Source organism: Halapricum salinum, assembly GCF_004799665.1.
In the GTDB taxonomy this organism is placed as follows: domain Archaea; phylum Halobacteriota; class Halobacteria; order Halobacteriales; family Haloarculaceae; genus Halapricum; species Halapricum salinum.
In genome coordinates, this window is the sequence record NZ_CP031310.1 from 3,093,698 (window position 1) to 3,149,806 (window position 56,109).

The 56,109-nt window shown below is 63.8% G+C and carries 55 protein-coding genes and 2 pseudogenes (1 of these 57 running past the window's edge); 31 read left to right on the forward strand and 26 right to left on the reverse strand.

All coding sequences use genetic code 11. From position 1 onward, the window contains the following. The first annotated feature begins 261 nt into the window (after window positions 1-261). The gene (locus tag DV733_RS15230) at window positions 262-1,254 is read left to right on the forward strand and encodes an ornithine cyclodeaminase family protein (protein WP_049992833.1); all 993 of its coding nucleotides are present in this window, start codon (window positions 262-264) and stop codon (window positions 1,252-1,254) included. 7 nt (window positions 1,255-1,261) lie between these two features. Here the strand turns inward: DV733_RS15230 and DV733_RS15235 are convergent, their stop codons facing one another. The 4 genes from DV733_RS15235 to DV733_RS15250 all read right to left on the reverse strand — a co-directional run bounded on the left by DV733_RS15235 (window position 1,262) and on the right by DV733_RS15250 (window position 4,004). After that, entirely contained in the window at window positions 1,262-2,281 is a 1,020-nt protein-coding gene (locus DV733_RS15235) for a presenilin family intramembrane aspartyl protease PSH (RefSeq protein ID WP_049992834.1), read from the reverse strand. A gap of 36 nt (window positions 2,282-2,317) precedes the next feature. After that, window positions 2,318-2,548 carry an H/ACA ribonucleoprotein complex subunit GAR1 gene (locus DV733_RS15240; protein WP_049992835.1) on the reverse strand — a complete coding sequence of 77 codons (231 nt, stop codon included), beginning with the start codon at window positions 2,546-2,548 and terminating at the stop codon, window positions 2,318-2,320. Then, window positions 2,548-2,826, reverse strand: coding sequence for a signal recognition particle subunit SRP19 (gene srp19 / locus DV733_RS15245; protein WP_049992836.1), 279 nt, complete (start codon window positions 2,824-2,826; stop codon window positions 2,548-2,550). The genes DV733_RS15240 and srp19 overlap by 1 nt, the downstream gene beginning before the upstream one ends. A 77-nt stretch (window positions 2,827-2,903) precedes the next feature. After that, window positions 2,904-4,004 (reverse strand): PGF-CTERM-anchored ABC transporter substrate-binding protein, encoded by a 1,101-nt coding sequence (locus DV733_RS15250; protein ID WP_049992837.1) that lies wholly within the window; start codon window positions 4,002-4,004, stop codon window positions 2,904-2,906. Between the two features lie 62 nt (window positions 4,005-4,066). On the opposite strand from DV733_RS15250, the gene btuC reads away from it, so the two are divergent. Then, on the forward strand, window positions 4,067-5,167 hold the full coding sequence (gene btuC, locus DV733_RS15255; protein WP_049992838.1) for a vitamin B12 ABC transporter permease BtuC: 1,101 nt from the start codon (window positions 4,067-4,069) through the stop codon (window positions 5,165-5,167). Continuing rightward, window positions 5,164-6,417 carry an ATP-binding cassette domain-containing protein gene (locus tag DV733_RS15260; RefSeq protein WP_237560472.1) on the forward strand — a complete coding sequence of 418 codons (1,254 nt, stop codon included), beginning with the start codon at window positions 5,164-5,166 and terminating at the stop codon, window positions 6,415-6,417. The genes btuC and DV733_RS15260 overlap by 4 nt, the downstream gene beginning before the upstream one ends. Window positions 6,418-6,430: 13 nt before the next feature. On the opposite strand, the gene DV733_RS15265 is transcribed toward DV733_RS15260, so the two are convergent. Then, entirely contained in the window at window positions 6,431-6,871 is a 441-nt protein-coding gene (locus DV733_RS15265; protein ID WP_049992839.1) for a MaoC family dehydratase, read from the reverse strand. 59 nt (window positions 6,872-6,930) lie between these two features. Further along, window positions 6,931-7,650: a cytochrome c oxidase subunit II gene (gene coxB / locus DV733_RS15270; protein ID WP_049992840.1), complete on the reverse strand. Its 720-nt coding sequence runs from the start codon at window positions 7,648-7,650 to the stop codon at window positions 6,931-6,933. A 162-nt stretch (window positions 7,651-7,812) separates the two neighbouring features. Between coxB and DV733_RS15275 the strand changes: the two genes are divergently transcribed. The 10 genes from DV733_RS15275 (at window position 7,813) to DV733_RS15320 (ending at window position 17,430) form a co-directional block, all read left to right on the forward strand. After that, the gene (locus tag DV733_RS15275; RefSeq protein WP_237560473.1) at window positions 7,813-9,198 is read left to right on the forward strand and encodes a heme o synthase; all 1,386 of its coding nucleotides are present in this window, start codon (window positions 7,813-7,815) and stop codon (window positions 9,196-9,198) included. Between the two features lies 1 nt (window position 9,199). Beyond that, window positions 9,200-9,874 carry a DUF7546 family protein gene (locus DV733_RS15280; RefSeq protein WP_049992841.1) on the forward strand — a complete coding sequence of 225 codons (675 nt, stop codon included), beginning with the start codon at window positions 9,200-9,202 and terminating at the stop codon, window positions 9,872-9,874. Window positions 9,875-9,914: 40 nt separating this feature from the next. Continuing rightward, on the forward strand, window positions 9,915-10,874 hold the full coding sequence (locus DV733_RS15285; protein WP_049992842.1) for an ABC transporter ATP-binding protein: 960 nt from the start codon (window positions 9,915-9,917) through the stop codon (window positions 10,872-10,874). Beyond that, entirely contained in the window at window positions 10,871-11,659 is a 789-nt protein-coding gene (locus DV733_RS15290) for an ABC transporter permease (protein WP_049992843.1), read from the forward strand. The genes DV733_RS15285 and DV733_RS15290 overlap by 4 nt, the downstream gene beginning before the upstream one ends. A gap of 89 nt (window positions 11,660-11,748) precedes the next feature. Then, window positions 11,749-12,279, forward strand: coding sequence for a peptide-methionine (S)-S-oxide reductase MsrA (gene msrA / locus DV733_RS15295; RefSeq protein ID WP_049992844.1), 531 nt, complete (start codon window positions 11,749-11,751; stop codon window positions 12,277-12,279). A gap of 78 nt (window positions 12,280-12,357) precedes the next feature. Further along, window positions 12,358-12,687: a 4Fe-4S dicluster domain-containing protein gene (locus DV733_RS15300; RefSeq protein ID WP_049992845.1), complete on the forward strand. Its 330-nt coding sequence runs from the start codon at window positions 12,358-12,360 to the stop codon at window positions 12,685-12,687. A 145-nt stretch (window positions 12,688-12,832) separates the two neighbouring features. After that, complete coding sequence (locus DV733_RS15305) at window positions 12,833-13,705, forward strand: electron transfer flavoprotein subunit beta/FixA family protein (RefSeq protein ID WP_049992846.1); 873 nt, start codon at window positions 12,833-12,835, stop codon at window positions 13,703-13,705. 2 nt (window positions 13,706-13,707) lie between these two features. Then, a complete protein-coding gene (locus DV733_RS15310) occupies window positions 13,708-15,372 on the forward strand; it encodes an electron transfer flavoprotein subunit alpha/FixB family protein (protein WP_049992847.1) in 1,665 nt (554 codons plus the stop codon). Window positions 15,373-15,393: 21 nt separating this feature from the next. Beyond that, on the forward strand, window positions 15,394-17,058 hold the full coding sequence (locus tag DV733_RS15315; protein WP_049992848.1) for an FAD-dependent monooxygenase: 1,665 nt from the start codon (window positions 15,394-15,396) through the stop codon (window positions 17,056-17,058). A 6-nt stretch (window positions 17,059-17,064) separates the two neighbouring features. Further along, complete coding sequence (locus tag DV733_RS15320) at window positions 17,065-17,430, forward strand: hypothetical protein (RefSeq protein WP_049992849.1); 366 nt, start codon at window positions 17,065-17,067, stop codon at window positions 17,428-17,430. Window positions 17,431-17,458: 28 nt separating this feature from the next. On the opposite strand, the gene DV733_RS15325 is transcribed toward DV733_RS15320, so the two are convergent. Next, window positions 17,459-18,496 (reverse strand): PAS domain-containing sensor histidine kinase, encoded by a 1,038-nt coding sequence (locus DV733_RS15325; protein ID WP_079979364.1) that lies wholly within the window; start codon window positions 18,494-18,496, stop codon window positions 17,459-17,461. Window positions 18,497-18,639: 143 nt separating this feature from the next. Here DV733_RS15325 and DV733_RS15330 point away from each other — a divergent pair, with 143 nt between their 5' ends. Then, on the forward strand, window positions 18,640-19,374 hold the full coding sequence (locus DV733_RS15330) for a GNAT family N-acetyltransferase (RefSeq protein ID WP_049992850.1): 735 nt from the start codon (window positions 18,640-18,642) through the stop codon (window positions 19,372-19,374). Between the two features lie 131 nt (window positions 19,375-19,505). Then, window positions 19,506-19,868 (forward strand): hypothetical protein, encoded by a 363-nt coding sequence (locus tag DV733_RS15335; protein WP_049992851.1) that lies wholly within the window; start codon window positions 19,506-19,508, stop codon window positions 19,866-19,868. Window positions 19,869-19,889: 21 nt separating this feature from the next. On the opposite strand, the gene DV733_RS15340 is transcribed toward DV733_RS15335, so the two are convergent. The 5 genes and pseudogenes from DV733_RS15340 to kdgK1 form a co-directional block, all read right to left on the reverse strand. Beyond that, window positions 19,890-20,423: a GNAT family N-acetyltransferase gene (locus tag DV733_RS15340; RefSeq protein ID WP_049992852.1), complete on the reverse strand. Its 534-nt coding sequence runs from the start codon at window positions 20,421-20,423 to the stop codon at window positions 19,890-19,892. A gap of 108 nt (window positions 20,424-20,531) precedes the next feature. Next, the gene (locus tag DV733_RS15345) at window positions 20,532-21,320 is read right to left on the reverse strand and encodes an ABC transporter permease subunit (protein ID WP_049994270.1); all 789 of its coding nucleotides are present in this window, start codon (window positions 21,318-21,320) and stop codon (window positions 20,532-20,534) included. Continuing rightward, entirely contained in the window at window positions 21,313-22,296 is a 984-nt protein-coding gene (locus tag DV733_RS15350) for an ABC transporter ATP-binding protein (RefSeq protein ID WP_049992853.1), read from the reverse strand. Before DV733_RS15350 ends, DV733_RS15345 begins: the two co-directional genes overlap by 8 nt. Before the next feature lie 41 nt (window positions 22,297-22,337). After that, a pseudogene (gene pyk, locus DV733_RS15355) lies at window positions 22,338-24,085 on the reverse strand (pyruvate kinase). A 186-nt stretch (window positions 24,086-24,271) separates the two neighbouring features. Further along, window positions 24,272-25,225, reverse strand: a complete 954-nt coding sequence (gene kdgK1 / locus DV733_RS15360; protein ID WP_049992855.1) for a bifunctional 2-dehydro-3-deoxygluconokinase/2-dehydro-3-deoxygalactonokinase — start codon at window positions 25,223-25,225, stop codon at window positions 24,272-24,274. A 328-nt stretch (window positions 25,226-25,553) separates the two neighbouring features. Here kdgK1 and DV733_RS15365 point away from each other — a divergent pair, with 328 nt between their 5' ends. From DV733_RS15365 to DV733_RS15380, 4 genes and pseudogenes are all read left to right on the forward strand, one after another. Beyond that, window positions 25,554-27,533 (forward strand): PDC sensor domain-containing protein, encoded by a 1,980-nt coding sequence (locus DV733_RS15365; RefSeq protein ID WP_049992856.1) that lies wholly within the window; start codon window positions 25,554-25,556, stop codon window positions 27,531-27,533. A 171-nt stretch (window positions 27,534-27,704) separates the two neighbouring features. Beyond that, on the forward strand, window positions 27,705-28,001 hold the full coding sequence (locus tag DV733_RS15370; RefSeq protein ID WP_079979447.1) for a YbhB/YbcL family Raf kinase inhibitor-like protein: 297 nt from the start codon (window positions 27,705-27,707) through the stop codon (window positions 27,999-28,001). 72 nt (window positions 28,002-28,073) lie between these two features. Beyond that, window positions 28,074-29,131: pseudogene (locus DV733_RS15375) on the forward strand (NAD(P)/FAD-dependent oxidoreductase). Between the two features lie 112 nt (window positions 29,132-29,243). Continuing rightward, the gene (locus DV733_RS15380; RefSeq protein WP_049992859.1) at window positions 29,244-29,531 is read left to right on the forward strand and encodes a DUF7545 family protein; all 288 of its coding nucleotides are present in this window, start codon (window positions 29,244-29,246) and stop codon (window positions 29,529-29,531) included. A gap of 23 nt (window positions 29,532-29,554) precedes the next feature. Here the strand turns inward: DV733_RS15380 and DV733_RS15385 are convergent, their stop codons facing one another. The 4 genes from DV733_RS15385 to DV733_RS15400 form a co-directional block, all read right to left on the reverse strand. Then, the gene (locus tag DV733_RS15385; protein WP_161569363.1) at window positions 29,555-30,904 is read right to left on the reverse strand and encodes a chemotaxis protein CheC; all 1,350 of its coding nucleotides are present in this window, start codon (window positions 30,902-30,904) and stop codon (window positions 29,555-29,557) included. A 143-nt stretch (window positions 30,905-31,047) separates the two neighbouring features. Beyond that, a complete protein-coding gene (locus DV733_RS15390; protein WP_049992861.1) occupies window positions 31,048-32,010 on the reverse strand; it encodes a halocyanin domain-containing protein in 963 nt (320 codons plus the stop codon). Window positions 32,011-32,013: 3 nt separating this feature from the next. Beyond that, a complete protein-coding gene (locus DV733_RS15395; protein WP_049992862.1) occupies window positions 32,014-33,162 on the reverse strand; it encodes a multicopper oxidase domain-containing protein in 1,149 nt (382 codons plus the stop codon). Between the two features lie 107 nt (window positions 33,163-33,269). Then, complete coding sequence (locus DV733_RS15400; RefSeq protein WP_049992863.1) at window positions 33,270-33,818, reverse strand: hypothetical protein; 549 nt, start codon at window positions 33,816-33,818, stop codon at window positions 33,270-33,272. Window positions 33,819-34,142: 324 nt separating this feature from the next. Between DV733_RS15400 and DV733_RS15405 the strand changes: the two genes are divergently transcribed. Both DV733_RS15405 and DV733_RS15410 read left to right on the forward strand, forming a co-directional pair. Beyond that, the gene (locus tag DV733_RS15405) at window positions 34,143-35,705 is read left to right on the forward strand and encodes a sensor histidine kinase (protein ID WP_049992864.1); all 1,563 of its coding nucleotides are present in this window, start codon (window positions 34,143-34,145) and stop codon (window positions 35,703-35,705) included. Between the two features lie 91 nt (window positions 35,706-35,796). After that, window positions 35,797-36,648: a prenyltransferase gene (locus DV733_RS15410; RefSeq protein ID WP_079979448.1), complete on the forward strand. Its 852-nt coding sequence runs from the start codon at window positions 35,797-35,799 to the stop codon at window positions 36,646-36,648. Between the two features lie 220 nt (window positions 36,649-36,868). Here the strand turns inward: DV733_RS15410 and galT are convergent, their stop codons facing one another. Beyond that, window positions 36,869-37,849 carry a galactose-1-phosphate uridylyltransferase gene (gene galT / locus DV733_RS15415; protein ID WP_049992866.1) on the reverse strand — a complete coding sequence of 327 codons (981 nt, stop codon included), beginning with the start codon at window positions 37,847-37,849 and terminating at the stop codon, window positions 36,869-36,871. 191 nt (window positions 37,850-38,040) lie between these two features. On the opposite strand from galT, the gene galK reads away from it, so the two are divergent. Continuing rightward, a complete protein-coding gene (gene galK / locus DV733_RS15420; protein WP_049992867.1) occupies window positions 38,041-39,105 on the forward strand; it encodes a galactokinase in 1,065 nt (354 codons plus the stop codon). A 2-nt stretch (window positions 39,106-39,107) separates the two neighbouring features. On the opposite strand, the gene DV733_RS15425 is transcribed toward galK, so the two are convergent. The 5 genes from DV733_RS15425 to DV733_RS15445 all read right to left on the reverse strand — a co-directional run bounded on the left by DV733_RS15425 (window position 39,108) and on the right by DV733_RS15445 (window position 44,782). After that, window positions 39,108-40,268: an ABC transporter ATP-binding protein gene (locus DV733_RS15425; RefSeq protein WP_049992868.1), complete on the reverse strand. Its 1,161-nt coding sequence runs from the start codon at window positions 40,266-40,268 to the stop codon at window positions 39,108-39,110. 33 nt (window positions 40,269-40,301) lie between these two features. Further along, on the reverse strand, window positions 40,302-41,267 hold the full coding sequence (locus tag DV733_RS15430; RefSeq protein WP_049992869.1) for a carbohydrate ABC transporter permease: 966 nt from the start codon (window positions 41,265-41,267) through the stop codon (window positions 40,302-40,304). After that, window positions 41,264-42,331, reverse strand: a complete 1,068-nt coding sequence (locus DV733_RS15435; RefSeq protein ID WP_049992870.1) for a carbohydrate ABC transporter permease — start codon at window positions 42,329-42,331, stop codon at window positions 41,264-41,266. Before DV733_RS15435 ends, DV733_RS15430 begins: the two co-directional genes overlap by 4 nt. Before the next feature lie 20 nt (window positions 42,332-42,351). Further along, window positions 42,352-43,665, reverse strand: a complete 1,314-nt coding sequence (locus DV733_RS15440) for an ABC transporter substrate-binding protein (RefSeq protein WP_049992871.1) — start codon at window positions 43,663-43,665, stop codon at window positions 42,352-42,354. Between the two features lie 133 nt (window positions 43,666-43,798). Continuing rightward, window positions 43,799-44,782, reverse strand: coding sequence for a Gfo/Idh/MocA family protein (locus DV733_RS15445; RefSeq protein WP_049992872.1), 984 nt, complete (start codon window positions 44,780-44,782; stop codon window positions 43,799-43,801). A gap of 78 nt (window positions 44,783-44,860) precedes the next feature. Here DV733_RS15445 and DV733_RS15450 point away from each other — a divergent pair, with 78 nt between their 5' ends. Further along, the gene (locus DV733_RS15450) at window positions 44,861-46,270 is read left to right on the forward strand and encodes a class II fumarate hydratase (RefSeq protein WP_049992873.1); all 1,410 of its coding nucleotides are present in this window, start codon (window positions 44,861-44,863) and stop codon (window positions 46,268-46,270) included. A 96-nt stretch (window positions 46,271-46,366) separates the two neighbouring features. On the opposite strand, the gene DV733_RS15455 is transcribed toward DV733_RS15450, so the two are convergent. Beyond that, the gene (locus DV733_RS15455; RefSeq protein WP_049992874.1) at window positions 46,367-47,254 is read right to left on the reverse strand and encodes a hypothetical protein; all 888 of its coding nucleotides are present in this window, start codon (window positions 47,252-47,254) and stop codon (window positions 46,367-46,369) included. Between the two features lie 259 nt (window positions 47,255-47,513). Between DV733_RS15455 and gatE the strand changes: the two genes are divergently transcribed. The 3 genes from gatE to DV733_RS15470 are packed head-to-tail and all read left to right on the forward strand — an operon-like array spanning window position 47,514 to window position 50,415. Beyond that, window positions 47,514-49,385 (forward strand): Glu-tRNA(Gln) amidotransferase subunit GatE, encoded by a 1,872-nt coding sequence (gatE, locus tag DV733_RS15460; protein WP_049992875.1) that lies wholly within the window; start codon window positions 47,514-47,516, stop codon window positions 49,383-49,385. 26 nt (window positions 49,386-49,411) lie between these two features. Beyond that, the gene (locus DV733_RS15465) at window positions 49,412-49,837 is read left to right on the forward strand and encodes a hypothetical protein (protein ID WP_049992876.1); all 426 of its coding nucleotides are present in this window, start codon (window positions 49,412-49,414) and stop codon (window positions 49,835-49,837) included. A gap of 59 nt (window positions 49,838-49,896) precedes the next feature. Next, a complete protein-coding gene (locus DV733_RS15470; protein ID WP_049992877.1) occupies window positions 49,897-50,415 on the forward strand; it encodes a TspO/MBR family protein in 519 nt (172 codons plus the stop codon). Between the two features lie 6 nt (window positions 50,416-50,421). Here the strand turns inward: DV733_RS15470 and DV733_RS15475 are convergent, their stop codons facing one another. The 3 genes from DV733_RS15475 to DV733_RS15485 form a co-directional block, all read right to left on the reverse strand. Beyond that, window positions 50,422-52,479, reverse strand: coding sequence for a glycoside hydrolase family 15 protein (locus DV733_RS15475; RefSeq protein ID WP_049992878.1), 2,058 nt, complete (start codon window positions 52,477-52,479; stop codon window positions 50,422-50,424). A 67-nt stretch (window positions 52,480-52,546) separates the two neighbouring features. Next, window positions 52,547-52,891: a glutaredoxin family protein gene (locus DV733_RS15480; protein ID WP_049992879.1), complete on the reverse strand. Its 345-nt coding sequence runs from the start codon at window positions 52,889-52,891 to the stop codon at window positions 52,547-52,549. A 50-nt stretch (window positions 52,892-52,941) separates the two neighbouring features. After that, a complete protein-coding gene (locus DV733_RS15485; RefSeq protein WP_049992880.1) occupies window positions 52,942-53,208 on the reverse strand; it encodes a BolA family protein in 267 nt (88 codons plus the stop codon). A gap of 76 nt (window positions 53,209-53,284) precedes the next feature. Between DV733_RS15485 and DV733_RS15490 the strand changes: the two genes are divergently transcribed. The 5 genes from DV733_RS15490 to DV733_RS15510 all read left to right on the forward strand — a co-directional run. Next, entirely contained in the window at window positions 53,285-54,283 is a 999-nt protein-coding gene (locus DV733_RS15490; RefSeq protein WP_049992881.1) for a mannose-1-phosphate guanylyltransferase, read from the forward strand. A gap of 65 nt (window positions 54,284-54,348) precedes the next feature. Then, window positions 54,349-54,657, forward strand: a complete 309-nt coding sequence (locus tag DV733_RS15495; RefSeq protein WP_049992882.1) for a DUF7116 family protein — start codon at window positions 54,349-54,351, stop codon at window positions 54,655-54,657. Window positions 54,658-54,703: 46 nt separating this feature from the next. Continuing rightward, a complete protein-coding gene (locus DV733_RS15500) occupies window positions 54,704-55,315 on the forward strand; it encodes a hypothetical protein (protein WP_049992883.1) in 612 nt (203 codons plus the stop codon). A 92-nt stretch (window positions 55,316-55,407) separates the two neighbouring features. Further along, on the forward strand, window positions 55,408-55,608 hold the full coding sequence (locus DV733_RS15505) for a dodecin (RefSeq protein ID WP_049992884.1): 201 nt from the start codon (window positions 55,408-55,410) through the stop codon (window positions 55,606-55,608). A 108-nt stretch (window positions 55,609-55,716) separates the two neighbouring features. Next, window positions 55,717-56,109, forward strand: the 5' portion of a protein-coding gene (locus tag DV733_RS15510) for a hypothetical protein (protein WP_049992885.1). It continues 234 nt past the right edge of the window; the window shows 393 of its 627 coding nt (coding positions 1-393); it begins with the start codon at window positions 55,717-55,719; its stop codon lies off the right edge, out of view.

Here is a 56,109-nt window from a genome sequence, read left to right on the forward strand (position 1 = left end):
CTGTATAAGTCCTCCCACCCGATTATCATTCGATAAAACGACTCGTTCGGGCCGGCACGTCGGTCGATTTTCACCTGATTCCCAATATGATTGACAGACTGGAAGTTTGTTCCGGGAGAACATACTATATTTTTATTTCTAATCGGTTCATTTACCGACACCGCCTCAGCAGACATTCGACCCTATTATCAGGATAGATAATATCTGGGGAGGCAGCAACAGAGCCACCAGACAGAAGCCTCCGACGGACGAACGGCCGGTATGGTCGACGTTCCATACTATCGGAGTCACGAGATCCAGGGATTCGCCCCGCCCGAGGCCTACGTTGCTGCGGTACGTGAGGGGTATCGCGAGCGAGGCCACGGCGCGCCCGCCGAACCGCGGACGCTCCTGACGAACGCCGACCCGCCAGGACTGTTGACGGGCTACATGGCCATCCTTCCGGAGCGGGGCGTGATGGGTGGGTACACCTACGCCGCCGGATTCGGAGACCGAGACGCCCACTTCGTCCTCCCACTGTTCGACAGCGAGAGTGGTCGGCCGCTGGCGGTCTTCGACGGCGCGAGTCTCAACCCGTTCAAGACCGGCGCGGCGGGGGCTGTCGGCGTCGATACACTCGCACGCGACGACGTCACCACTGTGGGCCTATTCGGCAGCGGGGCGCAGGCTCGCGGGCAGCTCCGGGCGATCTCGACGGTCAGGGATGTCGAGCGCGTGAACGTCTACTCGCCGACGAGCGACCACCGCGAGACCTTCGCCGCCCGGATGAACGACGAACTCGACGCGACCGTCGCCGCCGTCGCCTCGCCCGCAGCCGCCGTCGAGGGTTCGGACGTCGTGATCACCGCGACGGACGCGAGCGAGCCGGTCTTCGACGGCGACTTGCTCGAACCCGGCACCCACGTCACCGCGATGGGCCAGTACCACCCCGAAAAGCGTGAGGTCGACGCCACGACGGTCGAGCGCGCGACGTACGTCCCCGACCTTCGGGCGCGCATTCACCAGGACGCCGGCGCGTTCATGCTCGCTCGCGAGGAGGGTGTGATCGACGACGAGCACGTCCACGCCGAACTGGGCGAGGTCGTCGCCGGTACTGTCGAGGGCCGGACCAGCGAGGACGAGATCACGCTGTTCGACAGCGGTGGGACGGCGATAGAGACCGTCGCCGCTGCACACATGCTCTACGAGCGGGCGAGTGAGCGGGATCTCGGCCGGACGATCTCCTTTGCACCCGCGAGCGAGGCGATGGAGTAACCGCAGCTCACAGACCGACTGCTTGCATCAGCGTGAGTCCGCTGGCGAGCGCACCGACGAGATACCCGCCGATCGCCCCGCCGTTGAGTAGCGGCAGGCCAGCGTGCGCCCGCCCTTTGAGAACCATCCGGAGCAAGATGGCCAGTCCGAGAAACGTCCCGACCATCGACGCCGCGGCCGTCAGCGGGAGAGCGATCCCCGGAACGTCCAGCGAAGGCACCGACTCCGGTGCGAAGAAGGCCGCGCTCGCGATCAGCACCGTCGGGATCACCGCGTCACCCAGGCCGATGAACAGCGCCTCGCGATCGAGCGGATCGGGGTCGTCTCCTGCATCCGCCTCGTTCGACTCGGCTTCGGTCGACTCGTCTGGTTCTTCGCCGTCGGTCTCGCCGTCCTCGGCGACGCTCGCCGGTGTTCCGGCGTCGAGAAACGAGTACGACAGCGTGAGTGGGACGACCAGCACCACTGGGACGCGCAGATCCATCACGCCTTCGGCGAGGGTGAGCATGTGTTCGGTGCCGTAGACGCTGATCGCGTCGTAGACCGCGAGTACCGAGAGCAGCACGAGCGCGGGTAAGACGCCGAAAGAGATCCCGAACAGCCCGGCCGCACCGGCCCCCATCACGATTCCGGCGGCGTCGATGACGTACCACTCGGGATGGACGACCAGCCCGACGACGATAGCGGCAGCGGCTGCCCACGCGAGAGCGCTCGCACCCGCGACCGGAACGACTGTCGAGGGAACGATCGCCGAAAGCACGATGAAGCCGATGTACCCGCCGGTAAGGACGATGAATCCTCGGATGACGACATCCAGATCGTACTTGAACGCCAGCAGCATGAACCCGGTCATCACCAGGAGTGCAGCGACGTAGAGGACGCTGTTGCCGGCATTCTGTGGATTCTCGGTCGCCTGCAGTCCGGCGTCTTTGAACGGCTCGACCAGCGCGAGAGCCCCGAGCTGGACGAGCAGGAAGATCACGCCGATTGCGAGCGCCGCGACCGCCGCGCGCGTCCGTTGTTGCATATACGCTAGCTGCAGTCGGCACCCGAATAAACGTGTTCAGTCACGGTAATACAACACTGCCCCGAGCAGCGAGGCCAGTGCGACGCTGTCGGGCGGCGACACTGCCAGATACGGCTGGTCGGTCGGCCCGAACACGTCCACGACCCGGCCCGCCACGTCGAGGTTCTCGTCGAGGAGGGTCGCCCCGAGGTCGGGATGGTCGGCGTCGGGACTGCGGACGACGGCGACCCCCTGTGCGACTTCTTGGACCTCGCCAGCGCGCTGCATCACTCGCGCATGACCCCGAGGTAGGCCGCGACGGCACCCAGGAGATCGCTCTTGGTCGCGTCGTCGGCGTTCTTGACGAGGACGCGCCCGCGCTGTTCGTACTCGCGGGGATAGGTCTTCTCGCGCTCGATCTTGGCGTCGTATCCGACCTGCTGGACGGCTTTGGCGATCTCGTCGACCGTTGGCTCGGCGACGGCGAGATCCTTCGCGACCCGGCGTCCCTCGGCGCGAGTCAGATTCGCGTCCAGGGCCGCGGGCCAGATGACGTTCTCGACCATGTTCCAGGGTGTGCGGGCCGCACGTAAACGCCTTACTGGTCGGCAAGATCGCAGTCGAGACGGCTGTCTCGCACCACTCACCGTTGCCGCGAGGCCAGCCCTGCCATCGCCAGCGCGAGCAGTGCCCCGACGACGCCGAAGCCGGGACCGAAGCCACTCCCCGTGTCTGAGCTATCGGTCGTCTCTTCCGTGTCGTTCGGGTTCGTCGGCGTCTCCGGTGTCGCGGTCGCCTCGGACGAGTTGTCAGGATTGAACACCGCCGACAGTCGCTGGAGTGGTCGGGTGATCCGCGGCCCGGGTTGGCTCATGTAGTTGCCGTTCAGCGTAACGATCTGGTCTTCTTGAACTGCGGTCGTGCTGTTGAGGACCTCGCCCCAGCGGACGCGGCTGGGACTCGTCGTCACGATCCAGTCGGGGTTCTCCGCGGCGACGACCTCCAGGTTGATCTCCCCGTACGTCCGAATATCCGCCGCGGTCGCGATGTTCTCGCCACCGGCAGTCTCGACGACGTCGCCGACGAACGTGTCCGGACCGGCCGTGTATCCACCGCCCATCGCGTAGTAGACGGACGGATCGTCGCCACCACTGGCCTCGGCGCGGACCTGTTCGATGGTCTCGTTCATCTCGGCGTTGGTCTGGGCGGCCTGCTCACAGTTCCCCACGAGTTGTCCCGTGAGCCGTGTCTTCGCGATCACGTCCGCCAGTGACGACGCGGAATCGAACTTGACGACCGTCAGATCGGCGTCTCTGAGGCTCTGGATGCTGTCGTTGAAGTTGACGTTCCCTGCGAGTACGATGTCGGGCTCCAGATCGACGACCGTCTCCGTGACTGGCTGCAGTTCGCTGTTGAGCACGTTCGTCTTGTTCTCGGTCCCGTTGAGATAGGCCGTCGTATAGCCTACAGGCATCCCGACGACCCGATCCTGTGCACCGACAGCCCAGGCGGTCTGGGCAGCGCTCGGTGCGATCGCGACGATCCGCTCGGGCCTCTCGTCGATAGTCACTGTCTCGCCCGTCGCATCCGTCACCTCGACCGGATACGAACAGTCCGCTGTCTGTTGTGTCTGAACAGCTATCTTCCCCGTTGACGACGCGTCTGTCGGGTGGACTCCGGCCACGACGCCCCCGGAGGACAGCACCACGACCAATACCACTACTGTGAGTCCTGCACGTCTCATTGTGGATCCCCCTTGCGAGCTATCCAATAAATATTTATCTAAAGCAAATCGACTTGGGTTAGATGCGGACTCGCTATCGAACCACAATCTGGTCGAGCGGGTTAGCGGCGGCACTGGTAGCTGTGATTCTCGTCAGCGCCAGTATCGGCCCCGTCCCCATCGATCTGCCGGTGGTCGCGATGGCGTCGCTCAACGCGATTGGAATCCCGACGGCCGCGTCGGTGTCGATCGAGACGGCGCCCCTTGCGGGGTTAGCCGTCCCGGTCCCCGACCTGGCGATCGGCTACACGTATCCGTTCTCGTTTTCAGTCCCGGCCACGAGCGAACTCATCGTTCGGGAGATCCGCCTCCCGCGGATCGTCCTCGGCGCGGTCGTCGGCTTCGCGCTCGGGACGGCGGGCGCGGTCATGCAGGGGTTCTTCCGGAATCCGATGGCCGATCCGTCGATCATCGGCGTCTCGACCGGTGCGGCAGTCGGTGCGGTCGCCACAATCGCGCTCCCCCTGACGATCCCGTTCGGCCTCCAGACGGCCGCGTTCGTCGGCGCGGTCGTGACGGCGTTCGCCGTCTATCTGATCGCGACCAGCGACGGCCGGACCCCCGTCGCCACGCTCCTGTTGGCAGGGGTCGCCGTCCAGACGTTCCTCGGCGCAGTCGTCTCCTTCCTGCTGCTCCAGAGCGGTGAGAGCCTCAGAGAGGCCGTCTACTGGCTGATGGGGCACCTCTCTGCCACCGGCTGGGACGAAGTCGAGGTGACACTTCCGGTGGTCGCAGTGTTGTTCGTGGCACTCGTCCCGTTCGCGCGCGATCTCAACGTCCTCATGCTCGGCGAAGAAGACGCCCAGACCCTCGGAATCCCGGTCGAGTGGACCAAGCGGGTCCTGCTCGCGGTTTCAAGCGTGATGACCGCCGCGGCGGTCGCCGTCGCGGGCGTCATCGGCTTCGTCGGCCTGATCGTCCCGCACGTCATGCGGTTGCTCGTCGGGCCCGACCATCGAATTCTCCTGCCGACCAGCGCGTTGGCCGGCGCGACTTTCCTCGTCGCGACCGACACGCTCGCTCGATCCGGCGGTCAGGAGTTGCCCGTCGGGATCATCACGGCCGCGCTCGGCGCACCGTTCTTCCTCTTTCTGCTCGTCCGCCGGGAGGTGCACGAGCTGTGAGCGATCTGCTGTCTGTCGAGGAGATCACCGTCGGCTTCGGCGAGGCCGGCGTTCTCGACGGCGTCTCCCTGTCGGTCGACGCGGAAGAGTTCGTCGGCCTGGTCGGCCCGAACGGCGCGGGCAAGACGACGCTGTTGCGGGCGATCAACGGCGTCCTCGACCCTGGCGCTGGGACTATCCACGTCGAGGGTCGCGCCCGCGATGCGTGTTCGACACGGCAGTGGAGCCAGCGCGTCGCGACGGTGCCACAGGACACCAGCGTCTCCTTCGCCTTCCGCGTCGAGGATATCGTCGAGATGGGGCGGACCCCACATCGAAGCCGCTCACAGTTTGGCACCAGCGAGTCTGACCGCCGCCGGATCGTCGATGCGCTCGATCGGACCGACACGGCACGGTTCCGCGAGCGATCGATCGACGAACTCTCTGGGGGCGAACGCCAGCGCGTGTTCGTCGCTCGCGCGCTCGCCCAGGACACGCCCCTACTCCTGCTCGACGAACCGACTGCCAGCCTCGACGTCAACCACCAAGTCGAGATCCTCGAACTCGTTCGCGACCTCGTCGGTGAGGGCCGCGGCGCGCTCGCGGCGATCCACGACCTCGACCTCGCCGCCCGGTTCTGCGACCGACTCGCGCTGCTGTCCGACGGGCGGATACGTGCAGTCGGCCCGCCCGAAGACGTCCTCGATCCTGGCGTACTCGACGAGGCGTTCGCCACGAGCACTACCGTAACGACGAACCCTGCGACGGGGACCCCGACGGTGACCGCCCGCACCGACCGCGGCGACAGCGACAGGCGCGTGCACGTCCTCGGCGGCGGCCGCCTCGGCGCGCGAGCGATCGCGACGCTCGATGCCGCCGGCCACACCGTCAGCGCGGGTGTCTTCCGCGAGGGCGACGTGGCAACCGAGACGGCGTCTACACTCGGTGCCTCAGCTGTGACGAGCCCACCCACAGGCGAAGTTGGACCGGACGCGATCGCCGCAGCCCACGACCTCGCCAGTGGGGCAGACGTGGTGGTGCTCGCAGACGTGACGATCGGCTCGCGCCAGTGGGCGCTCGATGTCGCCGAGTCCGTCCCGTCTGTGGTCCTCCTCGAAGAGCAGCCACTCGAAGACCGAGTGCTCGCTGGTGAGCGCGCTCGCGATCGGTATCAGACGCTACGCGAACGCAGTCGAATCGCCGAGATCGAGTCGCTGCCGCTGGCCGTCGCCGAGGCTCAGAACCAACTCCAGCGCCCCGCAGACGACTGAGAAACGACTGTCGCTACTCGCCCTCCCGACGACCGAACAGGACCAGTCCCACCATCGAACAGACGACGTCGCCGTCGACCAGCGTCTCGATGCGAACGTCGACTTTGCCGTACTCCTCGCCCCACGGCTCTTTTTCGACGATCTCCGTCCGGGCTGTGAGCGTGTCGCCCGGTCTGACCGGCGCGAGCCACCGCATCTCGTCGACCCCGAGCGCGCCGCGCGTGTCTGCCTCCTGGAGAATGCCGGTGACGAGCAGTCGCATCGTCATCGACGCCGTGTGCCACCCGCTGGCGACGAGGCCGCCGAACGGTGAGTCCGCGGCTGCCTCGGGATCGACGTGGAAGGGTTGTGGATCGTACTGCTCGGCGAACTCGACGATCTCCTCGCGAGTGACGGTGTAGGAGCCGAACGTCTCGGTGTCGCCGACGGTGAGGTCTTCGTAGGTAGTGGGCATACCATTGCTACGGCCGCCGACTCAAAAAAGCAAAGTGATGGCGTGAGTGGTTTCTACCGCTATTCGCTTGCGTTCTGCTGGGACTGGATCCAGTCGTCGAACTCCTCAGACGGGAGCACGCGAACAGTCTTGGTCATCTGGGAGTGGCCCGACCCGCAGTATTCGGCACAGTACAGCTGGTATGTGCCCGGATTCTGTGGCGTCGTGAGGAGGTAGTTCGACCCGCCGGGCATGGCGTCGGTCTTCAGCGCCAGTTCCGGGACGTGGAAGGCGTGTATCACGTTCCGTGAGGAGACGTTGAACTTCACGCTCCGGTCGGCCGGAATCACGAGTTCGTCGTAGGAGGTGACGTTGTACTCGGGGTAGTGGAACTCCCAGTTGAACTGGAAGGCGTTGACTTGCACTTGCTCGTCGGACGGCGTCGCGGCACTCGCGGCGCTACCCCCGTCGTCGGCTGCCATCACGCCGTAGGAGCCGATGCCGACGAACAGCAGGATGATCGCCGTCGCGACGGTCCAGGTGATCTCCAGCCGGCGGTTCTCTACGGTCGGTTTGGCCGATTCGACGTTGCCGTCACGGAAGCGCCACACAGTGTACAGGAGGATCGCCTCCACGAGGATAGTGATCGGGATGGCGACCGCCAGCAACTCGAAGTTCAGCCCCCAGACGAGTTCCTCTGTCGACGAATCCGACGTCGATTGTGCGAGCGCGGGCTGGGACGCCAGGGTGACGAGCACACCCGACAACAGCGCCACCAGTCCGGCGCGATTGCGGTTCATGTTGGTTCGCCCTTAGGATGACCCGTATAAATAAGCTATTGTCTGGCGTCTCCGAACAAGGTCGGACACCCATGATATTGGGGGTGACTATAGGGGTGTCGTGACCGACCACGGACGGAAACGCGACACCTAAGTATCGCCGGCCGAAGTGTCTCGTATCCCGTGCGCGAGACAACTCCCGACACCCGGTTGACGAGGTTGCTGACCGCGGCAGTCGTCGGTGTCTACGTGCTCATCGTCGCTGGCGCGACAGCGGCTATCGCCGACGCGGCCCGCGCGTGTTCGTCCTGGCCGATCTGTCACCAGACGCCGACACTTTCCGATCCGGCGCTGCTGGTCGCCTGGGGCCACCGTCTCGTCGCGCTGACCGTCGGCCTGCTGGTCGTCGTGACGGCCGTCGTCGGCTGGCGACTCGCCAGTCGGCCCCGAGTCAAATACACGCTCCTCGCGGCGCTCGCGCTTTTCCCAATCCAGATCGGGATCGGCGCGCTCGTCGCGACCTCAGGTGCAGCTGGAAATCTGCCGACCGCCCATCTCGGTGTCGCGATGACCATCTTCGGAACGCTCGTCGCGGCGCTCGCCTGGCACCTCGAAACCGGCGTCGAGGACGACGAGCCAGTGACGACCGATCCCGAGCCCGCGCCCGACCCGGTCGACGGTGACCTGACGGTCACGCGACCCAGCGGCTTGCTCGACACTGCCCGCGCGTATCTCAGCCTGACCAAACCCCGACTGATGTGGTTGCTCTGTCTGGTCGCTTCGGCGGGCATGGCACTGTCTGCCAGCGGCTCGATCGGCGTCCCGACCATCCTCGCGACTCTCGGCGGCGGCGTTCTGGCGATCGGCGCGAGCGGGACGTTCAACCACGTCCTCGAACGCGACGTCGACCGGCGGATGAACCGGACTGCGGATCGCCCCGTCACCACCGAGCAGGTCCCGGTGACGAACGCGCTCGTCTTCGGATTCGCGCTCGCGGCGGCCTCGATCGCGGTGTTCCTGACGGTCAACGTCCTCGCGGCGGTGCTGGGACTCACCGCGATCGCCTTCTACAGCGTGATCTACACGCTCCTCCTGAAACCCAACACCGTCCAGAACACGGTCATCGGCGGAGCCGCCGGCGCGCTTCCGGCCCTGATCGGCTCGGCCGCAGTGACGGGAAAGATCGGTATCCCGGGGCTGGTTCTCGCGGGGCTGGTCTTCCTCTGGACGCCCGCGCATTTCTACAACCTCGCGCTGGCATACAAGGACGACTACGCCCGCGGCGGCTTCCCGATGATGCCGGTCGTCCGCGGTGAGGCCACGACCCGCAGGCACATCCTCTGGTATCTCGCCGCGACGCTGCTGGCTGCCACCGTCCTGACCGCCGTCGCGGACCTCGGCGCACTCTTCGCACTCACGACAGTCGCCCTCGGCGCGGTCTTCCTGTGGATGGTCGTCCGTCTGCACTACGAGCGGACCGAATCGGCAGCGTTCCGGGCGTTCCACGCCTCGAACGCCTACCTCGGGATGATCCTCGTCGCGATCATCGTCGACGCACTGGCGATCTAAGATGGCGTCGAACACCGTCGCCTGGCGCGAGCGCGTCAGTCCGAACGGAGAGACGGCCCTGGCGGCCTTTATCGTCGTCAATCTCGAACTCGCGATCCTGTGGACGTGGCTGTTGATCACGAACTGGCAGTTCGACTCCCTGTTGGGCATGCGCCAGGTCGTCTATCCGTTCGTCTGGATCAACGTCGGCCTGTGGGCGCTGTGGCGGACGACGCCCGCGCCGACGACGCGATGGCGACGCCTGCTCGCCGGTGCGCTCGCGGCCGTCTACTTCTTCGTGCTTGCCTACGCGGGCGGTTTGGTCGGCCCGGCGACGCAGTTCTCGGTCGGTCCGACAGTATCGTTCGGGCCGCCCCCTGGCTTCAGTCCCGCGTTGTTGTACGACGGGGATCTGCTCAAGCTCACACTCTTGCCGTACAAGTTCGTCGGCTATCTCGCGCTGGCGTATCTCGTCTACGCAACAATCATCGACGCGGCTGGCTCGGCAATCTCGGGTGTGCTCGGCCTGCTCTCGTGTGTCTCCTGCACGTGGCCCGTCGCGGCGTCGCTGCTGTCTGGCGTTCTCGGCGGTGGCGCTGCCCTCACATCGGCAGCGTTCGGCTACTCCTACGACCTCGGCGTGGTCGTGTTCGTCGTCACAGTCGGGCTGTTGTACTGGCGGCCGACAGTCAGGTAGAATCGAACCGGCTTTCCCGCCCCGTGTCCGAGACGGAGATATGACTGCCGCCATCGTCGCCGAGGACGTCGCCCGGACGTACGGCGACACCGTCGCACTCGACGGCGTCTCTCTCACTGTCGAGGAGGGCGAGGTACTCGCGCTGGTGGGACCGAACGGCGCGGGCAAGACGACGCTCGTCCGCGCGCTGACAGGGACGACCGACGCAGAAGGTCGTGTGGAGCTGTTCGGTCAGTCCCCGCAGTCGGTGGCCCGCTCGCGAGTTGGCCTCCTCCCGCAATCGTTCGATCCACCCGACCGACTCACGGCTCGCGAACTGCTCGACTACTACGGTGGACTGTACGACGAATCCCGAGACATTCAAACTGTGCTCGCGGACGTTGGCCTGCAAGACAGCGCCAGCACGGCATACGAGAACCTCTCCGGTGGCCAGCAACGCCGGGTCTGCGTCGGGTCGGCGCTCGTGAACGATCCCGATCTGCTCGTACTCGACGAACCGACGACCGGGATCGATCCCGCAGGTCGGCGTGCGCTCTGGCGACTGCTGGAGAGGCTGGCCGACGGCGGAACAACCGTCCTCCTGACGACCCACTACATGGCCGAGGCCGAACGGCTGGCCGACCGCGTCGGACTGCTCGACGACGGCGAACTAACTGCACTCGATTCCCCGCGGGCGCTGGTCGAAGCCCACGGCGGAGAGACGCGGCTCACCGTCGACGTCGAGGACGCGATCCCAGAGCCTCTCGATATCGGGTTCGAGACGCTCCGTCGGGATGGACAGCTGGTCGTCAGGGACGTTCCCCCGACGGCGATCGGGGACGTGGTCGACGGGCTCACTGAAGCTGGCGTCGGCGTCGCCTCACTCTCGTGGCGCGAACCCGACCTCGAAGACGTCTACCTCGACCTCACTGGCAGAGCGGTCGGCTTCAGTGGTGACGCGGTCGACCCCGAGGAACTGGACGCGGCCGGACCAGTCTCGACGGACGGAGGTAACCGATGAGTCGCGTGGGTCGCCTCAGTGCGTCGGTGCGAGCCGCCGCGCTCTCGTTCCTGCGGCGGCGGACGGCCGTCTTCTTCACCTTTCTGTTTCCGCTGCTGATCGTCCTCATCTTCGGGGCGCTGGTCCAGACTCAGCCGACCGATGGCGGTCTGTTCACCGAACCCCCGGGCTACTACGTCCCAGGGTATCTCGCCGTCGTCGTCCTGTTTACGCCCCTCTCGCGCGTCGGGAGCGAGGTGGCACGCCATCGCGAGGGTAACCGCTTCGAGAAACTGGCGACCACGCCGTTGCGGCGCTGGGAGTGGCTGCTGGCGCAGACGATCGTCAACGTGTTGATCATCGGGCTGGCCGCGCTGCTGTTGCTCGGATTGCTCGTCGTCGTCACCGGTCCTGAGATCTACTTCTCGCCGCTACTGGTCCCGTTCGTCGCGTTCGGCGTGGCGCTGTTCTGCGGGATCGGCGCACTCCTCGGGTCGTTCGCAGACTCACAGGACGGCGTCATCGCCGCGAGCAACGCGCTGGCGCTCCCGCTCCTGTTTCTCTCGGAGACGTTCGTCCCGCCGTCGCTCTTGCCGGAGTGGTTTCGGCCGCTGCTGGATCTGTCGCCGCTGACGTACTTCTCGCGCGGCGTCCGAGCGGCGACGTTCGATCACCCCTCACTGGTCGACGGCGTCGTCCTCGCTTCCTACGGCGGGGACGATCCGCTGGTCAACCTCGCGGTTTTGACTGGACTCGCGATCCTCGCACTTGCGCTCGGCGCGTTCGCGCTGCCGACGACGGACTGAGAGGAACGGACTCACGAAGACCTCTTCCAGCGTCGGAGACGATTGCAGCCACCGCCGAGGACTTACCCCTCGAACCCCTACGGAGAGCAATGACCGAGACAGCGACGTTCGGCGGCGGGTGCTTCTGGTGTATCGAGGCGGCGATGAAAGAACTCCGGGGCGTCGAGGCAGTCACCTCTGGCTACGCGGGCGGTAGTACCTCCAGCCCGACCTACGAGGAAGTCTGCTCGGGCGAAACGGGCCACGCCGAAGTCGTGCAGATCGAGTACGACCCCGCGGAGATCAGCTATCTCGAACTCCTGGAAGTATTCTTCAAGGTCCACGATCCAACCACGAAAGATCGACAGGGGCCAGATGTCGGCAGCCAGTACCGCTCGATCGTCCTCTATCACGACGACGACCAGCGCGAGCAGGTCGAGGGATTCATCGAGCGCCTGAACGAGGACGTCTACGACGGAAATATCGTCACCGAGGTCGAACCCCTCCGCCGGTTCTACGAAGCCGAGCAGTACCACCAGGACTACTACGAGAAGAATCCCGCGAAGGGGTACTGCCAGATCCAGGTCAAGCCCAAGGTCAAGAAGGTGCGCAAGGAGTTCGCGGCGTTGCTGGCGGAGTAAATAGTCGAACGTCTCGTTCGCGAATCGACTGCCTGCAGGCCAACCTTTACGTACTGGCCGGAAGTGTTTACACGTACCATGCCGATCGATCCGGAGTTCGAGGAAAACCGTGAAGTCGTCGAGCAACACGACGGGCACAACGTCTGGGGACCAGTCGAGGAACCCGAAACACTGGGTATCCACGGGACGCACGTCGCCGTCGACTTCGACATCTGTCTGGCCGACGGGGCGTGCCTGGAGGACTGTCCAGTCGACGTCTTCGAGTGGGTGGACACACCGGGCCATCCCGAGAGTGATATCAAAGCCGACCCGGCCCACGAGAGCCAGTGTATCGACTGTATGCTCTGTGTCGACGTCTGCCCAGTGGACGCCATCGACGTCGACCCCGGTCGCGCCGGCCGAACCTGAGCCGATATCTGTCAGCTTTCCCGTTCCATTTGTGTGATCGCCCCCATCACCGAGAAAGTCCGAGACGTAAGAGCGATCCGTCTTGTTCGTTGGTGAAAGATTATTAGGCTCCCTCCCTGAGACACACTCACGAGGGATAGAGTATATGCGCACAGTAGTGCTGACGAAAGGCGTCCCCGACTTTCGCGAGGGAGTGGTCAGTTTCGACGAGGACGGCCACCTCGAACGGGGAGAGACGCCGACGGTGATGAATCCCAACGACAAACACGCGTTGCGGGCGGCACTCCAGACGAAGGTCCGCCACGGCGGGGACGTGAGCCTGATGAGTATGGGCCCGCCCGGCTACGAGGAGATCCTCCAGGAGGGCATGGCAGACGTCTACGCGGACGATCTGTACCTGCTCAGCGATCGCGAGATGGCCGCCGCAGACACCTGGGCGACGGCGATGACGCTCGCGACCGGGATCGAGAAACTCGACGACCAACCCGACCTCGTCATCGCGGGCTTCAAGACCGCCGACGGGGAGACCGGCCATACTGGCCCCCAGACGATGTGGTGTATGGATCGCCCGTTGATCACCCACGTCATCTCGCTCGACATCGACGAGGACGAAGAAGTGGTTCGGGCGAAACGGCTCGTCGAGGGTGACGTCGAGGAGATCGAGACCGTCGAAGCGCCGCTGCCGGCGTTCGTCGTGACCGATCCGGAGTTCGAACCAACCTATCGGACGGCCTCCTCGCGACTGAAACACAAAGACCTGCGCGAGCAGACCCAGGAACGCGCAGAGAACTACGAGGAGGTGCTGACGACGTGGGACCACGAGGATCTGAACCTCGATCCGGACTACATCGGCCTGGATGGCTCGCCGACGATCGTCTCGTCCGTCGATCCGATTCCAAAAGCACCCTCCGAACGTGAAGCCGAGCTGATCGATGCCGACGACGAGGAGGGGCTGAACGACGTGCTGGACGAACTCGCGCCCTTCGCAGAGGGCACACCGGAAGCGGCAGGTGACTGATCATGCCCGAAATCGACCCTACAGAGTACGAAATCGCGGAACTCGGCCCGAAGATCAAAGACGTCGACGACGCCGACGAGCTTCGGGAGATGCTCGACCTCGAGGAAGCAGGCGAGGATCGAGCGCCTGTGAAGACGCTCATCGAGAGCCGAATCGAGAAACTCGAAGAAGAGCCCGACGAAATCGACCCCGAGTCGGTCGATCTCTCGGAGCTCACCGTTGCGGACATCGCTAATCTGGTCCGGGACGTCGACGACGTCGCCGTCCTGGAGGACATGCTCGAACGCGAGAAAGAAGGAGACGAGCGCAAGACTGCCATCTCCCAGATCGAGAACCGAATCGAGTCCGTCTCGGGGACCGACGAAGAAGACAGCGAGGAGTCGATCTTCCAGCCGCCCGAGGAGAAGTATCCCGAACTCGACCACCCGACCGCGGACAAGCGTTGGGTGAAGGCCCTGGAGAACGGGACCTACGGGGACATGTGGGTCTACTGTGAGACCCAGCACGGCGAGCTGATCGACGTCAGCAAGGAGATGCTGGGCAAGGCCCGCGAGCTGATGGACGGGTACAACGACGACTACGACGCAGAGGAACGAGTCGTCGCGGTCCTGATCGGCGACGAGATCGAAGACCTGACCGAGGAAGTCATCGCCTACGGCGCTGACGTCGTCGTCTATCAGGAGGGGCCCGAACTGGCTCGGTTCCGCCACAAACCGTACACCGAGATTTTCGTCGACATGGCGCGTTCGGCGGACAATCCGCACGCCCGCGAAGATCGCGCGGAAGACGACTGGCGCGACTACCAGGAGCCCCGCTACACGATCTACCCGGCGACCAACAACGGCCGGGACCTCTCGGCGCTGGCCCAGGGAGAACTCGACTCCGGGCTCGCGTCGGACTGCTCGGACCTGTATATCGAGGACGCGATGATCTCGAATCCCGCGAAGACGGGCAAACCCGGCGAGAAGAAGGAGTTCGAGCGCATCCTCCATATGCCGCGGCCGGACTTCTCCGGGTTCGAGTACTCGACGATCCTCTGTATCGACAAGCCAAACCGGGAGTTCCACCCGCAGGGCGGCTCGGTGATTCCGGGGGCGTTCGACCTTCCCGAACCCGACTTCGACCGGGAGGGCCAGGTCGTCGAACACGAGATGCCCCTCGAGGACGATTGGTTCCAGGTCGAGGTGACCGATCACGACACGCTCGAATCCGGAATCGATCTCACCGGCCACGAAGTCGTCGTCGCGATGGGGCGTGGCATCGGCCGCAGTCCGACCGAGGGGATCGAACTCGGCCTCGATCTGGTCGACGCCTTCCAGGACGCAGCATTCGGCCTTTCACGAGGTGTGATCACCTCGAGCTACGACTTCGAGGGCCACGTCTCACAGTACATCTCCGAGGAACGCCAGATCGGCGAGTCAGGCCAGGAGGTCGAACCGGACATCTACATCGCCGCCGGGATCTCGGGTGCGGTCCAGCACAAGGTCGGGATGGACGAGTCCGACACGATCATCTCGATCAACACCGATCCCGACGCGGATATCCGGGACTTCTCGGATTACTTCATCGAGGGCGACCTCTTCGAGGTACTGCCGAAGCTGACCGACGCGATCGAATCGGGCGAACTGAAGATCGAAGCAGTGGCGGAGGGACCAGCAGATGACTGACTATACAGCGGAGGACTGTCGATGACAGAGCACGAACACTACGAGGCGCTTGTCGTCGGGTGTGGACCCGGCGGCGCAGCGGCGGCAGCGGCACTGGCGAACAACGGCGTCGAAACCCTCGTCTTGGAACGCGGGGTCGACGCCGGCTCGAAGAACGTCTCGGGAGGGCTGCTGTACGCCGAGGAGTCCGCTCCGTACACGCTCGACAGTCTCTTTCCCGGACTCCGGGAGGAGGCGACCGAGCGGCCGGTCACCGACCACTACATCCACAACGTCGCTGGCGAGACGGTCAAGACGTTCGACCTCGGGGGGATCCACCACCACGACACGGTCTGGTCGGATTCGGTCCTCCGTCGGACGATGGATTCGTGGATCGCAGAACGCGTCCACGAGAAGACCCGTGAGACCGGCGGCGGACTCCTGACAGACGTTCGTGTCAACGGCCTCCTCCGCGAGGCTGGTGAGATCGTCGGCGTCACCTGTGACGAGATCGATCCGATCGAAGCGGATCTGATCGTCGCCGCGGACGGCGTCAACTCCGAACTGGCTCGTGACGCCGGGTTGATGGACTGGGACGAACCCGAGGAGTGGTTCCAGGGCGTCAAAGCGGTCGTCGACATGCCCGAGGGCGCAGTCGAGGAACGGTTCGACATCGACGAAGACGAGGGCGAGGCGCACCTGTTCAGCGGCGACCTCTTCGAGGGCTGTCGCGGCGGCGGATTCCTCTATACCAACGAGGACACGCTCTCGATTGGGACGGTCTTCCACCTCGACTCGATCGCAGAAGGGCAGTACGAACCGCACGAACTCCTCGATAATCTGCTCACGCACCCCCTTCTGGGGCAGTGGCTCGACGAGGAGTACGACGAGATCGAGTACAGCGCCAAACTCGTCCCGGACTCGAAGAAGGTCGCCCACCCCTCGCCACATCGAGGGCGACTCTGTCTGGTCGGCGACGCGGCCGGGCAGATGCAGGCCCAGGGACCGATCATCAAGGGGATGAACCACGCCGTCTCCGCGGGTGGACTCGTCGCCGAGGCGTTCGTCGAAGCCCGCTCGCGCGGCGACCCAACAGCGGCAGGCGATCTCTACGAGCAGAAACTCCGCAGTGAGGGAGTGATGGACAAGCTTCGACCGACGAGCTACAAGGTCTCCAGTGCGCTTGCGGAGAACGGCCCGATGACGAAACTCGCGGACACGCTCGTGAAGTCACCCATCGGGACGACAGCGATCAAGCTCATGGGCGGCACAGTAGAAAAGCTGTTCAACTCACCGCGGATGATGGCGCTCATTCCGGACACGAAAACGCCGTACGTCACCGTCCCCACGACTATCGCGAAGGCGCTGGGTGAACCGATCACGGAGACGAATTCCGTCGAGCCGCCGGAACTGGACGATCGGATCGGCGATCTCACCTACGACATCGACGAGGGCAACCCCCACATCGAGGTGCTGGACAACTCCTTCGAGGCCTCCGGAACTGCCGTGACGGCCTGCCCCGTCAGCGCGAAGGACTTCGGCGGGGGCTGCTACCGTGAAGAGACAGTCCAGCGGAACGGCAAGGAGGAGACGGTCGTCAGCCTGGACACCCAGCCCTGCGTCGAGTGTGGGACCTGCGCGGTCGTCGCCGACACCGACTGGACCCACCCGCGCGGCGGCAAAGGCGTCGAGTACCGACAGGGCTGAGGTCCGATGACCTATACCGCGCGAATCGAATCGCTCGCCGACCAGGCGGCTCGGGATCGAGAGGCGTTCGAATCGCCAGCGGATCCGCCGGACGAGGATCGAGCGATGGGCTACCTCAGAGGGGGAGTTGGCCCCGCGGTGATGGTCTACGTCGACGCCCGGAGCGACGACTGGCATCGCTTCGACCCCGCCGACTTCGACCGGCTCGAAGGCGCGATGAACACCTGGCTCGAACTCTACGCGGCCTGTTACGGTGTCGACATCGAAGCCGAGTTCACGATCCGCAAGGCCGCCGAAGCCCTGCTCGAAACACACAACGTCCACGACGTGGCGCAGGTGCTGACACACGTCCCAGAGAAAGATGCCCGGTGAGAGGATCACACCGCGGTGAGACAGTCGATCAGGGCGGCTCTTTCGGCGGCAGGTAGAAGTGGACGACGTTGCCTCGCGGCCGATTTCGAACGATCTTGAGTTCACCGCCCAGCGATTCGATACACCACTTCATCACGAACAGCCCGACACCGGAGCCGTGAGAGGTCGCCGTGTTCTCGGACAGTTCGTCGATGGCGTCCAGTTCCATCTGCGGAATAGCCGGGCAGGCGTCTTCGATACGGATTTCGAGACGGCCAGTGTTCGGGGATTCGTCGATGGCGACCCGAACTGACGGCTCGTCCTCGGCGTGGACGATCGCGTTCTCGACGGCGTGACTGACCGCGTGCCCGAGTGCGTCTTGCGATTCGACCCACATTGCGGTCTCCTCTTCCAGGTCGATCGTCGCCTCGGGATGTGCCGCCGAGATGGGTGCAACCACGTCAGAGACAGCTTCGGAAGCCCGCCGAATTCGCCCTTTGTCGGACGACTCGATCGTCGCGTGTTCGATCTCCCGAACGGATTCGTTGAGCCCGCCGAGGTCGGTCGCTTTCGAGCGAATCGTTCGTGCGTACTCCTCGACGTCGTCGTCGTCGGTCGCTGCTTCGATCGCCTCGGCGTAGCCGTCCAGTACTGTGACGTCGTTGCGGAGGTTGTGTCTGATGATTCGCGAGAGCAGGTTTACACGCCGGCTCGTCGCCGTGTACGCCGAGACGTTTCGGACCTCGCCGAGGACCGGTGTCGAGTCGCCGAGTTCGATCTGCGACAGGTGAATCTTGACCCAGATGAGTTCGCCGTCGCTACGCTTGATCCGCCAGCGGAACGACTGTGGGTGACCGTTCGCAGCCTCGTTGATCCGTGCGCGCATCTCTTCGTCGGAGTGTGAATAGGTGTTCGCACTGTACGCCTCGACCGAGAGGTTCTGGAGCGTCGATGTCGTGTATCCGTACATCTCTTCGAGGCGGTGGTTGGCGTCGAGGACGGCCCCCGTCTCGGGGTGGTGCAGGAGCACGCCGACCTCCAGCGAATCGAAATACGGTGGGAGTGTTCGACTGGCGTTGAAAGTCATAGGAAGACGGAACACCACACCGTTCGCGTCCTCAGGGTGAGTACGTTCCTATGACGGCTCTGGAGCGAAACTGTGGGAACTATTGACGTTCCGGTCGGTGGCGTTGAAGAACCGTTAAGTATCGGGGTGTGATACCTACCCGCATGGAACTCACCGACGACTTCGAATTCGGCCACAGGGATCGCGAGGACATCTACAGGTACGTCGAGCGGGCAGGGACAGCCGACCCGGAAGACCTCAGACAATCGTTGCACATGGACCCACGAGCGTTCGGCCATCACGTCGCGATCCTCAAACGCGACGGTATTCTCGAAGAGGGCGGGCAGGGAGATCTGCGCGTGGCCTACGAGGCCGACGTCGAGGAGGAGTTCAGCGAGGACGACGTCGAGTTCACGATCCGCCAGGCTCGACAGGAGGACCTGACGGGGCTCGTCGGTGCGATTCGCCAGGCCGTCGAATCGAAGACCTACGTCGACGCCGAGACCGTCGCGGACATTCTCGACAGCGAGGGCGTCCTCTTGCGGCACAACGAGGTCGAATCGCGGATGTTCTTCGTCGCGACCGTCAGCGACGAGGTCGTGGGTTGGGTCCACATCAAACACCCAGAAACCGACAAACTCAGTCACACCGCCGAGTTGACCGTCGGCGTCCTCGATGAGTACCGCGGCCACGGTATCGGCAGCCACCTCCTCGAACGCGGTATCGAGTGGGGCGCGACACAGGGCTACGAGAAAATTTATCAGAGCGTCCCAGCGACCAATCAAGACGCCATCGAATTTCTGGAAACCCACGACTGGGAAATCGAGGCTGTCCGGGAGGACCACTACAAGATCGAGGAGGCCTACGTCGACGAAGTGATGCTCGCGCGAAACCTCTGAGACCTTCCGACCTCCAGACACCCATTGCAAACCAGCCATATCGAACTAGTCAGCACAGGAGATTGTATTCGACACTAACAGGAATGCAAACATGCAATGGATTTACTATTGATTGATAGTACTGTACTGGCATGGTAAGTGCGACAAGCCATGCCATAGCGTATTACTTCAAGGCAGTCCTCGTCGGCGTGATCCTGTTTTTGATCACAGCGACGATGATCGACGGCGGCGCGGAGGGGGGCGGACTTCTGTTCGGTGCGTTAGTCGTCCTGGGTTGGCCGTTCATCATGACAGTCCTGTTGTTCCATCAGGTCGGGAGCGTCGTCGACGATAAGTTACAGGAGCAGCGTGCGGCCAGGGCACAGGCCAATCGCCATCCGAGACAGAAGCGCCAGTCCAACTCCGGCAAGCGCCAGTCGAACCTCGGCAAGCGCCGGACGGCATCGGATATCGATTCGGGTGGCCAACGGGGTTCCAACAGCGGTCGGCGGTGATACGTTGCGACCGGCACGGCGCTAGCCCAATGGAAGTTCCATCTCGTGTTCGATCCCGGCCGCACTCGATGTCTCGAACCCGACGGATCGATAGAGGTTCATGGCCACGTGGTTCGAGCGCTCCACGGTGAGCCACACCCGCTCGACACCCCGGGCCTGCCCCTCGCCGAGCAGTCCGCGGATGAGCCGTGAGCCGATCCCCGCGAGCTGGTAGTCGTGGTGGACGAAGATCGTCAGTTCGGACGTTCCGTCGCCACAGTCGAGCAGACAGGCGTGGCCGACGGCGACGGGATCGCCGTCGGCCCTGTTCTCGTGGAAAGCAACGACGTTCACACCGTCTTCGAGGACGTCGAGCCACTCGCCGATCCGCCGCTCACCCATCGGGGGGAGACCCTGCGCACGGCTATCAGGTGCGAAATCAGCGTACATATCCCCGAGCGCCTCGGGTGTGAAACCCGCTCGAATCGCTATCTCGCGATCGTCGTAGTCAGTGAACGTCAGTGGTGGACGATCGAAGTGAGGCGCTGACGTGGGGTCGTCGTCGTTCTGGCTCATCGAAGCGAGATCACCTCACGCCCCGGCCGGACGAGACGTCCATACACATCCATTGTGGTGTCGAGAGTAAATACCTCGCCGTGATTATCAGCGAGTGAGGACGCTCGATCACTCGATGTCTCGCCTGCGGAAGTACACCGCGCTGGCGGCGACGAGTGCGATTGCTCCGACCAACAGGACCACACCACCGAGCAGGTCGTAGCTGCTCTCGACGAGTACGTCTGTGGGGTTGAAATATCGCATCGGCGCGATCGATCCCAGCCAGTCGTAGCCGGCGACGACCGTCAGCGACTCGAACAAAAAGAGTCCGAACAACAGTACCAGCGAACCGCGCTGGGCGATCGTCGCCCGATCGACCAACACTGACAGGACGATCCCGATTCCCCCGCACGCCAGTAGATACGGGATCGAGAGTGCGTGGACGATGGCCAGATTCACCGGATCGATCGGGTAGCCGATAGCCGCAGTCCCCGCGAAGACGACGACCGGTACGACGACGTTTACGACGACGATCGGGACGCCTAATGCGAGGAACTTCTCGCCGAGCAGTCGGGCGCGCGAGATCGGTAGCGACAGCAGGATGTCCATCCGCTCTCGGTCGACGTCCTCGGCGATCAGCGACGCCGCGCTGTAGGCGACGTACAGTCCCAGCAGCAGGGTCCAGCCGATCGAGTACAGCTCCGCAGCGAGAAAGCCCTCGATCGTGTTCATCGTCGCGAGGTTGAACAGTTCCTTGAAGATCTCCGGCATCTGCTCGATGAACTCGTCGAGGTCGATGTCGGTCGCGATCGACGGGAACGTCCCGATGTACATCCCCGCCAACAGTGATAATCCGACGCTGAGATACAGTGCCCCTCGAAGCCGTCGGCGCGCCTCGTAGCGGGCGAGTTCAAACATCGGCGTCACCTCTCTCTTCCGCAGTCGATCCATCCTCTGCCCCGTAAAAACGCATGAAGACCTCTTCGAGCGGCGCTTCCTCGATGTCGAGATCCAGCAGGTCGTGATTCGCCAGTGACGTCAGGAGGTCGTTGACGTCGCCGGTGTAGGTGAATCGGACTTCGGTCACGGTCGCCAACTCACCGCCGTCCGCCCCGTCGATCGCATCTCTGTCACCATCCTCATCGTCGACGACCACTCGTTCGAGGTCGTGGACTGCGCTGCCATCGAAGGCGTCGGCACCGACCCGGCCCCGGATCCGGGCGTGGACGAACTTCCCGCTGCGATCGAGCAGTGATTCGATTTTCTCCGTCGTGACGAGTTTCCCGTTCCGGAGTATCGCGACCCTGTCACAGACCCGGCGGACCTCGCTGAGGACGTGCGAGGAAAAAAAGACCGTCGTCCCTCGATCACGCTCTTCGCGGACGAACTCGTTGAACCGCTGTTGCATCAGCGGATCGAGTCCACTCGTGGGTTCGTCCATCACGACCAGTTCGGGGTCGTGCATGAACGACTGGATGATCCCGAGCTTCTGTTTGTTTCCCGAAGAGTACTCCCGAACACGGCGATCCAGCGGTGGATCGAACAGTTCGAGTAACTCCGCACGCCGAGACTCGCCTTTGATCGATCCATGGAGGTCCAGAATCTCCCGGCCGGTCGCGCTCTCCTCGAACGCGGGATTGGCTGGCAAGTATCCGATCGACCGTTTGGCCTCGATCATCGCCGGCTCGTCCGTACAATCCGAGCCCAGAACCGTCCCAGATCCGTCCGTCGGTTCCAGAAAACCGAGCAGTGTTCGGATAGTCGTCGTCTTGCCCGCACCGTTGGGGCCCAGAAAGCCGAATACCTCGCCCGCGTCGACGGTGAAACTGACCCCATCCACTGCGCGCACGTCGCCGTAGTGTTTCGAGAGGTCCGAGACTTCGATGACGCCCATTGCCGGGAACACTCCCGGAGAGAAAATACGTGTTTCGCCGTCTAGAGTCGCTGCGCGCCGACGGCGTCGCGATAGAGGACGCCTCGCTCGGCGTCCAGCGTCACGACGGCGCCGTCTTCGACAGCATCCGGGAGCGTCGCGTTCGAGATCATCGGAAGGTCGAATTCGCGCGCGAGAACGGCCGCGTGGCTTTTCGTTCCGCTGTGGCCGTCGACGATTCCTCTGATTCCGTCGGCGTCGCCGACGAGTTCGCCGTCGTAGTCGGCCGGCACGGCGACGATCGACCCCTCAGGTGCTTCCGAGAGATCGCCGTCTTCGAGTCGGTGAAGGTCGCCAGTGACGAGCCCCTCGACCACTGTCGTCCCGGAGACGATGGTCTCGGCGGCGACGTGGACCTTGAGCATATTCGAGGTCCCGATCCCGTCGAGTTCGGTCATCATCCCGGAGACGACGACGAGCGTGTCGCCGTTGCGGGCGATGTTCGTATCCAGCGCCGACTGGACGGAATTCTGGATGATCGCGTCAGCGCCGCCGGTCGTGTACGGTGCAGAAGTCGGGTGAATCCCCCACGAGAGCGCGAGCTGTCGTCGAACGCGGTCGTTCGGCGTCGAGGCGATGATGGGGATGCCGGGTCGGAACTTCGCGGCTTTCAGCGCCGAGTAGCCGGATTCGCTGGCGGCGACGATAGCTTTCGCGCCGATGTCCTCGGCGAGGAACCGCGCGGCGTGGGCCAGCGCGTCCGCCTGCGTGTCGTCGGCTTCCGGGATCCGCTGTTCGCGCAACTCTTCGTACTCCTCGCTTTTTTCGACTTCCTCGACGATCCGGGCCATCGTCGAGACGACTCTCGGGGGATGGTCACCGATGGCCGTCTCCGCCGAGAGCATGACCGCGTCGGTCCCGTCGAGGACGGCGTTGGCGACGTCCGAGGCCTCCGCGCGGGTCGGCCGCCGAGCCTCGACCATCGAATCGAGCATCTCGGTGGCCGTGATGACCGGCACGCCGGCCTGGTTGCACTTGCGAATGATCTGCTTCTGGATGATCGGCACCCGTTCGAGCGGAAGCTCCACACCGAGGTCCCCGCGCGCTACCATGATCCCGTAGGCCGCGTCCATGATGTCTTCAAGGTTTTCGACAGCCCCCGCGCGCTCGATCTTCGCGACGATCGGGATGTCCGCGCCCAGTTCGGTGAGTGCGTCGTCGATCTCGCGGATGTCCGAGCCGTCCCGACGAACGACGCCGCGACGAAGTCGACGTCTTTCTCGGCGGCGACCTCGATCTCGCGCTGGTCACGGGCCGGAATCACCGGCAGATCCAGCTCGACGCCGGGGACGTTGACGCCTTTTCGGGCCGACAGCGTTCCGCCGTTTTCGACGCGGGCGTACACGTCGCTTCCGTCGACTTCCTCGACTGTGGTCTCGATCCGTCCGTCGTCCAGCAACACCTTGTCGCCGGGTTCCACCGCCGAGATGTCGAGCGAGAGGCCGACCGCTTCCGGGCTCGCGTCGTCGCCTTTGTAATAGCGGATCCGCGACTCAGCCGCGAGCTCGATCGGTTCCTCGATATCCGCGGTCCGAACTTCCGGACCGGGGAGGTCGTGCAGGACTGCAACTGGCTCGTCGTGTGATTCGTCGACTGCCCTGATCCGGTCGATCACGTCGCGTCGGTGCTCGGGCGTTCCGTGACTGGCGTTGAGTCGCGCGACGGACATGCCTGCCTCGGCGAGCGCTGCGATGTCCTCGCGGGAATCGGACGCTGGGCCCAGTGTACAGACGATCTTGGCGTTCCGCATCTTATCGCCCTCCCGCGACCGAAGGTGAGTGTTTGCTGGCGTCGTCTATCATGTCCCGAACTGTGCCCGCCTGGGATATGAAGCTTGTCAGAGCGCGCTGGACCTGTGGTGGGACACCTATTCACACATTCCGGCAAAATTTACACCGTTCGTGTCCACACCGAGTCCTCCCTCCTCGAACCCACCTCATCGAGAGATGTCAGGTGTGGCCCCATCGATGACTTCCCGCACTTCGTCCGGGGTGATAGTCGCGATGTCGCCCGGAATCGATCGTTTGAGAGCGGCCGCCGCCGCACCCCACGAGAGCGCCGTGTCGAGGTCGTCTGTCTCGACGAGGGCCGCAAGAAACCCACCGACGAAGGCGTCACCGGTCCCGATCGGCCGCCGATCCGAAGCTGGATAGACCGACTGCTCGTAGCACTCTCCCTCGTGGAGTGCAAGCGCTCCGTCACCGCCCATCGTGACGACTACCGTCTCGATTCCGTAAGTCCCGGCGAGGTGGCGCGCCATCTCCTGGGCCGCGGCGTCGATTCCGAGGATCGACTCGGTGTCGCGCCGCGGCGCGAACAACAGATCGACGTCCGCGAGTAGTGGTTCGAGCGTGTCGCGGGCTTCCGCGTGCGACCAGAGTTTCGAGCGATAGTTCAGGTCGAAACTCACCGTGGTTCCCGACTGAGAAGCGATCGATAACAGCTGGGCCGTCGTCTGCGCGGTCGCGTCCGACAGGGCAGGCGTGATCCCCGAGGTGTGAAAGACCTCGGCCGATTCGACAGTCTCGGTGTCGAGGTCGCCGGGCTGGACGGTGGTCACTGCCGAGCCGGCCCGGTCGTAGACGACGTCTGTCCCCCTCGGTGGATCGCCCGATTCGAGGTAGTACGTCCCGACGCGACCCTCGTCGCTCCAGCAGACTACTGGCTCGACACCGTCACGACGAAGTTGACCCGCGACGCGTCGCCCGAGAGGATCGTCGGGAAGTTTCGACAACCAGATCGCGTCCCGACCCAGTCGACTTGCAAGGGCTGCGACGTTGCTCTCCGAGCCCCCGACGGTGACGTCGAACTGTGGCGTCGTCTCCAGCCGACCGTCGGCCGGTGGTGAGAGCCTGAGCATCGCCTCGCCGAACGTGACTACCTCGACCATGTCTCCGGGTCACACGCCGCGAGTATATAAACGACGGCGCTCCGGACGGGTGCCGATTCACAGAAGCGATACTCTGCCGCAAACCTTTATAAGTCGACCGAGTAAATCGACGGGCAATGGTGCGTTCGTGGAGGAACTTCTTTCGGGCCTGTATCGGGGCAAGAAGAAACCCCCTCCGAGCCCGATCGGCTCTACGGACTCACAACACTTATGTAACGATACGTAACACAACTGCATGTAAAACCGTGGCAATGTTCGGACGAACCGTGAGCGAAAACATCGGGCGTGGGCGCACAGACGGGAAGCGAGACAGACGGACCACACATATATGAGTACTGACGAATCGAGTGACACAGGAGACGAATCGAGAGGCGGCGGGCCGATGGGCGTCGTTCGAAAGATCACGCCCGGCTTCATCCGGCGCAGTTTCGCGATCAAGTTCGGGATTGCGCTGTTGATATTGGGCCTGGCAGTCGGTGCCGTCGGCTTCGTCGGGTCGGAACTGGTCAAAGACGAGTTCCGGGACGAAGTCAACGAACAGTACGGGAGCATCGCGTTACAGGACGCGAACAACGTCAATAGCTGGATCCGGGAGAACAGCCGCGAGGCGACGCAGTTGAGCCGGATGCCGATCATGACCAGTGCGAACGTATCGAGGATAGACGGCTATCTCTTCGACGAACGGAACGAAGGGAATACGTGGGGCGGGACCGGTCCCGTCGTCCACTACGCGGACGTGACGAACGGAGAGATCGTCCGGAGTAGCCGGGACGCCTACGACAACACGTCGTTCAGTGAATTGAACGACTCACTGGCAGTTTCGTTGGATGGCGTCGAGATCGGTCAGGGAGTCGTCCGGTCGGAAGCGTACGTCGACCAGCGAGGAACGGTTCGGATCGCGTTCATCAGCCCGATTCGAGACGATGACGAAAATCAGCACGCGATCGTGTACACGATCTCGCCGACGGACTTCGCCACCCAGAGCCTCAGCCAGACGGGGCAGGACGGCGTCACGATGGTCGTCGACGGCCAGAACCGAATCCTCATGGAACACAGTGGGACGACCCAGCTGTTGCTCCAGAACTACTCCGACAGCGTCTGGGGTCAGCCGATCACCGACGCGCGTGGGGCCGGCAACGGCGAATCGGTCGTCCAGCTGGCACCCAACAAAGGGAGTGGCGTACTGAGTGGCGAAGCGAACAACCGGGTCGGCGAGTACAACCTGCGTGGCGAGAACTACCTCGTCGCGTCCTCGAAGGTGCCGACGATCTCCTCCGCCGGAATCGGGCAGTCTGTCGACTGGGTCGTGCTGGTTCACCAGAATCAGAACACTGCCTACGGTCAGGTCGAGTCGGTCGCCAACCAGCAGTTGATCGCGACGTTCGTCGGGATTCTGTTCATCGGCGTGTTCGGGATCGTCCTCGGACGCAACACGGCCAAAGCGATCGACCGCCTGAAAGGCAAAGCCGAGGAGATGGAGGAAGGCAACCTCGACGTCGATCTGTACTCGCCGCGTGACGACCAGATCGGCCGGCTGTATCAGGGCTTCGCCAACATGCGCGACGCACTGAAACAGCAGATCGAAGAGGCCGAGCAGGCCCGCAAGGAAGCCGAAGTCTCCCGCGCGGAGGCGATGGAGATGTCCAACTATCTCCAGGAGAAGGCCGACGAGTACGCCGAAATCATGCAGCAGTGTGCCTCCGGAGATCTGACCCAGCGGATGGATCCCGACGGAGAGAACGAGGCGATGGATCGTATCGCCAACGAGTTCAACGAGATGATCGACGAACTCGAAAAGACCACCGGCCAGCTCAAGAGCTTCGCCGACGAGGTCGAAACGGCCGGCGAGGTCGTCCAGACCTCCTCAGAGAGCGTCCGGGACGCCTCCGAGCAGGTCGCCGACTCCATCCAGAAGATCTCCGACGACGCCTACGACCAGAAAGAGCGTCTCCAGGAGATCTCCGGGACGATGGACGAGATCGCCGACGACCTCGAACAGTTCGCCGCCGAGAACGACGTCGACTTCGGCGAATCCCTCGACCGGATCGAGGAGATTGCGACCATGCTGAGCGACCTGACCGAGCTCAGCGAGGAGACCATGGCCGAAGCCGAGAACGTCGCCGGCGCCGCCGAAGAACAGGCCGCCGAACTCAACGAGGTCACCCAGCGCGCCGAAGACCTCTCGCGGTACGCCCGCCCGCTGCGAGAAGTTCTCGACCGCTTCGAGACCGAGTCCGAACACGAGTTCTACTTCCCGACCGGCCCCGGCTCCGGCGACGCCACCATGCCGGACACCGACGACGAGTAGTCGTCCGGTCGGCCTAACGCTATTTCGCGGACCCATCTTTTATATACTGGCACTCGATGCCGTCGCTACAGCGCGACGCTTGCCGTGACTCGTGACTGTCGAGCCGTGCCAGTGTGGTTGTCACTCGAGGCGAAGGCAGGACGAGCCGCGCGGGGTCGCGCAGGGAAACCGATGTCACAGCTTACGGTATCCAGTCCGGCGTTCAGGGAATGGGAACCGATACCCGACGAGTACGGCTACACCGAGCGGAACGTGAACCCACCGTTCCGGTTTGCAGGCGTCCCGAACGACGCCGAGACGCTCGCGATGATCGTCGACACAGCGGGGAAGGTCTGGGACCACTGGGTCGTCTGGAACATCCCCACGGCACAAGCCGAGATTCCCCAGGAGTGGAGCGCTATCGACGCCGAGGAGAGCGTCAACGGCACGTCCTCGCGGAGGCGACACTCGAAGGAACGTACCCCCTGATCGCGTCGCACTCCACCACTCGTTCTACCCGACAGCGCAAGGTACAAACGACGCGCGGCAGTATCTCGGATCATGAGTGAAGACGCCGAGCACCACCGACTCGTCATCGCCGGGTCCGGCATCGCCGGCCTGACAGCCGCCATCTACGCTGCCCGAGCGAACAACGAACCACTCGTCCTGGAAGGCGACGAACCCGGTGGCCAGCTGACGCTGACGACCGAAGTCGACAACTATCCGGGCTTCCCGGAGGGATCAGCGGTCCCGACCTGATCAACAACATGAAAGCACAGGCAGAGAAGTTCGGGGCCGAGATCGAGAACGGCGTCGTCGAAGCCATCGACGACGACGCCGACCCCCTGGAGATCCAGCTCTCGAACGGTTCGACGCTGACCGCAGACGCCTTCGTCGCGGCCTCGGGGGCGAGCGCGCGGACGCTGGGTATTCCTGGCGAGGACGAGCTGATGGGGTACGGCGTCTCGACGTGTGCGACCTGTGACGGTGCGTTCTTCCGCGGCGAGGACATGCTCGTCGTCGGCGGTGGTGACGCTGCCATGGAGGAAGCCAACTTCCTGACGAAGTTCGCAGACACCGTCTACATCGCCCACCGCCGCGAGCAGTTCCGCGCCGAGGACTACTGGGTCGACCGCATCATGGAGAAAGTCGACGCTGGCGACGTCGAGATCCTGAAAAACACGGAAGCCGTCGAGATCAACGGCACCCGGGAGGACGGCATCGAGAGTGCCTCGCTCGTGCGTCATCCCGACGGCCATCCCACCGAGAAACTCGATACCGAGCAGGCAGAAGAGGTCGAGCACTTCGACCTCGACGTCGGTGCAGTCTTCCTCGCGATCGGTCACACGCCCAATACCGAATATCTCGAAGGCACGGCTGTCGAACTCGACGACGCCGGCTACATCCAGACCGAGGGCGGCAAAGGTGGCGGCCAGACCGAGACCGGCGTCGAGGGAATCTTCGGCGCCGGCGACGTCGTCGACTTTCACTACCAGCAAGCCGTGACCGCTGGGGGAATGGGCTGTAAGGCCGCCATCGACGCCGACGAGTACCTCGAATCGAGAGAGTCGGCCACGACTGAAGCCGACGCCGACGCGGCCGCCGAAGCCGACGACTAACGCGAACCCGCCGTCTCACAACAGGTTGCCGTCAGTAGCGACGTTTCCCTCGCCGACCGCTCGGGCACACGAACCCGACAGTTGCATATGGGCCCGGCGAAAAGACGTGTGCATGGCAGAGACAGTGACGCTCACGATCGAAGCCGACGACGGCACAGAAGACGAGCTGACAGTCCCGACCTCGCTGCTCGCGATGCTTCGGGAAGAGGAGGACGAGACGCCGCCGGAGATCGTCGGCGACATCGCCATGTTCGGGCTGGCCCAGCGTGTTCACGGCGCGATCCACCACGGCCAGGGCGACGCGCCGGAAGAACTCGTCGACGCCGAAGACAAGATCATGGAGCTGTTCGAGGAGCGCTTCGGCGCGACGTTCGGTGAACTCACCGGCCACAGCCACTGACTGGCTGGCAACCGACTCGCTTCTCAGAAGACGTCTTCCGGGTCGGCCTCGACCTGGTCGGCTCGCGCGACGAGTAGATCGTCCAGCGCCGCGCTCAGCTGGGCTTCGTTGGGGAGGGCGTGAATCTCACAGTCGAACGCGACCGAGTCGGTTGTGATCCGCGACTCGATCGTGTAGGCGTGGGTCTGGAACGGCCCGAGCTGGTCGGTGACGACCTCTAATAGCGTGAGTTCCATGTCGTCGGAAAATTCGGGTGGCGTGTGATCGACGCTCGTCTGGAGGACGTTCGCCCAGCCGTCGATGAACCCCGAGGTCATGATGTTGCCCAACTCTTCGAGCGCGCTCTCGTGCATCGGCGTCAGCCCCTCGCCGTCGGGGATCGAAGGCATCATGGCCTCGGCGATCCGTTTCGCGCCGTCTTCGGGGAACATGATCACGAGGTGGCCGCTGGGCGTTCCCTCGAACTCTGTGGTCGTCCCGACGTAGGTCTTCCCGCCGAGATCCGCCGAGATGTCGTCGATCGGCGTGAAGCTGATCCCGGCGATCTCCGTCTCGGTCTCGATCCCGGTCATCATCGTGACGCGCTCGGCTGCGGCGTGCGTCCCGGCGCGCGTTAGGTCGCTGAACACCGAGAGCTTGTCGAGTGGGAGCGGTGGTGTCTCCTCTTCGGCGTCGTCGAACAGCCCGCCATCCCCGTTGCTGTCGCCCATCCCGAATGCTCCCTCCGGCTCGGAATCGTCGAGCGTTCCAGCGAAGCCATCGTCTTGGCTGGCCCCGGCATTCTCGTCAGCGTCGAAGTCGTCGGTGACATCCAAACTGTCACCGTCGCTCTCGTCGACGCTCAACAGTGTCTCCAGTGACGTGGCATCCGGCAGGAGATGTAGTTTGACCCGACCATCACCGCCGACGGCCTCGATCCGGCCCTGGAACAGCGGCGCGCTCTCGGTTTCGTCGCTAATCGTCTCGAAACCAAAGTCGTGTGTAGCGGGATCCGGGATATAGGTCGCCGCTTCGACCGAGAGTGTCCCGCCGACGTGGGCCTCCCACTCGTCGACAAAGGCGTCGAGCAACTCCGCGGCCAGGCTTTCGAGCCCGCCGCGTTCGGCCATCGCCTCCCCGATCAACGCTTGCGCTGGCTCGTCGAACGCCAGGATCGCCGTCCCCGACAGTGGACCCCGGAGTTCGAACTCAAGACACTCCTCGCCGGCCGTTATGAGCTCCGCGACCAGATCACCCTGGCTGGCGATGGTGATCTTCGTCGCGCCAATTTGCGTCTCCGTATCGACGGCCTCGGCCAGCGCGCGCCCGGCTCGTTCAGCCCCGTCCCGGGTACGGAGGTTCAACTGTTCGAGCGAATCAGCGTCAACGTGCACGGCTTTCACCCCGATTGTGAAGCCCGAATACCCCATCGAAAGACGGTCTGTGATGAGCCAAACCTCTTGCCATCATTACCATCAATCTATAATGCGCTATGTAGAGTGTTTGGGTCCCATTCTCACGAATAGAAATGGATCGATCAGTCGCGCCGGCCAGTCTTCTCACGGACGCCAGCGCCGAAGAGGCCGAAGATCGCACCAGTGAGACCGACCCCGCCGCCGATCGCGAGCAGTCGGCCGGAGCCCCGACGCGTCTGCCCGTCTCCGCCGCCGACGACGACCGCACCGCGCATCCCCATCTCCGTGTGCGGAGTGCAGGCGTACTTGTACGTCCCCGACTCTGCGGTGAACTCGAAGGTGTGACCAGCTTCGCCGGTGAGTTCGCTCTCGAAGGAGCCGTCTTCAGCGACGACGTTGTGAGTCCCACCTGCGCCAGTCCACTCCCAGACGATCGTCGTCCCGGGGTCGACCCGGACCGCTGCCGGGCCGAACGCGTAGGGGCCCTTGTTCCCGCCAGCGCCGACCTCGATTGTCACCTCGTCCTGACCAGTCTGGTCGACGGTCCGCTCGAAGTTGCCCGTCTTCGCGAACCAGTCGCCGTAATCGGGACCACTCGTCTGCCGGTCGGATTCGTCGCCACCGCCGCCGCCGACGCCGGGTTCGCCGACCACGACGACGCCTTTCATCCCCATCACCTTGTGTGGGTTGCAGTAGTACTTGACGACCCCTTCAGACTCGACGGTCTGCTCGAAAGTGTGTCCGGCTTCGCTGGCGTACTCGCTCTCGAAGGAGCCGTCTTCGGCGACGACGTTGTGTGTGCCGTCGCCGGTCCACTCCCAGACGACAGTGGTTCCGGGATCGACCCGGACCGCCGCGGGACCGAAGCCGTTCGGGCCGTTGTTAGCCGAGACGCCGACCTCGATTGTCACCTCGTTCTGGCCAGTCTTGTCGACGAGATCGTCGTAGTTGCCGGCGTTGTCCAGATAACCGTCGAAGCTCGGTTTGGCCGCGGCCGTGGGAACGCCGGCCAGTGCCGCCGCACCAGCGGCACCTGCGACGCCGCTGAGAACCGTTCGCCGACTCACCCCTCTGTTCTGACCCATGTCTCACACCTCGTATCCCGCGTATTCCATCAGGTTCGCGAAGATGTCGGTGTCCATGACTTCCTTGTAGACGACGCCGGTCAGCATCCCGCCAGGGTAGAAATTGCCGTTCATGACGTGGTTGACCTTGTGGCAGTGCATGAGGTAGATCCCGGGGTCGGCGTCGGCCTCGAACTCGATGGTGTGGCGTTCGGCGGGCGCGACGTTGGTCACGTCCATCTCGTGGCGTGCCGCCTCCGGAATCACGCCGCCGTCTTTCTCGACACGCTCGAAGCGGTGGTTGTGAATGTGCAGCGGGTGACTCATGTACCCGCCGTTGACGAAGTGCACCCGGACGGTATCGCCCTGTTCGACGATCAACGGTGATCCATCCTCGGGGTGGAGCGTCCGTGGTGCGACCTTTCCGTTGACGGTGAAGACGTCGGGCTGGCGGTCGCGCGGCGAGTAGCTGGCGTCCTGGCCGGCCATCATCTTGTTGAGCCGGGAGTCCCACTCCTTGACCGTCATGAAGTACTCCTTGTCGGCCGGCTCGTAGTCCTTGGGATCGACTCGGAAGATGCCGTACATACCCATGTCGATGTGACGATGGGTTTGGAAGTGGCAGTGATAGAGGTGGGTTCCGGGGACGTTCGCCGGGATTTCGTAGGTGTGTTTCTCGCCAGGTTCGACGGTGATTCCCGTCGTCGTCGGGACGCCGTCGTCTTTCCACTGCTTGGTGACGCCGTGGAAGTGAACGGTGTGTGGCCGCTGGCCGTTGGTGTTGTCCAGCGTCACTTCCATGTCTTCGCCCTCGGTCGTCCGCAGGATCGGTGCCGGGACGCTGAGGGGGCCGTCGTCGGCCTGGAAGGCCCACACTCGTGGGAGTTCGACCGGCCCGCCCATCGTCTCTAGCGGATGGGCCTGGTGGACGGCCGGCTGCGTCCCGAGCGTCACCTGGTTGCCTTGCTCGTCGACCTGCACGACTTCGGGCGGACTCGTCGTCGGGAGATCGCTTTGCTGGGCAGCGCTGAGATTCTCGGTCCTACCGGTGTCGTCGACGCTGCTGGCCGGTGCTGCACAGCCTGCGGCAGCGAGTGCTCCGGTGGTCCCAGTCGCTGCGATAAATTCTCGTCGAGACAGTCCCGTTCCGGGCGCGCCGATGCGATCGGTCATTACACCCGAGCATTTGAAGCCCCCTCATATAGGGGGTCCAGCACATTCCAGCGGATCGGGAATCGGGTGAACATGTTCGTCACCCATTTATAAATGAGTGGCCGAACTCAGGATTCGATCTCCGAGCGGAGTGACTCGATGCGTTCCAGCAGCTGTTCGATCTGTTCGTCGACCTGGGCCTGACTCTGTTCGCGGAGCTGTTCGAGCTGTGACTCGGTCTGGTCGAGAAATTGTCCGGTCTGGGCCTCCAGATCTGCGTGGGCGTCCAGCAGTGCCGACAGCTGCTCGTCGAGCGAATCGACGTAGGCCTCGGTGGCCTCTTCGGCGTTCTCGATCCCCTCTTCGGTCATCTCCAGGGCCTGTTCGCCGGCCTGTTCGACGGCGTCGAACTGCTCGTCGATCGCCTCTCTGACCTGCTCGATGCCCGCGACCGACCCGGGAACCGTGGATTCGATCATATCCAGTTGGGAGTGCATCGCGTCGCGGGTCATCTCGGCGCTGCGTTGCTGGGCCTCGGCACCGCTTTCGAGGCCGCCAACGAGTGACTCCGAAAGCTGTTTCTGGAACTGGAGACTGCGCTTGAAAGCCTCGTTGCTCTGTTCGATCGCCCGGCGCTGTACCTCGAAGGCCATGCTGAGGGGGTTGTCCTCGGGCATACGCGTGTGCTCGGCGGCCTCACATATCAAACCAGCCCCCGGTTCACGACGTCGCCCAGACGAAACTGCTCGCGAGACGGCCGTCGACAGGTCACGTCTCCCGGCTGGACTACTCGCGCATAAAATCGCTCGCGGGCCGCCGTTGACAGGTCACGTCTCCCGGCTGGACTACTCGCACGTGAACGTGCTCGCGGGCCGCCGTCGACAGGTCACGTCTCCCGGCCGGACTGGCTGCGCATACACGCGCAGCCGTGCCACCGTCGACAGGTCTCTTCACGTGGACCTGTGTCTTTATTGTCCAATACACCAATGTATGGACGACTGATGGGGTCCCGGATCAACTACAGCGGTCTCGTGATCGCTGGCGTGGGATTCTTTCTGACGCGATTCACTGTCACGCTCGCGATCTACGAGGACCCATTCCGGTTCTACCTCGCCGGAGTCGTCCCGCTGTTGCTCGGACTCGGTCTCGCCGCGTTCGGCGTCGCGCTGACAGTCGCAGATGTCGACGCGGCGCTAGTGCGGACCACGGCACTATGGTGTGTCGTCGGGGCCGGGACGATGCTCGTGTTAGTCACGCTCACGCTCGTCGGCTCGGCCGTCGACGGAATGTCGAATCTGGCAGCCGCACGAGAGCGAGCATACATGTCGAACTTCCTCATCGGTGGCAGTATCGGCGGCACCCTGACGGGGTTGTACGCGGCACGAAACCGACAGCAACGCACCGAACTCGCCCGGCAGGCCGACCGACTCGAAGTACTGAACCGATTCCTCCGTCACGAGGTACTCAACGCCGTCGCCGCGATCCGTGGCTACACGGCAATCAAAGACGAGGATCCACGGGACGCGGACGCGCTGGTCGATCGCCACTCCGACTCGATCGCCGAGACGATCGAAGAGGTGAAGTATCTCACTAGAACTGCACGAACGAACGAGCACCAGCTTAGCGCGACCGACGTGCGTAGCTGTCTCGACCGCAGCGTCACGGCCGTCCGCGAGCAGAATCCCGGTGCGGAGATCAGTGTCGAGGCAGACAAAGGGGTGTCAGTGCGCGCCACCGACCGCCTCGAACGAGTCTTCACCCATCTGCTGGAGAACGCGGCAGCCCACGCGGGGACTGCCTCGGCGTCGATCGACGTCTCGGTCGTCGAGACGGCCTCGACCGTGCGCGTCAGTATCGCCGACGACGGCCCCGGACTCCCCGACGACCAGCAGCGTTTGCTCGAGACCGGCGACATCGACTCCTTCGACGATCCCGGCACTGGATTCGGACTCAACGTCGTCCGCTTCCTCGTCGAGAGTTACCAGGGTTCGATCGAGACGAGCGTCGACGACGCCGGCACGACGGTCACCGTCGTCCTCCCGCGTGCGACGACCAGCGAGACGGGCCTGCGGCCGAGCCCGACCGATCTGACCGGCTTGCGGCCCTCGGTCTCCCATCTGATCGTCACGCTGGCCGTCTCGCTGATCGCCGGGCTCGCGTACGGGCTCGTCTCGGAATCCTTGGGGGGATCGATCAGCGGTATCGGTGTCTTCTACGGTGTCCAGAGCCCCGTCATCGGCTGGATCACGCACGAGTTCCACAGCGTCGTCTTCGGCTTCGCGTTCGTCGGATTCGTCTCGATCACACCGGACCGCTACCACGACACCCTCCCCGCGTACGCGACTATCGGCGTCGGGTGGGGGATCGCACTCTGGGTCTTCGCCGCGAGCATCGTCGCGCCGGCCTGGCTGCAACTGCTTGATTTCCCGGCGACGATTCCGAACTTCTCCATCGACCTGCTCGCCAATCACGTCGTCTGGGGAGCCGTCCTCGGTGTGTTGACGCTGTACGGATTCAGATACGTGACGCCGTGGCTCGAACGACTCGGTTCGGGCGAGTCGTAACGGAGGATGGCAGCCCCAACGCGCTTTTCCCGGTGTCGTCCATACCGACAGTGTGGAACTGTCGTCCCGTCGCGTGTACGCACTGTGTGCGATGAGTCGTCCCTCCCAGTTGGCGTTGATCGTACTCGTCTACACGCTGGGTGCCCTGATCGCACTCCGGACAGTCTCGCTTGATCTGCTATCGCTGCTCGGCGGTCTCACAGCCTTGCTGCCCGTCGCCGTTTCGGTCCACTACGTCAACGAGTACGCCGACTACCAGACTGACAGCCTGACCGAACGGACGCCGTTCTCGGGCGGCAGCGGAGCACTCCAGCGGACGGGACTTCCCAGACGATTCGCCTGGCGGGCGGCCTGGCCGACACTCGGCATCGGCGTCACGGCAGCGATTTTCTGTGTGGCTCACGGCTTCACCCTCGTGACACTCGGATTACTCGGGTCGATCGCAGTCCTCGGCTGGCAGTACTCCGTCGGCCCCCTGGCGCTGGTCTGGCGTGGTTTCGGCGAGGTGACAAACGCCGCCCTTGGTGGTTTACTCTTGCCGCTGTACGGGGCAGCGAGCCAGACTGGCTCACTCTCACCAACGGTCGCACTCGCGATGATTCCGTTCACCCTGCTCGTCCTGGTCAATCTGCTGGCGACCCACTGGCCAGATCGCGAGGCAGACGCGGCGGTCGGCAAGTCGACGCTCCCGACGCGGTGGGGCTCCACGAGATTACGGCAGGCCCACGCAGGCCTGACCGTCCTCGCCGGGGTCGCCCTTCTCGGGCTCACGGGCACTGTCATCCCGACACTGGTCACAGTCGCAAGTATCCCAGCGTTCGTGGTGGCTATCTGGGCATTTCGGCGGTACACTCGCCAGCGATCTCCGTTTCCGTCAGTCGCTGCGATGGTCACACTCGCGCTCTGTCAGACGGCTGGCTGGCTGTGGCTCCTCGCTGTCTGATCGGCTCCTGACTCCGACCCCTAACTGTGTTGGTACTGTCTCTACCTATTCCGGGATCGTTCGTTGAGATATGAGCCACGCGATACTCACGATCGAAGGCGACTACGCCGTTCTGGAAGGGGCCGACGAGTCCGAACGGCTCGAATCGGACGCCGTCGTCTCGCTGGACGAGTGGGCGTAGCGACGTACTGTACCGGTCGGACCGACGGTCCGGCGGCGATCACGACGAGTCAATACACGACCGTAACTCGGCCGCAGCCTCCTCGGCCAGCTTGTTGTTGACGTACGTTCCCGCCCCGCGTTCGCTACCGGCCAGATGTTTGAGTTTCTCAGCCGTCCGGTGTGGTGGATAGAACTCGATGTGGAAGTGCGCGGCTGCCGCTCCCTCGGCTGTCGTCGGTTCCTGATGCACGGCCATCACGTACGGCAATTCGAAGCCGAACAGCCCGTCGTAGCGTACGATCATGTCTTTGAGCATCCGACCGAGATCGTCGAGGTGGCGCTCCTCGAAATCAGCGATCGACGGGAGATGATCGTCGGCGTAGACGTGCATCTCGTAGGCGTAGCGGGCCTGGAACGGAACAATAGCAGTAAAGTGGTCGGTCTCACTGACGAGGCGGCTTCCGTCCTTGCGCTCGGCGGCGAGGACGTCACAGAACAGACACGCGCCGTTTTCCTCGTGATGGGCCGCGCTCGCGTCGAGTTCACGTTCGATCTTCGGGGGGACGAACGGGTAGGCGTAGATCTGGCCGTGTGGATGCTCAAGTGTCACGCCGATCTCCTCGCCGCGGTTCTCGAAGATGTAGACGTATTCGTGGTCGGGATGGTCTCCGAGTGAGACGTACCGGTCCTGCCACACACGGGCGAGCTTCTGGAATCGCTCGACATCGAACGCCGAGGCCGCGGCGTCGTGATCGTCGGTGAAGAGGACGACCTCGCAGGTCCCATTCGCGGGCGCGCTTCGGAACAGGTCCGTACTCTCAACGGCGGGTTCGGGCGGGTCAGGTTGGAGCGAGGGAAACGCGTTCTCGACGACGGCGACGTCGTACTCGGGCTCGGGGATGGCCGTCGGGTACTCGTCGTCGGCCTCGGTCGGGCAGAACGGACAGTAGTCTTTGGGAGGTTTGAAGGTCCGATCCTGGCGATGGGTGGCGGTGACGACCCACTCGCGCTGGAACGGGTCCCAGCGGCGTTCAGTCATGGTGGCAATGGGGGTAGTCAGTCATCGTCGCCCGGATCGCTCGGACCGTCGAACTCGTAGAGGTGGACGTAGCGGCCGTGATCGTTCTCGATGCTGCGGCGGTTCACGACCCGATACTCGGGTTCCCGGGCCGATAATTCTAGCGACTCCTTCGCAACACTCACCACGCGTGCAGTCCACTCACCCGTACGATGTACCACGTGCGATCGCCGGGCCGCGTGAATCTGATCGGCGAGCATACCGACTACAGCGGCGGCTACGCCATGCCGATCGCGACCGATCTCGCGACCACGCTCGACGCCGAGCCAGCAGAGTCGGTCACGATCACCTCGCGAGCGATGGGCGAGACGCGGACGTTCGAACTGGACGATCCCGAACCGGTCGGGGACTGGACCGACTACGTTCGCGGCTGTTACGCTGTCCTCGACGAGTCGGGCTACGATCCCGGCGGTTTCGAGGGAGAGATCGACGGCGACCTGCCGATCGGCGCGGGACTGAGTTCCTCTGCGAGCCTGGAACTCGCGGTGCTGGCGTTTCTGGGGGCGGCCTACGATCTCGACCTCTCACGGGAAGAACTCGCCCGCCTCGGCCAGCGAGTCGAGAACGACTTCGTCGGCGTCGACTGCGGGCTGATGGACCAGTTCTCCGTCGCGCTCTCGAAATCGAATCACGCGCTGTTCGTCGATTTGGGCGAGGAGTCGTTCGCCCGGATCCCGATCCCGGCCGATCTGGAGTTCGTCGTCGTCGACTCCGGTGTCGAACGATCGCTGTCGAGCACGCCGTACAACGATCGCCGTGCGACGATCGAGTCCGCACTGGCAGCGCTCGGCGTCGAGCACTCCCCAGCCGTGGACCTGGCCGCGCTGAGCCAACTAGACGACCAACTCGCCAAGCGTCTCGGCTACGTCGTACGCGAGAACGCCCGCGTCCGGCAGGCGGCGACGGCACTCGAAGACGGAGAGAGCGAGCGATTCGGCGACATCCTCGTCGAGGCCCACGAGGATCTGGCGGCGAACTTCGACGCAAGCACGCCCGAACTGGATTGCATCGTCGAGACAGCCGTCGAACACGGGGCCTACGGCGCGCGCCTCAGTGGCGCTGGCTGGGGCGGGGCCGTCGTCCTCGCAGTCGACGGCCAGAACGCCCAGGAGATTGCAGAAACAGTCGAACACGACTACAGGGAGACGTTCCCCGAACGCGAGCCACGAACGTATCAGATCACACCGGCCGACGGCGTGACCGTCGAGCAGCGGTAGCGCTACTGGAGGTGTGGATCCCGTTCGTCGAGGTCTTCGAGGTCCCGATTTTTCAGCGCCGTTCCATCGTCCGTATCGAAGAGGTGGATCGCCGACTCGGGGATGTGAGCGACCACCGACTGGCCGCTTTCGAGTCGTTGCATCCCGCCGACCGTCGCGACGAACGTCTCGACACTGTCACCGCGCTCGTCGCCGAACGCGAGATAGACGTTCTCCTCGTCGCCCATCGGCTCGACGACGTCGACGACCGTCGCGAAGTCGTGATCGTCGGCCGGCATCGCACCGACCTCCACCGAGATCGCACTCGGTCGGATCCCGAGCATGACGCGTTCGTGGCCGTCGACTTCCGACCGGACCGACTCAGAGATCGGGTAGGTGAACTGTTCGGTGACGAGCTGGTCGTCCTCGACGGCCATCTCGAAGAAGTTCATCGACGGCTCGCCGATGAAGCCGGCCACGAACTCGTTGTTCGGCTCGTGATAACACTCCAGGGGCGTCCCGACCTGCTGGAGGACGCCGTCGTTGAGGATGGCGATCCGATCGCTCATCGTCATCGCCTCGGTCTGGTCGTGAGTCACGTAGACGGTCGTCACGCCCAGGTCTTCCTGAAGACGCTGGAGTTCGGTCCGCATCGTCGACCGGAGTTTGGCGTCGAGATTCGAGAGTGGCTCGTCCATCAGGAAGACTTCGGGGTCGCGGACGATTGCCCGCCCGAGCGCGACGCGTTGTTGCTGGCCGCCTGAGAGTTCGCTGGGTTTGCGATCGAGGAGGTCCTCGATGCCCATCATCGTAGCCGTCTCGGTGACGACTTCGCTGATCTTCTCGTCGGGCATCTCCGTCGATTCCTCCAGCCCGAAGCTCATGTTCTGCTTGACGGTCATGTGCGGATAGAGCGCGTAGCTCTGGAACACCATCGCGATGTCTCGATCCGCGGGTGGCTGTTCGTTGATCCGTTCGCCGCCCAGTCGGATCTCGCCTTCTGTGATAGTTTCCAGACCTGCGATCATCCGCAGGGTCGTCGATTTGCCACAGCCCGAAGGGCCGACCAGTACGAGGAACTCGCCGTCCGGGATGTCGACGTTGACGTCGTCGACGGCGACGATGTCGCTCCCGTCGTCGTCAGTGAATATCTTCGTTATCGAGTCGAGTGTGAGTTCTGCCATTAGTGATCACCTGAATTGAGAGGGGTATTCATCTTACGCTGCCACTCCTTTCGCGAACTTGTCACCGAAGACGACGTACACCAGCAGCGTCGGAAGCGCCGCGATGAACGCGCCGGCCATTCGTAGCGGGTAGTCGACCCCTTCTTGTGATGCGCCGAGATCCACGAGCTGCTGGGTGACGACCGCCGCTTCGTTGTTCTGGACGAGGATCAGCGCGAACAGCAGATCGTTCCAGATCTGCGTGAACTGGTAGATGAACACGACGGCGAACATCGGCACCGACAGCGGCAGGATGATCCGACGGTAGATCCGGCGGATCGACGCACCGTCCAGCCGCGCGGCTTCGACCATCTCGTCGGGGAGTTTCTTGTAGTGTGCCCGGAACAACAGCGCACAGATCGGTATCCCGTAGGCCGTGTGGGTGATGATCAACGAGATCAACTGCCAGTGATACGGCTGGAACCCAAGCTCCCAGCCGAGGAGCATGAACGTACTCGGAATCTCGAAGAGACCGAAGACACTGATCCCGTTCGCGACGGATTCGAGCCACCAGTCCTGAATCGGGACGATGTTGTACCAGAACACCGTCAGCGGGACGAGCACTGCCTGGTACGGGATGAAGATTCCAGCGACGAACAGCGAGTAGATACCGACCTGTCCGCGCCAGCTGATGGTCGTCAGCCCGTAGGCAGCCATACTACCCAGCAGTCCCGACAGGATCGTCGCCGGGACGACGAGGACGAGACTGTTGATGAGACCATCGAGGAGGCTGAAGAAGCCTTCACTCCAGGAGGCAAGGGTCGCATCCCAGGGTAACGGCGGGAGATACGGATTTCGGCCCGTGAAGTCACCTGCCCTTTTGATAGAGGTGGCGAGTCCCGTCTCGATCGGAATGAGATAGAACACCACCATCCCGAGGAGGAACGCGTAGAGTCCGATACGACTCCACGACCGTCCGAGGATACCGCTATCGGACTGTCCAGGTCTGTCTGAGCTCATAGGTCACCTCGTCTGTATTGGGTGTAGAGATACGGCGCGACGATTGACAGTGCCATCACGAACAGGACGATCGCGATCGCCGAGGCGAAGGCGAATCGGCTGTTCTGATAGGCTTCTCTGACCATCCGGGTCGCGAGAATGTCCGCGGCCGATCCCGGGTTGTACGACCCGTACAGCGAGTAGATGAAGTCGAAGGCCTTCAGCGAGAAGACCATCAACACGACCAGCGCGCTGACGGTCGCCGTCCGAAGCTGTGGGATGATGACTCGCCAGTACATTCGAATCGTGCTCGCGCCGTCGACACGTGCGGCTTCGAAGTGACTGTCCGGGATCGCACGGAGTCCTGCGAGGTAGACGACCATGGCGTAGCCGCTGTACTGCCAGATCAATGCAAATACGATCGCTGCCAGCTTCACCGGGATGCCGATGCTCCCGATCGCGATCGGCCCGAGTGCGATCGACTCCACTCCCAGTAGCGTCGAGTTCTGGATAATCTCGACCGAGCCGGCACCAACGGCCTCGAAAAGAGCGTTGACGAGCCCGTACTCCCTGTTGTACATGAACGCCCAGAACTTCGCGGTCACGACGAACGAGAGGCTCATGGGCAGCAGATAGATGGTGCGGAACGTGTTCTCGAAGCGGATGTCCCGATCGACCAGAATCGCGAGCCAGAGACCGAGTGCGAGACAGACGACCGCGAACGCGACCATCAGGACGATCGTATTCTGGGCCGCGTTCCAGATCGGACTGATATACGATCCGACGTCGAATCTAGCCCACGAGGGCGTCCCGCCGTCGAAGGCGATCGCGTAGTTCTCGAAGTCGAGGTTCGAGTAATCGATCGTCGAGAGGTTGTTACTGACGTTCGTCAACGAGATGACGAAGTTCCAGATAATCGCGCCGTAGACGAACAGGAACACCAGCAGAAACGGTGGCAACCAGAACGGGGCCGAACGCACCGAATCGCGGTTCAGGAACTTCGTCCGCTGGTCTGTCGTGCCACCGTCGCTTCTGAGTTGACGGCGATGTATGCGTCGCTTGACCGCTCTGAGTATCTTGCGCATAAAAAATCAGGTGTGGGCGATCAGTTGAACGCGTTCATTAGCGCGTCAGTCGTGCTCCCGACGTCGCGGTTGGAGATAAAGTCACTGAACGCGTCGCCGAAGTTCGACAGTACCGGCGGCACGACGGCCAGCCCGTGCTGGATCGATGGCGGCTGGGCGTCGGAGTTGGTGAAGTTGTCGTACTGGTCCTGCTGGAACTCGTTCAACTGAGAGACGTCCGCGTCGGAGCGGGGCGGAATCGACCCCTTCTCGCGGTTGAACGCGATCTGGGCTTCGGTGCCGCCACAGTACTTCAGGAATACCTTCGTCGCCTCTGGGTTCGGTGCTTCCGCCGGGAACGGGAACGAGTCCATGTTCAGCGCGTAGTGACCCTCCGAGCCGGGGAACGGCACGTGGTCCCAGTCTTCGCCGTAGACGAAGTCTTCGCCGAAGCCACCGGCGGCCCAGTCGCCCTGATGCATGAACGCCGCTTCGCCGTTCTGCATACGAGTGCTCGCTTCCGGGAATCCGATCGAGGACGCGTCGTCGAACGTGTAATCGATCATCGTGTCGACTGCTTCGAGTGCCGACTCGACAGCCGATCGACTTCCTTCACCGTTGATGTAATCGTTGTACCCACTCTGACCAGCCTGGGCGAGAAGCACAGTCTCCCAGAGCTGTCCCGCCGTCCAAGCGGCGTTGGCGTGGGCGTGCGGCGTCGCGTCAGTTTCGCTTGCGACAGTCTCCATCGCATCGAGGACATCCGATGGCGTCGAGAACGACGACGGATCGACACCTGCTTCCTCGACGACAGACGTGTTGTAGAACAGGTTGTTGATCCGGTGGATGTTCAACGGCACGGCGACGTACTTACCGTCGACCTGTGCTTGCTGTTTCGGGCCTTCGAGGTAGTTGTCTTTGAGGTCGCTGTCCCAGACGTCTCCTTCGAGGTCGCCGTACTGGTCGGCGGTGAATCGCAGGAGGTTCTTGCCCGGCCATGCCTGCCAGGTACTCGGAGGGTTGCCCGAACTCATCCGCGTCTGGATCGACGAGACGAGGTTCGACCGTGCTGCACCCTGGACGACAGAGTCCGTGATGTTGACGTCCTCGTTCTCGAACCCGTCTTTCAGCGCCTGGAGGGCGTTTGCACCGTCACCGCTCCCCCACGCGTGGAGAATCGAGACTTCACCGCTCGCGTTGCCCATTCCGTTGCCGTTGCCACCGTTCCCGTTTCCGTTACCGCCGTTCCCATTCCCGTTGCCACCGCCACCACAGCCGGCGAGGGCCCCAGCTGTCGCAACGCCTGTCGCTCGAAGAACGTTCCGCCGTGAAATGTATTGATTTTCGTCTGACATGGTGTGACTCCGTTTGTCTAACCGTGACTATTGTGGCGCTGTATTGCCATCCATTTAATTCTACCCCATTATCCACCATCCTTTATTATTTTTACTAATACAGGACCCTCAAACTGGGGTAGAAAATAAACGATTAATTCATATAGTCTAGAGTCACTGGCTCACTCTGTTCTGCGCTCTCGTAGACGGCGTCGATGACGGCCATGTTCGCGACGGTTTCCTCGCGGTCGATCCGGGGCTGGCGACCAGACTGGACGCTCTCCGCAAAGTGTTCGACCTCTCGCTGGTACTGATCGACGGGATCGAATCGTTCAGTCACGCGCCGTCCATCGAGTTCGTACTCGATCGTCGCCTCGCGGTCGGTCCCGACGTCGAAGGCGTCCTCGACTTCGAGCCAGCCGTTCTCGGCTTCGACGCGGTAGGTCTGGACGGCCGGCGTGTCGAACCCCGAGGCGATCCGTGCAGTGGCATCGTCGTACTCCAGCAGTCCCGCCATGTCGGTTTCGACCCCACAGTTGCGACTGTCCCGCGTTCGCGCGTACACGCGGTCGGGTTCGCCCAGGAACAACCGCGCGGCGCTGATCGCGTAACAGCCGACATCCATCACGCTGCCACCGGCCAGGTCGGGATCGAGACGTATGTCTCCCGGTCGGTCCCGTAACGCGAACTTGAACGTCGCGTCAACGGCGTGGACGCCCTCGAATTTCTCGTGGACGATTTCGGCTGCTCGTTCCGTTCGGGGGTGAAAGCGGTACATGAACGCCTCCATCAGCGTCACGCCGCGGTCGGCACAGTAGTCGTGTAGTTGGGCCGCGGACTCTGCGTCGGCGGTCAGTGGTTTCTCACAGAGGATGTGCAGGCCTGCGTCGGCGGCCTTCCGTGTCCACTCAGCGTGGAGGGCGTTGGGCAGTGGGACGTAGACGGCGTCGAGATCCTCGTCCCCCAGGAGCGCTTCGTAACTGCCGTAACTCCGAGGGACGTCGAGGTCAGCGGCCACGCTCGCCGCACGATCGGCGTCGCGGGAGGCGATCGCCAGCACTTCGTGCTCACTCTGTTGGATTCCGGGAATCACGTCTTCGCGTCCGATTTTCGCTGTGGAGAGGATACCAAAACGCATACAGGCCGTTGTGCGGGCCGCGGGATAAGTCTTCGACGCACCAGAGTCGTTTAGTCGGGGCCGTTCGAACCCCCGTCTATGGCAGACGACGATTACCGAACGGAGGCGGACAGTCTCGGAGAGATGCAGGTTCCGGCCGATGCCTACTGGGGCGCACAGACCCAGCGCGCGGTCGAGAACTTCCCGATCAGTGGGATCACCTTCGGCCGGCGGTTCGTGCGCGCGCTCGGAATCGTCAAGAAATCCGCCGCGAAGGCCAATCGCGACCTCGGCACGATCCCCGAAGACAAAGCCGACTGTATCATCGAAGCCGCCGACGAGGTCATCGCGGGCGAGCACGACGAGCAGTTCCCCGTCGACGTCTTTCAGACCGGGAGCGGAACCTCGACGAACATGAACGCCAACGAGGTCATCGCCAACCGCGCGACCGAGCTCTACGGCGGCGAGATCGGAACTCGGGAGATCCATCCCAACGACCACGTCAACTTCGGCCAGTCGAGCAACGACGTGATCCCCACGGCGATGCACGTCGCCTCGGGCGAGGCCGTCGTCAACGACGTCCTGCCCGCGCTCGCGACACTCAAAGATGCGCTCGAAGCCAAAGAGGAGGAGTTTGAAGACGTCGTCAAGACGGGCCGCACCCATCTGCAGGACGCGACGCCAGTCACCCTGGGCCAGGAGTTCGGGGGCTACCGCACCCAGATCGAGAAGGGGATCGAGCGCGTCGAGAGCGTCCGCCCCCGACTCGAAGAACTCGCGCTCGGTGGAACTGCCGTCGGTACAGGCCTGAACACCCATCCTGAGTTCCCAGAACGGGCCGCGCGGTACATCGGCGAGGAGACGGGGATTCCGTTCCGAGAGGCCGACGATCACTTCGAGGCCCAGGCCGCCCACGACGCCATGAGCGAGGCCCACGGCGCGCTCCGGACCGTCGCCGGATCGCTGAACAAGATCGCCAACGATCTCCGGTTGCTCGCTTCCGGACCGCGAAACGGCCTCGGCGAGATTGACCAGCCCGAGAACCAGCCGGGATCGTCGATCATGCCCGGCAAGATCAATCCCGTCGTCGCCGAAGCCGTGAATCAGGTCCACAAGCAGGTCGTGGGCAACGACGCGGCCGTCTCCGCCGGTGCGGCGGAGGGGCAGATCGACCTCAACCTCTACAAGCCCTTGCTCGCGCACAACTTCCTCCAGAGCGCCGAGTTGATCACGAACGGTAGCGAGGTCTTCGCCGAGAAGTTCGTCGCCAAACTGGAGGCCGACCGCGAACACTGCGAGGAGCGCGTCCAGCAGAGCATGGCGCTGGCGACAGCGCTGAATCCGGCTATCGGCTACGACAAAGCCAGTAAGGTCGCGAAGAAGGCCCTGGCCGAGAACAAGACGATCCGCGAGGTCGTGCTCGAAGAGGGATATCTCGACGAGGACGAGGTCGACGAGGTGCTGGATCCGCGGAAGATGACCGAGCGGGGGATCCTGGGAGAAGAGTAGGCAGTGAGGAGCGCGTCAGCGTCTCCGAACAGTAGTCTTCTCAGAGGGGAGGAGAAGAGTAGACAGTGAGCGGGGACAGTCGCAATCCCGGGCGGACTACCCCCGAGTCTGATTCAGTGCTTCGGTGAGCCACGGTGGCTCGTCGAGCCGATTTCGATCGATCGGATCGATCGTGATCGTGAACTCGACAGTCCGGTCACGGCCGATCGGTGACTCGGTGTAGTTCACGGACAACCGCCGGACGAGTCCGTCTTCGCGGACGATCGCACTGACGCGATAGTCGGCCGAAAACGCGTAGAGACCGCCTGCGGCGTTTCGACCGTCGAGCCGGTAGTGCGGTTCGCCCCGCCAGGTCGTCCGTTCGACGGAGATATTCTCGACCCAGAGTGCTTGCTGGACGACGATGGGTGTGTTGCGAAGTCTGACGTTCGGTCGGGACAACCCCAGCCGCGCGTAGGTCACGTTCGAATCTCGCACCGAGCGTTCCACCGCGAGCGTCCTGTTTCTGAACACGCTCTGGTTGATCGTCGTCGCGGTGTCGCGTTCGAGGTAGACGATTCGCTTCGACTCGTCGTATCGATAGGTCCGATCGGGGAGCAACGCGACAGTCCGGTTGACCTTCGCCCGCCGGTCGTCTACTTCGACGCCGACCGTCTGCCAGGTCCGGCGCTCGTGGATCCTGACGGCCTGCTGCTGGAGCACGGCTCGATGAGCGCGCGCCAGGTCGCCCGATCCGATCGTCGACTCGTTGGTGATCCCGTCGATCGGTATCTCACTGACTTCGGGGGGATCGTCCCTGAGTTCAGGCACCGGAATTTCGGCTGGCGGCTGTGGCGTCGGAACCGGTGTTCGGTCGTCCTCGACGTCCGGCACGGGTGCGGGTGTGACCGACTCTGCCGGCCCCGATTGCTCGGTATCGCTCGGCAGCGAACACCCCGAGAGGACGAGGAGAAGGGCAACCCCGATCGACACGGACCAGCGCATATATCGACTGTGTTCGTCCCGGATCGGTAAAAGGAGCGTGCAGGAACAGTTCGGGCGCTGCCTTCTCGCCGTCTCGCTGAGCGACCATTGGATCGGCTCGCACAAGCGCGAACAAGTGGGGTCCCGGCAGGACGGTATCGTCCCGACGAGAGAGCATTGGATAGGCTCGCATGAACGCGAGCCAGTGGGGGTCCCGGCAGGACGATACCGTCCTGCCGAGACAGTGTGCTTTTTGTCCACGCCCTCGCAGTCTCTGGCAATGACCGAGGACTTCGACTACGAGGATCTGGGGCTGATCGCCGGCCTCGAGATCCACCAGCAACTCGATACAGAAGCCAAGCTCTTCTGTAACTGTCCGACGCGCCTGCGCGAACCAGAGGAGTCGACCCGCCGACTGACTCGGTATCTCCATCCGACCAAGAGCGAACTCGGCGAACTCGACGAGGCTGCGCTCGAAGAGAGTCAGGTCGAACGCGAGTTCGAATATCTGGCTTACGACTCGACCTGCCTAGTCGAGGAAGACGACGAACCGCCACACCGAATCGACGACGAAGCGCTCACGGTCGCTCTCGAGATTGCCCAGCTACTCGAGATGGAGCCGGTCGATCAGGTCCACCCGATGCGCAAGCTCGTCATCGACGGCTCGAACACGTCGGGATTCCAGCGTACCATGTTGATCGCCGACGACGGTGAGATCCAGACCGACGACGGCCCCGTAGGCGTCGAAGACCTCATGCTCGAAGAGGAGAGCGCCCAGCGCGTCGAAGAAACTGATTCGGGCGTGCGCTACTCGCTCGATCGACTCGGAATCCCACTCGTCGAGATCGGCACGAAGCCGGACATCCGCTCGCCCGAACAGGCTCGCGAGGCCGCCGAACAGATCGGCATGCTCCTGCGCTCGACCGGCCACGTCAAGCGCGGCCTGGGAACCATCCGCCAGGACGTCAACGTCTCGATCGCCGAGGGCTCGCGGATCGAGCTCAAGGGAGTCCAGAGCCTCGACGACATCGACGACATCGTCCGCAACGAGGTCCGCCGCCAGGTCGAACTGGTCGAGATCGCCGACGAACTCGACGCACGCGACGCCAGCGTCGGCACGCCCGAAGATGTCTCCAAGGTGTTCGAGGACACCGATTCCGGCGTCATCCGGGGCGCACTCGATAGTGGCGGCGTAGTCAAAGCCGTCCGACTCGAAGGATTCGACGGGATCGTGGGTCGGGAGATTCAGCCCGACCGCCGTCTCGGGACCGAGTTCTCCGACCACGCAAAGCGCCACGGCGCGGGCGGGATCTTCCACACCGACGAACTCCCCGCCTACGGCGTAACCGACGCGGAAGTCGACGCGCTCCGCGAGGCCGTCGACGCCGGGCCCGAGGATGCGGTCGCAATCGTCGCCGACGACCCAGAGACGGCCGAACTGGCGATCGAGGCGGTCGCCAACCGGGCCGAGACCGCACTCGAAGGCGTCCCCGAGGAGACTCGCGACGCCAACGAGGACGCCACCTCACGATACCTGCGGCCACTCCCCGGTGCGGCGCGGATGTACCCCGAAACGGACGTCCCGCCGGTCGAACCGGACGTCAGTTCGGTCGAGACGCCCGAACTCCTCACCGAGAAGGTCGAGCGCTACCAGGCCGAATACGACCTGGACGCCGGACTCGCCGAGCAGGCCGCCTACGGCGAGCACATGCCGCTGTTTGAGGATGTCGTCGCACAGGGGGTCGATCCCACGCTCGCAGCTGGCACGCTCGAATCCACGCTGACCGCGCTCCGTCGTGACGACGTCTCCGTCGAGAATCTCACCGACGAGCACCTCCGAGACACGCTCGTCCTCGTCGACGAGGGCGACGTCCCCAACGAGGGACTGGAAGACCTCCTGACGGCACTCGCGGAGAACCCCGAGTTGACGGCCGAGGAGGCCGTCGAGCAGGAAGACCTCGGTGGCGTCGCCGAAGACGAAGTCCGCGAGGCGGTCGTCGAGGTCGTCGAACGAAACGCCGAGCAGGTCGAGAGCGAGGGGATGGGCGCGTTCTCCGGGCTGATGGGCGAGTGCATGGGCGCGCTCCGCGGGAAAGCAGACGGCGACCTCGTCAGTAGCGTCCTGCGCGAGGAGATCCAGAAGCGATCCTGACCACACCCCGACCGGAGCCACTCACCATGTACTCCCGCGCGCACGGTGCGATCTCGCTCGCGACCGGCGTCGGTCTCGTCGCGACCGGCGTGGAGTGGCTCCACCCGCTGGTGGTCGTCGGCTACGCCGTGGCGATCGGCGTCGGGATCGACTTAGATCACTTTCTGATCGCCCGCTACAACACGGGGAGTTGGCGGGCGCTTCGGTACGTCTTCTCGAAGCCCCGCCGCGCGCTGGGCGATCAGTCGACGATCTTCCGTGAGGACGATCTCGGCCCGTTCGAGCGACTCCTGAGCCACGTCGTCATCATCGGACTCGCGGTTCTGGCGACGTGGCTGGTCGCCCCTTCGCTTGGGGTGATCACGGCGGTCACGCTGTACGGCCACGTACTCTCGGATCTGGTGGCCGACGTCCGAATGTTCGAGGTACACGTGCGCGGCAATTCACTGTAGGCAGTCATCCTGTGACGGCGGTCGGTAGATTGTCGGTTCTGCGGGCCGTTGTCGTCGCCATGGCTACGGCACTGTCACAGTGGATACGGCCGACGGTCGATCTCGACCGGACAGACGCCATGCTGGCCCTGCTGGTCGTCGTCGCGGTCAACGCCGTCGGTGCAGCACCGGCGATCCTCGGCGGCCCGAACTCCGAGTGGTTCGCGAACCTGGAGAAGCCGGCACTGTACCCGCCGACGTGGGCCTTCGGCGTCGTCTGGACGCTGCTGTTCTCGCTGATGGGGATCGCCGTGTATCTCGTCGCCAGGAACGGCCTGGATCGTGGACCCGTCAAACTGGCCCTCGGGCTGTTCGTCCTGCAGTTCGCGTTCAACGTCGCGTGGACGCCGGTCTTCTTCGCGCTCGAACGGCCGCTGGCCGCCCTCGGCGTGATCGTCGTCCTCGACGTCCTCGTGGCGGTCACCATCGTCGCGTTCGCCCGGATCGAACGCGTGGCGGCGACGCTGCTGGTCCCGTATCTGCTCTGGACGCTCTTTGCGACGCTTCTGAACTACCAATTCTGGGCACTGAATGCCTGAAGTCCCCTATTCTCCGGGAGCCATCCCGTAAGGTTCGCCGCGTCTGAGACTCTCGACGAGCAAAATGTAGGTCGCCTGTGTCCACTGCAGATTGGAGTTCCAGCTCACGTTGCCGTCGCCGTCGACGCGCTCGGGGAGCAAGTCCGCGCTGGTCGTCCACCGCTTGACGTGATCGTGAACGTGGTCCTCGACGGCGTCGGAGTCGAGGCCGTTCTGCCAGCGTACCACGTCGGCGTAGGCCTCACAGAGGGGCCACCCGCCGTCCTCGGCGGTCCCGGAGGGCGTGTAGACGTCGCCGGGGTAGCGCCCGACACACGCCACCTCGTCGGCCGCCCAGAAGTCCTCGTCGGCGAGTTCGGCAGTCGACCGCATGGCGGGCGCGTCGGCATCGACGACGTTCCAGGGCCAGTAGGCCATGAACGCCGCGGCGTCGGGACGCTCGTCGGGCGCGGGATGCGGACGGTACTCTGGGTTGTCCGCGGTCACGAAGTGATCGCCGTAGGGCGTGTCGGTCTTGAAGCAGTACGTCTCCATGTTCGAGGCCCAGACCGACGCCCGCTCGCGACACTGCTCGGCGAAGTCGGTCTCGCCACGTGAGTCGGCCAGTTCGGCCATGCATCGCAGCCCCGCGATCGCAGACGCGACGCCCTCGGTCGAGTACCCCCAGATCTCCTCCCAGGGGTCCTGATGGGCCTCGGGGAAGCCCCAGCCGTTGTCCCATCCCAGCAGGAACTCGGCGGCACGCCTGGACATCTCGTAATGCTCGTCGACGAGGCTGTCGTCGCCCGTCTCCTGCCAGCAGAGCCAGTGGGCGTAGATGGGTCCGCCGACCTGATCGAGCTGGAGGGCTCGCCAGTGGGGCGTCCCGTCAGTGTAGTAGTTCTGCCACCAGGTGCCGTGGCGCTCGATCCCGCGCTCGTCGACGACGTCGCCCGTGATCTGAACGCGGTCGAGCCAGTTGACGGCGTCGCGAGCCTCCGATTCAGCGCCTGCGGCCAGCAACGCCTGGATCATGATGACCTGATCGCGCGGCCAGACGAACTTGTAGGTCATGTTCTCGGGCTTGAACGCGCCCGCGACCATCGCCTCGGCTTCGCTGTCGCGGGCAGCCCGGAGTGCCGTCAGCGACCGTTCGTAGAGCCTGTCGACGTACTGATCGCCTGTTGGCGAGGTCGTGACGCCCTCGTGCCAGGATTCCCAGGCGTCGGCGAAGGCCTCGCGGTCGGCTTCGTAGCCCGCGTCCAGGGCTTCGCGGGCGTGATCGATCGCCGATTCGGCGTCCGTCGCGAAGCCGATCGCAGTCGTCCACTCGACCGTCTCCGCCTCGGGGGCGTACAGGCCGAACCCGGAGTCCAGATCGCCGCCGCCGGCGGTGGAGTTGGTTATCCAGCCGTCGTTCTCCTGATAGATGTCGGCCCAGGCACTGCGCTCGCGTCCGTAGCGCTGGCCGGTGTTGCCGATCCGATACCCGTCGAATCGCCGGCGACCATCGCGGTCTTGCATGATCGCCAGAAATCGGTGATCGTCGTCGGCGACGACGACGTCGTGCTCACGAGTGCAGCGGACCTGTGCCTCGTGAACCGCATTTGGATCCTCGTGGTCGTGGCCGTTGATCCCGAGATTGACGATCGTGTAGAGCGTGCGCTCGCCAGGTTTGTCGAAGGTCGCGCGATTGCTGATCGTCATCGAGCAACGGTCGACGCTCTCGACGACGCGCTGCTCGAGGGTCGCACCCGTCCCGTCGACGAATTCGAACTCGTTTTGCAAGACGATCTCGGGCACCCGGTCGTCGGTCCAGTCGACGTCGGCGTCGACGGCGTCTTCGCGCACGTCGAGGGTCTGCTGGTGTTCGGGGTCCCACAGCAGCGTGTGGAGGTTGTAGAACAACTCGACGTCCGACCGGAATGCCGAGGTCTCTTCGAGGAGTGCGCCGTCACCGGCGACTCGTTCGTTGGCGGCGTAGCAGTTGGCCGAGACGAGGATGTGCTGGCCGTCGCCAGCGGGCGTGCTGGCGATGGCGTCCTTGTCGCTGGGGATCTGAAAGTCGATCGGCGGTTCGAACATGGCTCACGAATCGAACCCCGGTTCAATAAGTTTCGCCCCGGTTCGCGTCGAATCCCCCTCTCGACCCTCACTCGATTTCGAGTGTCTCTTCGAGGTCGCCGCGTTCTGCGAGTTCGACGATGATGTCGCTGCCGCCGACGAACTCGCCGTCGACGTACAACTGCGGGATGGTCTGCCAGTTGCTGTGTGATTCCAGCGCTTCGCGGTACTCCGCGAGCGCATCGAGGACGTTCACCGTCTCGAAGTCGACGTCGTAGCGAGCCAGCGTCCCCACGGCACGCTGGGAAAACCCACACTGGGGCCGCTGTGGCGTCCCTTTGATGAACAGGACGCGATCGTTCGATCCGATGTACTCGTCTACTGCCTCGTGAATCGACTCGGATTCAGTCGCGGAGGGCGTTTCGGTGGCCATGGCTGCTAGACGACTCTCGCCGGACAAATGAATTACGTAACCCCGAATCGTTACGCCCCGGACTGATCCGGCGCGTCGGGTGGGGCTTTCTCGGGCGTATAGGTCGTCACCTTCAGGGCGTGGATGTCGGTCGTCAGGTGTTCGTCGACGGCGTCGTAGACGAGGCTGTGCTGGTCGACCAGCGACTTGCCCTCGAAGGCGGGCGAGACGACCTCGGCAGCGAGGTGGTCAGTGTCGTTCGGTCGCGGCGTCGTCACGCGGGCATGAGCGTCCGGGAGCGCGTCCTCGATGACGCGCTCGACGTCTTCGGGGTTCATACCACGAAAGAGGAGCGCGAACGGGAAAACGCTTGCCAGCCGTTGGCTTTTCGTCGGAGCGTGCGAACGCAGGTGTATGGATCGGCCACTCGTCGCGGTCGTGCTCGCTGGCGGGACCGGAACCCGACTCTACCCCGCGACCCGAAGCGACCGCCCCAAACAGTTTCAACCGTTCGGTGGCGAGCGGTCGATGCTCGCCGAGACGGTCCGCCGGGCCAATTTCGCCGACGAAGTGTACGTGCTGACTCGACCAGCCTTCGCCGAGTCAGTCCGCGAGCACGCGCCCTCGGCGGCCGTCCTGACCGAGCCGGCACCGAGAGACACGGGTCCAGCGCTCGTCTACGCCGCCCACCGAATCCGCGAGCAGGTCGGCGAGTGTGTGCTGTGCTGTCTGCCCAGCGACCACCGCGTCGACGGCGACTTCCAGGCCACGGTCGAGACGGCGTGTGCGGTCGCCGCCCGAACTGGATCGCTCGTCACTATCGGAATCGAACCCACCCGAGCGGAGACGGGCTACGGCTACGTCGAACCCGGGGCCGACCACGGCGAGTACTACGAAGTAGAGTCGTTCACCGAGAAACCGGACGCCGAGACCGCCCAACGATACGTCGAATCGGGCTACCTCTGGAACAGCGGGACGTTCGCCTGGACGCCCACGGACTTCCTCGCGGCCGCCAGCGAGACGGAACTCAGATCGCTGGTGGAGGCGCTCGAGGCTGGCAACCCCGAGCGAGGATTCGAGGATTGTCCATCGATCAGCGTCGACTACGCGGTGCTGGAGTCGGCCGAGAACGTCGCGGTCGTTCCCGCGAGTTACGAGTGGGACGACCTGGGCTCGTGGGACGCCTTCGAGCGTCTGCTGGACGCCGACGGCGAGGGAAACGTCGCGCTCGGCGAGGCGCTGGCGATCGACGCCAGCGACAACGTCTTCGCCAGTGACGGCCACGTCGCTGCGGTGGGGGTCGAGGATCTGGTGATCGCGAGTTTCGACGATCGAACACTGGTCCTCCCGAAATCGGAGAGTCAACGCGTTCGCGAGGTCGTCGAGCGACTCCGGAAAGAGGGACAGTTCTGAAAGGTTCTCTCCAGATCCTGTCACGTGGGAAGGCTTAATACCGGTGCGCGAGAAGGAGCAGTTGGATGGGGACTGTTACCACACACCTCGCGTCCCAAGCGCGTACGATTTTCGACGACCTCGGTTACACCGTCTCGGACGACGGTGAGGAGATCAGAGCCGAACGGAAGTGGCGCGTCGTTCAGGTGACGCCGATGCCCGAGCCGACCGACGCTCCGACGAATGGAGAGTTCCGTTGTTTCGTCACCCGCGCAGGCCAGTGTACCGCCCTCAAACAGCGTCTCGCCAGTCAGAACGTCCGCTACGAGTGGGCGATCATCAGTGTCGAGGACGACGGCTCCTACGAAGTCTGTGACGCGACGACCTTCGCATAGGCACGCGCCGATACTGTTTCCTCGCAGGCCCCTGTATCGATCAGTCATGGGTCCGGCTCGAACCGACCTCGCCGCCGTCCTGACTACCACCCGGACGAACGCCACGCTGAGCTGGCTCCTCCTCGGTTTCGTCGTCGCGACTGCGGTCGGGAACTCGTTCTTCGGCGATCCGCTCTGGGCCGGCTTCGCGCTCGTCGTCGCCTGTGTGCTCGCGTTGCCGCCGATCGCGCTCGCCACCCGCCGCGCGATGATCCCGTGGGAGGTCGCCCTGGTCGCGACGCTGCCGGTCTTCGCTCACTCACTGCCAATTCACCCACTGATCGGCCAGCTCACGACGTACCTCTCCGTCGCGGCCCTCGCGCTCGTCGTCGCGGTCGAACTACACCTGTTCACACCGATCCAGATGAGCGTCGGGTTCGCTATCGTCTTCGTCGTCGTCGCGACGCTCGCAGCGGCCGGTTTCTGGGCGATCGCTCGCTGGAGCTCCGACGTTCTGCTAGGCACCACGCTCGTTCTCGATCCGGCACAGACGACCCTCGAACAGGAACGCGAACTGATGGTCGAGTTCGTCGCCTCGGCGCTCGCGGGCCTGCTCGCTGGCTTGCTCTTCGAGTTCTACGTCCGCCGCAACGTCCGTCCGGGTAAACGACTGCCGTAAGGATTCGTCCCTGAAGACCAGGGTAGCCCGAGTAGTTTCGCGTGGTTTCGGCGGTGCGCTTTTAGGAGTGCCGCGTGATGTTAAGATGTATCATGGTCTTCAAGAAGATCACATTGATCGGCTCCAGCACAGAGAGTTTCGACGACGCCGTCGACGACGCCGTCGACCGCGCAGAGGCGACGCTCGAAAACGTCCACTGGGTCGAAGTCGAGGAGATGGGGGTCGAGATCGCGACCGCCGACGAACGCGAGTACCAGGCTGAAGTCGAGGTCGCTTTCCAACTCGAAGACTGACAACCCGTCCCCCAGTCCTCTCGACTGCTATTCCGCCCTTCTGCCACCGAATCCCTTACGAGTTTGGCTCCATCTGTTTATTTGTTCCTCCCATAGCGAGTAGTAACGATGGCAACAGAAGCAAATCAGTACGCGGGGCCAACGGTAGACGGCCGAATCGTGAAGGCGTTCGTCGACGGCGTCGCCGAGACGTGCGGCTACTTCGAGGAGCGTGCGCGGCGAATCCTGGCGAGGCACGGAATCGAGGAGCTTCAGCCGGGCGAGTCCTACCCGCTCGGGGCGTACATCGACGCCATCCACGAGGTCCAGCGGACGACGGGCCCGAACACGCTCAATCGGATCGGTCGAGCGACGCCCGCGGCGCTACCGTGGTCTCATCGCGTTCAGACGATCGAAGACGCGTTCGTCGATCTCGGTCGGGTGTTCGACCGCGCCCACGACGGCGCAGACGTCGGGTCGTTCGAGTTCCAGCCCGACGATCACGGTGGGACGCTGGTCGCC

Excerpts from the sequence above, each read along its gene's own strand:
- DV733_RS15410 (WP_079979448.1), top strand. The coding sequence starts at position 35,797 with ATGAGTCGTCCCTCCCAGTTGGCGTTGATCGTACTCGTCTACACGCTG.
- DV733_RS15480 (WP_049992879.1), bottom strand. The coding sequence starts at position 52,891 with ATGGCCACCGAAACGCCCTCCGCGACTGAATCCGAGTCGATTCACGAG.
- DV733_RS15315 (WP_049992848.1), top strand. The coding sequence starts at position 15,394 with ATGACAGAGCACGAACACTACGAGGCGCTTGTCGTCGGGTGTGGACCC.
- DV733_RS15250 (WP_049992837.1), bottom strand. The coding sequence starts at position 4,004 with ATGAGACGTGCAGGACTCACAGTAGTGGTATTGGTCGTGGTGCTGTCC.
- DV733_RS15265 (WP_049992839.1), bottom strand. The coding sequence starts at position 6,871 with ATGCCCACTACCTACGAAGACCTCACCGTCGGCGACACCGAGACGTTC.
- DV733_RS15490 (WP_049992881.1), top strand. The coding sequence starts at position 53,285 with ATGGATCGGCCACTCGTCGCGGTCGTGCTCGCTGGCGGGACCGGAACC.
- DV733_RS15500 (WP_049992883.1), top strand. The coding sequence starts at position 54,704 with ATGGGTCCGGCTCGAACCGACCTCGCCGCCGTCCTGACTACCACCCGG.
- DV733_RS15280 (WP_049992841.1), top strand. The coding sequence starts at position 9,200 with ATGGCGTCGAACACCGTCGCCTGGCGCGAGCGCGTCAGTCCGAACGGA.
- DV733_RS15230 (WP_049992833.1), top strand. The coding sequence starts at position 262 with ATGGTCGACGTTCCATACTATCGGAGTCACGAGATCCAGGGATTCGCC.
- DV733_RS15455 (WP_049992874.1), bottom strand. The coding sequence starts at position 47,254 with ATGCGCTGGTCCGTGTCGATCGGGGTTGCCCTTCTCCTCGTCCTCTCG.
- DV733_RS15285 (WP_049992842.1), top strand. The coding sequence starts at position 9,915 with ATGACTGCCGCCATCGTCGCCGAGGACGTCGCCCGGACGTACGGCGAC.
- gatE (WP_049992875.1), top strand. The coding sequence starts at position 47,514 with ATGACCGAGGACTTCGACTACGAGGATCTGGGGCTGATCGCCGGCCTC.
- DV733_RS15305 (WP_049992846.1), top strand. The coding sequence starts at position 12,833 with ATGCGCACAGTAGTGCTGACGAAAGGCGTCCCCGACTTTCGCGAGGGA.
- DV733_RS15425 (WP_049992868.1), bottom strand. The coding sequence starts at position 40,268 with ATGGCAGAACTCACACTCGACTCGATAACGAAGATATTCACTGACGAC.
- DV733_RS15300 (WP_049992845.1), top strand. The coding sequence starts at position 12,358 with ATGCCGATCGATCCGGAGTTCGAGGAAAACCGTGAAGTCGTCGAGCAA.
- DV733_RS15380 (WP_049992859.1), top strand. The coding sequence starts at position 29,244 with ATGGCAGAGACAGTGACGCTCACGATCGAAGCCGACGACGGCACAGAA.
- DV733_RS15335 (WP_049992851.1), top strand. The coding sequence starts at position 19,506 with ATGGTAAGTGCGACAAGCCATGCCATAGCGTATTACTTCAAGGCAGTC.
- galK (WP_049992867.1), top strand. The coding sequence starts at position 38,041 with ATGTACCACGTGCGATCGCCGGGCCGCGTGAATCTGATCGGCGAGCAT.
- DV733_RS15430 (WP_049992869.1), bottom strand. The coding sequence starts at position 41,267 with ATGAGCTCAGACAGACCTGGACAGTCCGATAGCGGTATCCTCGGACGG.
- btuC (WP_049992838.1), top strand. The coding sequence starts at position 4,067 with ATGCGGACTCGCTATCGAACCACAATCTGGTCGAGCGGGTTAGCGGCG.
- DV733_RS15345 (WP_049994270.1), bottom strand. The coding sequence starts at position 21,320 with ATGTTTGAACTCGCCCGCTACGAGGCGCGCCGACGGCTTCGAGGGGCA.
- DV733_RS15435 (WP_049992870.1), bottom strand. The coding sequence starts at position 42,331 with ATGCGCAAGATACTCAGAGCGGTCAAGCGACGCATACATCGCCGTCAA.
- DV733_RS15485 (WP_049992880.1), bottom strand. The coding sequence starts at position 53,208 with ATGAACCCCGAAGACGTCGAGCGCGTCATCGAGGACGCGCTCCCGGAC.
- DV733_RS15395 (WP_049992862.1), bottom strand. The coding sequence starts at position 33,162 with ATGACCGATCGCATCGGCGCGCCCGGAACGGGACTGTCTCGACGAGAA.
- DV733_RS15290 (WP_049992843.1), top strand. The coding sequence starts at position 10,871 with ATGAGTCGCGTGGGTCGCCTCAGTGCGTCGGTGCGAGCCGCCGCGCTC.
- DV733_RS15310 (WP_049992847.1), top strand. The coding sequence starts at position 13,708 with ATGCCCGAAATCGACCCTACAGAGTACGAAATCGCGGAACTCGGCCCG.
- DV733_RS15235 (WP_049992834.1), bottom strand. The coding sequence starts at position 2,281 with ATGCAACAACGGACGCGCGCGGCGGTCGCGGCGCTCGCAATCGGCGTG.
- DV733_RS15450 (WP_049992873.1), top strand. The coding sequence starts at position 44,861 with ATGGCAGACGACGATTACCGAACGGAGGCGGACAGTCTCGGAGAGATG.
- DV733_RS15340 (WP_049992852.1), bottom strand. The coding sequence starts at position 20,423 with ATGAGCCAGAACGACGACGACCCCACGTCAGCGCCTCACTTCGATCGT.
- DV733_RS15475 (WP_049992878.1), bottom strand. The coding sequence starts at position 52,479 with ATGTTCGAACCGCCGATCGACTTTCAGATCCCCAGCGACAAGGACGCC.
- srp19 (WP_049992836.1), bottom strand. The coding sequence starts at position 2,826 with ATGGTCGAGAACGTCATCTGGCCCGCGGCCCTGGACGCGAATCTGACT.
- DV733_RS15330 (WP_049992850.1), top strand. The coding sequence starts at position 18,640 with ATGGAACTCACCGACGACTTCGAATTCGGCCACAGGGATCGCGAGGAC.
- DV733_RS15390 (WP_049992861.1), bottom strand. The coding sequence starts at position 32,010 with ATGGGTCAGAACAGAGGGGTGAGTCGGCGAACGGTTCTCAGCGGCGTC.
- kdgK1 (WP_049992855.1), bottom strand. The coding sequence starts at position 25,225 with ATGGTCGAGGTAGTCACGTTCGGCGAGGCGATGCTCAGGCTCTCACCA.
- msrA (WP_049992844.1), top strand. The coding sequence starts at position 11,749 with ATGACCGAGACAGCGACGTTCGGCGGCGGGTGCTTCTGGTGTATCGAG.
- DV733_RS15320 (WP_049992849.1), top strand. The coding sequence starts at position 17,065 with ATGACCTATACCGCGCGAATCGAATCGCTCGCCGACCAGGCGGCTCGG.
- DV733_RS15465 (WP_049992876.1), top strand. The coding sequence starts at position 49,412 with ATGTACTCCCGCGCGCACGGTGCGATCTCGCTCGCGACCGGCGTCGGT.
- DV733_RS15240 (WP_049992835.1), bottom strand. The coding sequence starts at position 2,548 with ATGCAGCGCGCTGGCGAGGTCCAAGAAGTCGCACAGGGGGTCGCCGTC.
- DV733_RS15495 (WP_049992882.1), top strand. The coding sequence starts at position 54,349 with ATGGGGACTGTTACCACACACCTCGCGTCCCAAGCGCGTACGATTTTC.
- galT (WP_049992866.1), bottom strand. The coding sequence starts at position 37,849 with ATGACTGAACGCCGCTGGGACCCGTTCCAGCGCGAGTGGGTCGTCACC.
- DV733_RS15400 (WP_049992863.1), bottom strand. The coding sequence starts at position 33,818 with ATGCCCGAGGACAACCCCCTCAGCATGGCCTTCGAGGTACAGCGCCGG.
- DV733_RS15470 (WP_049992877.1), top strand. The coding sequence starts at position 49,897 with ATGGCTACGGCACTGTCACAGTGGATACGGCCGACGGTCGATCTCGAC.
- DV733_RS15370 (WP_079979447.1), top strand. The coding sequence starts at position 27,705 with ATGTCACAGCTTACGGTATCCAGTCCGGCGTTCAGGGAATGGGAACCG.
- DV733_RS15365 (WP_049992856.1), top strand. The coding sequence starts at position 25,554 with ATGAGTACTGACGAATCGAGTGACACAGGAGACGAATCGAGAGGCGGC.
- DV733_RS15350 (WP_049992853.1), bottom strand. The coding sequence starts at position 22,296 with ATGGGCGTCATCGAAGTCTCGGACCTCTCGAAACACTACGGCGACGTG.
- DV733_RS15405 (WP_049992864.1), top strand. The coding sequence starts at position 34,143 with ATGGGGTCCCGGATCAACTACAGCGGTCTCGTGATCGCTGGCGTGGGA.
- DV733_RS15325 (WP_079979364.1), bottom strand. The coding sequence starts at position 18,496 with ATGACTTTCAACGCCAGTCGAACACTCCCACCGTATTTCGATTCGCTG.
- coxB (WP_049992840.1), bottom strand. The coding sequence starts at position 7,650 with ATGAACCGCAATCGCGCCGGACTGGTGGCGCTGTTGTCGGGTGTGCTC.
- DV733_RS15440 (WP_049992871.1), bottom strand. The coding sequence starts at position 43,665 with ATGTCAGACGAAAATCAATACATTTCACGGCGGAACGTTCTTCGAGCG.
- DV733_RS15445 (WP_049992872.1), bottom strand. The coding sequence starts at position 44,782 with ATGCGTTTTGGTATCCTCTCCACAGCGAAAATCGGACGCGAAGACGTG.
- DV733_RS15505 (WP_049992884.1), top strand. The coding sequence starts at position 55,408 with ATGGTCTTCAAGAAGATCACATTGATCGGCTCCAGCACAGAGAGTTTC.